Below are 57671 nucleotides of genomic sequence, written 5' to 3'. Positions count from 1 at the left end.
GAAAAAGAGTTTTTCTTGGTAGGAAGTGAGATGGTAGTTACTGATTAGAGGAACCATCAGAAGGATAATCCCACTAATAACTAAAACAATCATGACTTCAATCAAGGTGAAACCCGGCTTATATTTTTTCTTAGAACTTATCATTAGTCGTCATTTTTAGCTGCTTCTTCATAGGCTGCTTTTTGTTGTGCAGTGATGTACCCATCAGACACCAAGGTATCAATACTCGGCTTTGTTTTTGTAGAATTATCTATCATGTACATTCTTTCTTGCGATTGCACTATTTCGACAATAGCTTGGTCCCCTTTGGCTTGAGCACTTTCATGCTGTTTGGCGACATTTGGGATAATCAAGAGCATGAGGATTCCCACGATAAATAACACGATAACCATTTCAATTAAGGTGAAACCTGATTTTTTCTTTAAACATTTTCTGATTTTCTTTTTCATTTTTCTCATTTCCCTTCTAGGATAGTTAATGTTGGAAGTAGCAAAACAGCATAAATAGCTACAATACTTAATCCAATAAAAATAAACATAAGTGGCTGTATAATAGAAATCTTTTTTTCAATATCGGCAATCAAATCCTTCAAACAACCTTGGGCATAGTGAGCTAGTTTAATAGGTAACTGACTGGTTAGCTCTCCTTGAATAATGATCCAAACCATTTCCTGCTTAAAAACTCCTATGTCTTTCATAGCTTGGGAAAATGATTGACCTAACATGAGTTGTGCTTGTAAAAATTCAGCTATCTCCTTGGTTAAGGGACTTGTGCCGGTTTCTTGCATCTGCTGCATCATCTGGTGAAGTGTCTGCCCATTGCCCAAGAAAAAGGCACACTCCCTACTGTAGACAAATGAAAAATATAGGAGCAACCATTTCTTGATAAGGGGAAACTTTAAGCCTAAACGGATTCTTTCTAATTGAGATTTTTGCTTGAAGCTTACAAAAAGTAAGAGCAGTAGAGCTAGCATGGTTGATAATCCTACTAACAGAATCATCGGTAGGTTTTGAAAGAGAAAGATAATCCCAGCAGCAAATGTATTGGACTCCAATATTTCTGGCGATAACATGGATTGCACTTGTGGCAGCAGAATACTTCTCATGGCAATTAGCATTCCTGTAATAAAGACCATTAGAAATAAGGGATAGACCATCACTTGCTGTAAACTCTTGGCCTGTTTGCGTTTTAATAAAAGTAACTTACCACTCGTTTCTAAGGTAGCCATTAGCGAACCATGTTTTTGAGACAAATACAGTTGTGAACAGACCATTTGCCCAAAGCCAAAGGGATGCAGACTCTCTTCTAGACTGCTTCCTTCTGCCAAACCTTGGCCTAGCTGATGAATATCCGCTTTTTGTTTGTCAAAAAGCAACTCCATAAACTGAACTGCTTCATTCAGTGAAAATCCTTCCTCTAGGAGTTCTGATAGCTGAATTAAGAATTGCCCTTGAATTTGAAGGGGCCATTTCTTAGAAAATTTGATATTTGATGTAGCTACTTTTCGAAATATAGCCAAGTCCATATGCTTTCCTCAACTTTCTATTGAAACTATTCTCCTGCCAATGGTCTTGATGCGTCTCCTCGAGTTTCTGATAAAGCTCCTGCCCTTGTAAAATGTCAAAGAGTGTCCCTTTTTTCTGCGAACGGTCTATATGATTGCAGTACAAATGACAATCTCCCTGACACAAGTCACAATACCTAGCAATCAATCGTTGACTACTGACAGCAATCAGGGTTTGACTTAATAGTTGTTTGGAAACCCCTAATTCCATCATCCGAGACAAGACACCTAAACAATCCTTAGCATGGACCGATGCAATCATCAAATGCCCCGTCAAAGCTCCTCGGATAACCATCTTGGCAGTTTCTTCGTCACGAATCTCACCTACCAACATGACATCAGGATGGTGTCTAAGACAACTTTTTATTAAGACATCGTAGGAAATATTAGCTTTCTCATTGATTTCCGTTTGTAAGAATAGAGGCTCTGATATTTCCACTGGATCTTCCATAGTAATAATCTGCTTAGCTTCCAGAGCCATTTCCTGCCGTAACAGTTGGTAAATGGTGCTGGTTTTGCCAGAAGATACCGGACCAGAAAAAAGGAGTAAACCACTTTTATAACGAAGTAGACGAGCTAAATACTCCATGTCACTTGGAAAATAGGTCATGGTTGCTACCTCCTCTTGGCCCGTCATATGCAAAAGACGAATCACAAGAGACTCTTGTAGTTTGTAATTGGTAATGACGGATAATCGTAGTTCTAGCTCATACTTTTGATTGACACGAAAAGTAAAAGCCCCACTTTGAGGACGACGCCTTTCACCCACATCCATATTGGCTTGGTATTTCATATAAGAAATAAATCGTTCGGCTTCTTGATGGCTAATTGATTTGAATGCCCTCAAACCACTAGAATCTCTCAAAAAGAAAGAATAGTTGTCCTTATTAGGCAATAGATGAATATCATCTATGCGATGTTTTTGTGCTTGCTGGATCACCTCTCTAGCAATTGCTTCCATAGTTTTCCTCCAAATTTGACTAGTCACACTATAGATACGCAAAAAAGAATCAAAAAGTTAATCACTTTTTGATTCTTTTTAAATTTTTTTTGATATGAATTTGGTTTGACTCCTAGAAGCGCTTAAAGTAGCCTATCGCAATTCCCAAAAGACCACCTGCAGAATCTAATAGAACATCCTGAATAAGCGGTGTTCTACCGGGAGTAATCCCTTGATGGAACTCATCCGCCCCAGCATAAAGTACTGTAATCAAAATAGCCAACAGATAGGCCAAAGGTTTTTGCTTCATATGTCCAGCCAAGCCTCGTGCCCAGTTAAAGCCAATAATAAAGTAAACAATAAAATGAGTTGCTTTTCGAATAAAAAACTCAATAAATTGTGCATAGCCTAAACTAGGAACACTAATAGTAGTTCCTGCATATTTAAAATTAATCTGAGAAAGAAATTCAGAAAATGGCTGTCCTGGTAGCCATTTTTGTATTTTTGACACCAATGATTGGTCTTGGTAAGACATGGATGAACTATAAAAAATAAAGCCCATGATAGCTAAAGCGACAATAATAGATAAGGTTGATTTGGTTTTCTTAGACATAGTCATCCTCCTTGTTTTTTATCTAATGACAATACACCCATTTTAGACTTGAAAACTTTGTCATGTCAAGTGAAGCTCTACTTTTTATCAATTGCTTACTCAATAAGATTGCCTTTTATATCTCTATCCCCTATAATATCAATTGTTAGAATTTCACAAATTCGAACCTCATGCTCATGCAAAGTATAAGGAGGAAGAAAATGACAAAAAATATTCGGGTGCTACTTTATTATAAATATGTGCCAATAGAAAATGCAGAAGAATTTGCTGCTAACCACTTAAAATTCTGTAAATCAATCGGTTTAAAGGGCCGTATCTTGGTTTCAGATGAAGGAATCAATGGGACAGTTTCTGGTGATTACGAAACAACCCAAAAATATATAGACTACGTTCATGAAGATGAGCGTTTTGCCGATTTATGGTTTAAAATCGATGACGAAAGTCAAAATGCCTTTGAAAAAATGTTTGTGCGATACAAACCAGAACTTGTTCATTTGGGCTTAGAAGATGATGTTAACCCACTTGAATTAACTGGTGCATATTTAACACCAACAGAATTCCGTGAGGCTATTCTGGATGAAAATACAGTCGTTATTGATGCACGTAATGATTATGAATATGATTTAGGTCATTTCCGTGGAGCTGTTCGACCTGATATCAAGGCTTTTCGTGAGCTTCCACAATGGATTCGTGATCATAAAGATGAATTTATCGAAAAACGTGTGGTTACCTACTGTACAGGTGGCGTACGTTGTGAAAAATTCTCTGGTTGGTTAGTTCGTGAGGGCTTCAAGGATGTTGGTCAACTTCACGGTGGTATTGCCACTTATGGGAAAGACCCAGAAGTTCAAGGTGACCTATGGGATGGGCAAATGTATGTCTTTGACAATCGTATTGCTGTGCCTATCAATCATAAAGAACACGTTATCGTTGGTCGTGACTGGTTTGATGGAACGCCTTGCGAACGCTACATCAACTGTAGCAACCCAGAATGTAACCGCCAAATCCTTACTTCAGAAGAAAATGAAGCTAAATATTTAGGTGGATGTAGCCACGAGTGTCGTGTACACCCAAGAAATCGCTATGTTGAAAAGCATGGTTTGAGCCATGACCAAGTTGTTGCTCAATTGGCTTTGATTGGTGAAGAGTTACCTGTTGAGGTTTAATTTTTGACTGGTTATTTCTTTATTGATTATTCTTATAAAAATAGTCATTCTATGCTAGCTTCCTTTAGTAAAAATGCAGTGGGGCTGGGCAAAAAGTCTGTAATAAAATAAAAAAATTTCTAAATCATAAAATAGTTCCCCAGAAATCTATCAGAAATGGAAACGGTGGCACCGCCGTGAGCCTAGGTCTCACTGTCTTAGCTGTCTACGTGGCTGTAATCGGCTGAAGCCGAAACAGTCACTGTGCGTCAGCTATGCTATACACCGTTATTTCGGATAGATTTCTGGGGAACTATTTTATTTGGTTACCTTTTGGACTTTTTTCCCAGCCCCACTGCATTTTTTATTCAATTTTATCACTCTACTTATTCACCCATAACAACTACTTGACAGGTTCTTGTTCGCGGTCTTGTAGTATCAAAATCAATAAAATAGATGTAGCCTGTTTTTCCTACTGCTAATTCGTTGTTATTGATCACTAAAATTTCACTAGCTCCAATAATTGATGCTTTAATATGAGCATCACCATTCCAAATAGCCTTTGGATCACCACCTGGTAGATATTCTAAATAATTCGGCCATTCTTTTACTGCTTTATAATGTTCTGGACCAGGATATCTATACGTAGCAGCATTATTATGTGGTGGAGCTACCTTCATCAAAGCATCGTCTAAATCCAAATGTAGTAATTCTACATTATTTTCATCCGCATCATGTGTATATTCTTCATAGAGGACAGCACAAGTGGTATGTGGACTCACAACTGTGCATGTTCCTTTTGATATACCACTTTGTTTAACAATATCTTTGACTTCTTGAGATATATTTGAAAAGGTAGCTTGTCCGCCAGTGGAAAATACCTTAATCTCCTTAATATAGACTGTCACTTTAATTCATCTCCTTCGCTGCGCTCTCAACTGCTTTAACCATTTCAACCAACATCTCTGCTGGATTATCGGCTTTAACAATCCCACTCGTACAACCGGTACCATCAGCACCAAGTCGAATAACACGATATACATCATCTGGTGTCATAATCCCTGCGGCTTGCATAATCCGTGTTGAGGGACTGATATCTTTAATCACTTGATTGGTTTCAAGAATATAAGACTCATCACTAGTTTGTCCTGTACCAATTAATTGGGTTGGCTCACATAATATAATATCTGGTTTAAGTTCAGCAATAGCTTTACCTTCTTCAATTGAACTAGCACAAACAATTGTCTTCATGCCAATTGTTTTAGCAAAATTTATTGCAGTGACTAACTCTGCCAAACTTATTGGTTTCTCGGCATGGTTCAAAAATGTAGCTCTAGCTCCAGCTTGATAGACTGATTCGGGTAAAACCGCTCCCATCCCCCTACCTTTTTCAATAGCATCTATATGTTGAGCGGTAATAACAACATGGGATGATACTTCTTTCATCTTAGATAAATCAGCATAAGGACCTGTTACAAAAATCTCCACTGACGATTGGCTGGCAATAGTGTCTGCCACTTTTACTAAATCATAAAGAGCTTGTCCTGTCAGATATGATTTTGGATTAAACACAAAGAATTTTTTCATCTCATACCTCCAACGATTTTGTTCTAAATACTTGATAGTATCTTTCTAATTCACCTTCTATTCCACTTTGAATGGTACGATTCAAGGAAACATAATCTACTATAGAAGGATCTTCTTTCATATGATAGCCCGCTTGAATTAAATCTGTGAAAAGGTTTATCTTACTTATGCCCTCTAATGCGCATCTAGAAAGATTTTCTTCTCCAGAAGATGAACCACCGTGTAATACTAATGGAATAGATAAAGCATTACGAATTTCTCTCAATCGGTCAAAATTTATTTTAGGTATTCCAGAATATAGACCGTGAGCCGTCCCAATAGAGATTGCTAAGGAATCTACATCTGTATCTTTAACAAATTGAACGGCCTGATTCGTTGTGGTATAAATTGATTCTGCTACCTCGTGGTTTTCAAGATTAGCATTTGCTCCAACAAAGCCAATCTCTGCTTCAACTGCAACGCCTAATGGCTTAGCTAAGTCAATTATTTCTCTAGTCTTGTTAACATTGTCGTTATAAGAGTCTAAAGAAGCATCAATCATAACTGAATTAAACCCTAATTCAATAGCTCGATAAATAAATTCTTTATCTTGACCATGATCTAAATGAAGTACAACTGGTGTATGTGCAGATTTTTGGATGTATTTTCCAATTAAAGCTGCCTCTTCTAAAGGCAAAATATCTGAATGAGACTGAGCATAAGCTAGTATCAAAGGTAGTTGAAGTTTCTCACTAATTCTTTTATAAGCACGAGCAGTAGTCAAATCTATAAAATTAGTTGCCGGTACAGCAAAATGATTAATTCTCGCTTGACGTAACACATCATTCATAGAAGCTTTCATGTTTTTATTCCCCTAATTGACTCTTCAATTCAGCCCACAAATCATCCAATCCCATACCAGTCAACAAAGGAAGCCCTTTAATAACTTTATCCTTAATTTTATCTGGCACAACAGTTGTTGTAATCACAACATCGTAGTCATCTATACGATTAACTTCTTCAGCAACTTTCGATTGGAAAACTTGTACCCTATCTTGATAACCATTTTCTTTCAACCATTCTTTCACTTTTCCCGCAACAACTGTTGAAGTTGCAATTCCTGACCCACACATGATTAATAACTTTTTCATTTGACTTCCTCCTGATATATTGATTTATTCTACTTTTTATTTGGTAAAATTTTATTTACATAAAACAACCCTGCAAGACTAACAAGCAAAATAAGAGAGATGATTATCCACGGCATGGTATTAGCGCCAAAAACAAATAATAGTGTTGGCCATAACCCACCTTCAACCATAGCCGTAATACTAGTATTTCCTGCCAAATCAAAATTTGCTGATTGTGCTGCTCTAGTTACAAGTGGTGCAACCCATGACGTAATATATAGAATTGATGCCATATAAATAGTTCCACCAACGACAGTACGGACAATGTTCCCTCTAAATACTGCAGCCATTAAACAAACTGCGAAAGGAATTGTTGCAAGGTCTCCAAATGGTAACGTTTGATTACCAGGTAAAACTACTGCTAATAAAATAGTGATTGGTACCAATATTAATGAGCTGGATAAGACTGCAGGATGTCCAACTGATAAGGCAGAATCCATACCAATGTTAACTTCTCTTCCAGGAAATCGTTTTTGTACAAATTGATTAGCCGCTTCAGAAATTGGTGTTAAACCTTCCATAAGTAATGCAACCATACGAGGCATAATGACCATAACTGCAGAAGTTTTTATCCCTAATTGTAAAATTTGTCCTAAATCATAACCCGCTAGAATCCCCATTCCAATACCGATGATTAGTCCCATAAATGTACTTTCTCCGAATATACCAAACCGATCTTGAATTTTTTCTGGATCAGCTTCAATTTTATTAAAACCTGGGATTCGATCAAAGATCCAATTTAAGGGAATAGCAATTAAGAAACCCGGAGCAGATGTTCCATGTGGAAACGTAATATTTGGAAACCCATAAAACTTTTTAATAGCTGGTGCGATAATATCCGCTAACAAATATATCATTACTAGGTAAGCAACAGTTGCATAAATACCTAGGGCAAAATTTCCAGTCGTTGCAAAGACTAAGGATGCCACAAAGGCAGCATGCCAGAAGTTCCACATATCGACCATCAAAGTTTTAGTCCAACCTAAGAATAATAGCAAGATATTTACTCCAATACCAATTGGAATCGCCAAACTACCTAATAAAGTTCCATAAGAAATAGCAGCAGCTGCTGGCCAACCTACATCGATAGTCGTTAAATTCAATCCGAATCGTTTAACCATTTCTTGAGCTGCAGGGCCAAGGCTACTTCCCAATAGGTCTATGATTAAGTTTAAACCAACAAACCCTATTCCAACTGTAATCCCTGAAATAAAAGCTTTCTTGGGCTTAGTTCCAAGTAACATTCCAAATAAAAAAATCAGAATAGGTAAAACAACAATGGCACCTAAATCAATAAATTTTTGAAAAATCTCTAACATGTTCTCTCCTCCTAATAAATTCCATTACTTTTTAACATTGCGATGATACTTTGAATATGTTGAGGGGTATTTGTCAAATTGTTTATACTTTCCATAACTGTTTTATCTTGTAATAAGGACATCAATTGCTGTAAAACTTCTAACTGAGCATGTGGTTGATTAATCGCCAGCATAAAAATGGTATTAACTGGAACATGAATTTGTTCATTGGCCATCTGATTAAAAATGACTGGTTCTTTTAAAGTCATCACAGCAATTTGATTTTTTAAAACATGCTCAGCATCCGTATGAGGAATAGCAACACCATAACCATCGAACTGCAATCCTGTTGGAAATACTTTTTCTCTTTCTACAATAGCTTTAACAAACGTTTCTTTTCCGACTCCTTTCTCAATCATTTTTCTGCCTAAATATTCCAATGCTTCTTGAGCAGTCCCAATATTATTAACAGCAATTTCAATTATTTCTTGATCAAACATTCCGACTCACCTCTACTAAGACTCTATTTCTTACTTCATTTGCACTACTGCATTTCCAGAGTTCATTGATCACTTCTTTGTGTTCAATACTTTTATACAGAGCAATTAACACATCCTTGAAAATGGCTACATCCTTTTCAGCTAATGCAATCAAAACAACCATTTTAACTAAATTTGTCCCCCATTGAATAGGTTTGTTTAATGTCATAATGACTAGCTCAGATTTTTTTACAAAACTAGGGTCACAATGTGGTAAGGCGACTCCAGTATACAAACTAGTACTCCCCATTTCTTCACGAGAAAGGATTGATTTAGAGAACTCTTTAGAACTAGCATTTTCTCGGCTAGAAAACGCAATAATTTTTTTCATTGCTGCATTGTAATCCTTACAATCAATATGAACATGGATATTCTCCTGTACTAAATCTTTTAACAAAGTTGGGTAATAACCAACTGAATCTTTTTTTTGTAAAATTTGCCTACTTCCCATCGTCAATTCATGGTAATAACTTTGTATTTCCTGAATATCATTTTGAGTCATTAAAGGATTGACCATGATGACTTTGCTAACTTGGTTTCCTATGTTGACTGAAGAAATAATCAAGTCAATATTTTCGGTATTTTTTTCTTTTAATTCACTTAAGGTCACTTGAACTAGATTATCTACATAAGAAATCAGACTCTTTAACCTTGTCATAATTAATTCTGAAGTTGCAATACCTGTGGGACAGACAACAAGAATATTCAGTGGTTTACGAATTTTTTCTAAAGCTAGCTGAAAATGAATTACGAGAAACGCTATCTCATCATTAGTGAATTTAATATCATAGTCATTTTCAAACTCTCTAACAGAAAACCAAATAATATTAAACAAAGTACCATATTGTGTCTTTACTTCCTCTAACACTGGATTTTGAACAATAGTTTGCTGTCTTAACCGAAGAATCATGGGACCGATATGATTAACCAACATAATTTTTAGATGTTCATCTTTTGTAAAATCAAAATCCATTATTATCCCAACTTTTTTGATTAAACCATCAGTGAGTTGATTAACCTCATGATTTGAAATACTGGTGTTAATATCAAAACCTGATGCTAATAATATATATGCTAACGACTCTATTTCCTGACTGAGTAATTCAGAAATTGCAATATTAGTTACTCTACTTAACAATTCTCCTGAAAAAAAATACACACTCATATAACTTAAATTACGAATAATATCAGCATCTTCAATTTGAGTGTATTGCTTAAGTTGTATTCTTCTAGAATGTATCAAAGTCGATATCAATAAAGGTTGATAATAGTGGTTTGGAAAAACATGATGATACTTTTCTGAAATATCTTTAAGAGCATTTTCCACATTATCAATATCGGACTTATCAAAAAATAGGCTAATATTTTCAGTCTGTTCACTCAATCTTTCTTTGTAGATGTCTAAAAGATAATTTCTTAAAAATAAGCGAATCTGATTTTCAGTACCGATTACATCGACTTTACCATTCATTATTCTTAAGTCTATTTTGTAAGGAAACAATAATGTCTTGAGGTGTTCAATATCTCTTCTGACGGAAACTTCTGTAACAAATACTTCTTCAGAAAATTGAAAAATATCTATTTCATATTTTTTTAAGAAAAGCTCGTTAACTAATCTATCTAGTCGGTCAATCGGTGAGTACTTTTCTATTTTAATTTCATAAAACATTTTTTGAACTAAGTGCTTCTTTGCTTCTGAATCAATTTTTAAGTGAATTCCCTTTCTAGGAATTTTTACAATCTCTAATTGATAATCCTTAAGTTTCTGATTTAACCTGTCAACATCACTTAAGATGGTCTTAGTAGATACTCCAAGTTCCTTACTTAATTCTTTCCCTGAAACAAAATCTGACTGATCTATTAAAAATAACAACAATGATTTCTGTCGTTTCTTCACGTTGCACCTCCGTAAACGCTTTACATTTTGATTATATTATTTTTTCAATGATATGAAAAACCAAGTTATTTCTTCATTAATATGGAACATTTGAAAAAAACGACTAAGCAGCCACAGCCACTTAGTCGTTTCTTTACTTTACTCTCTTGGATAAAGAGGTTTATTTTGCGTATTCAATTGCTCGCGTTTCGCGAATAACCGTAACTTTGATGTGTCCCGGATATTGAAGCTCTTCTTCAATTTTTTTACGTATGTCACGTGCAACAATGATTGCTTGTGAATCATCGATGCGATCTGGTTTAACCATAACACGTATTTCTCGACCTGCTTGTATTGCAAAACTACGCTCAACACCTTCGTATTCTGTTGCAATGGATTCCAATCTTTCTAAACGACGAATGTAGTTTTCTAAAGATTCACTTCTTGCTCCTGGTCTAGCTGCTGATAAAGCATCTGCTGCAGCTACTAATACCGAAATAACAGAAGTCGGCTCAACATCACCGTGATGAGAAGCAATCGCATTGATAACAGTACGATTTTCTTTGTATTTTTGTGCAATTTCCGCTCCGATTTCTACATGGGAACCTTCAATTTCATGATCTAACGCTTTTCCTAAGTCATGTAACAATCCAGCTCGTTTGGCAAGGTTAACATCTTCCCCTAGTTCTCCCGCCATAACTCCAGCCAATTTCGCTACTTCAATACTATGATTTAGCACATTCTGACCATAACTTGTTCTAAAGTATAGTCTACCTAAAATCTTAATTAAATCTGGATGTAAGGAATGAATGCCTACTTCAAAAGTAGCCTGTTCTCCAATTTCACGAATTCTTTCATCCATCTCTTTACGTGATTTTTCAACCATCTCTTCAATTCGAGCTGGATGAATTCTACCATCAGAAATTAGTTTTTCTAAAGTCATCTTGGCGATTTCACGACGGATTGGATCAAACCCACTAAGTACCACTGCTTCTGGCGTATCATCGATGATTAAATCAATACCTGTTAGAGTTTCCAAAGTACGAATATTACGTCCCTCACGACCGATAATCCGGCCTTTCATATCATCATTAGGCAAAGTAACAACAGTAACCGTTGTCTCTGAAACCAAGTCTGCTGCAGAACGTTGAATAGCTTGAAGAATAATATTCTTAGCATTGCGATCCGCTTCGTCCTTAGCTTTCTGGTCAGATTCTTTGATTAAAACAGCAACCTCATGGCTCAACTGTTCTTCTGTTTCTTTCATGATAATTTTTTGCGCATCCTCACGACTAATGGTAGAAATTCTTTCAAGTTCTTTTTGTTGTTGAACAAGTAATTCTTCAGCTTTTTCTTCTTTTACTTTGACTTGTTCAATACGATCTTGTAATTTATCTTCCTTCGTTTCAATAGAACGTTCTCTCTTCTCAAGACTTTCATCTTTACGGTCCAAGTTTTGTTCTCTTTGAATGATGCGTTTTTCTTGAACGCTTACTTCATTTCGTCTTTCTTTTAACTCATTTTCAACTTCAGTACGATATTTGTGATTTTCATCTTTAGCCTCTAGTAATACTTCCTTTTTTAAGCGATCTGCTTCTTTTCGAGCATCTTCTAAGATTGCCGAAGCAGAAATTCGAGCATTTTCTAGACCTTTTTCATGCTTTAACTTAAAGTACACATATCCGATTACGACACCTAAAATTAAAGTTAATACCGCGAGGCCTCCAAACAATAGTTCTGGTTTCATGAGTCACCTCCGTATCTATTTAATTTTTGTCTACATATTTTACATAATTTATTTGTGTTAGTCATTTAAGAGTTATCACATCCTCTATTTTATCCTTATATAAGCTTTATGTCAACACAGCATAAAATTTGATAAAGCAGTTCACAAGTTATGGCAAATGGATTTTTATAGATTGAAAACTTTCTAAAATGCAATAAAAAAACTTAACCCTTACCTGAAACCGAGGCTAGGGGTTAAGTTTTTTAATAATAACAATGTATGAACATTTATTTGGATGTATTTTCCACTAATTCTTCAAACTCTTGTAAGATTTCTTGGATTTCTTCTAAGGAATAGGCATTTGCTCCGGCAGCTAATGGGTGTCCACCACCACCATGTCTTTTGGCCACTTGGTTGATAATCGGCCCCTTCGAACGCAGTCTACAGCGGTAATAACCAGATGCTTGCTCTACAAAAATCCCCCAGCACACAACCGCTTCAAACGTTCCTGGAATTGACACCAACATGGATGTTTGAATATCCGAAACACCGAATTGCTTAAGAATTTCTTGAGTCAAAACAATTGAAGCCACTCCAGAGACGGAAATCTTTACCTCTTGATACATATAACCCGCTAGTCGATTAACGGCTATTGGTCTAGTAATCATATAGTTCGAAATATCAGAATGGTCAAAGGTATATTCAACTAATTTGGAAGCAATCATAAAGGTTTTTGAAGTTGTTGAAGGATATAAAAATCGTCCAGTATCTCCAACAATTCCCGCATACAAAACTTGGGCAGCTGCATCCGTCATGGGCAAGTCTTCCCCAAGTAGAATGCTCATCTCGGCAATAATTTCACTAGCACTGGATGCTGTAGTATCTACGTAAGAGATATCCCCATAAGGTTCATCATCAGGATGGTGATCAATCTTAATCCATGGATGGTTATCCTTGATAGGAAAAGGTGTATCAATTCTAGGTCTGTTAGCTGTATCTGTGATGACTAGTAGCGATTCTTGAAACTCTTCTAGACTAATTTCATCCATCTCAGCAATATAGTGAAAATCTGGAAAAGATTTACCAGCCAATTTAATACTTTTTTCTGGATATCTGTTCTTTAATAGCTCCCCAAGTCCAGCTTGTGATCCGATAGCGTCAGGATCTGGATTTTGGTGGCGCAGAATTAAAATCTTATCATAGTCTTCAATTTTGTTGAGGATGGCATGAAATTGTTTGGTTTTATTTTCCATTAGTTTTTCTCCATTAATTGATTGGTCACAATAGCTTTAGCAACTATTGTATTTTCCAGCAAGACTTCAATGTCTAACTTAGCATACTTTCGTCCTATATCTAGCGTCTTAATTTGAATCTCAATCTCACTATCAATCTGAATCATTTTCAAATAATGCAAGCTCAGCTGTTCTATAACGGCATTTTTCTTTTGAACATCCAAGAGATAATCCCTAGTCACTGCTGAAATCACCTCGCACAAGACTCCAAAAGATATGGTGCCTAAGCTATTGGTCATCTGTGGAGTCACTGTGAAGCGGTAATGTTCAGGAGAATCGCTGCTCAAACTTGGTAGTGATAAATTATCAACCACCTCATCTTCAATGGTGTTCCCTACTTGAGGTTGGCGTTGGGCTAATTGCATAGCCTTCATAACATCCTGCCTTGAGACCATACCCAGCAATTCCAAGTTATCTTTCACAACCGGTATCATCTCCAACCCATTCCAAATCATCAAATGTGCCACACTGGCAACGCTGGTATGAGGTTTGGTAATGGTTGGGTGTTTTGTAATAACCCTTTCTAATGACATGCTGTCGCTTTTTCCAATCACATCTTTGGCTGTAACAATTCCGACCAGTCGTCCCACTTGGTTAACAACTGGAAAACGAGAATGCCCACACGATTCATTTAGCTGCCGATAATCATAAACTGTGCCATCACTGGTCAAATAATAAGTATCTGCTAACTCAGTATAAATGTCAGAGACCAACATAATTTTCTTTTTAATCAACTGGTCTGTCATTGCTCGGTTAATCATGGTGGCAACGGTAAAGGTATCGTAACTAGTCCCGAGTACAGGAATTTTTAGGCTATCTGCCAAATGAATTAGTTCTTCACTAGCTTCAAAACCACCAGTAATTAATACCGCCGCTCCATTTTCCAAGGCTAGTTTTTGAGCGCCTTCACGGTTACCAATAATCATCAATGATTCTGGTTGAATGTAACGTAACATAGCTTCTTCCGTCATAGCTCCGATGACAAAGCGGTTGAGAACCTTGTCTAATCCGTCTTGTCCACCTAATACTTCACCTTCGATAATTTTAGCAACCTCACCAAAAGTTAAGATTTCGAAATTATCTTTGGATTTCCTTTCAATACGAATAGTGCCAACTCTTTCAATAGTTGACACTAATCCGCTGACTTCAGCTTCTTTGATAGCACGATAGGCTGTGCCTTCACTCATATTTAAATTTTTAGCAATAGAACGAACAGAAATTTTTTCTCCAACTGGTAATGATTCAATATAATCGATAATTTGATCGTGTTTGGTTGCCATAAAATCCCTCTAATCTGTACTATTTTGATGATACTACAAAATATATCTGTATAAGTAGCATACCTTATTAGAATTGGTATTACAAGGATTTACTGTACTATCTTAACTAATTAACCAAGTGATACATCTAAAATCATCATAATGACAAAGCCAACCATTAATCCAAGTGTCGCCACATCTGTATTGCCATTTGTCTGGGATTCTGGAATTAACTCTTCAACAACTACGAAAATCATGGCACCTGCTGCAAAAGCTAAAGCATAGGGCAAGATGGACGTTACTGTCATAACTGCCACAGCACCAATAACCGCCCCAACTGGTTCAACAATGGCACTCATTGACCCATAGTAGAATGCTTTCCAACGCGACTGTCCGTCAGTTCTAATTGGGATAGATAGGGCGGCTCCTTCAGGAATATTTTGCAAACCAATCCCAATTGCCAAACCGATTGCTCCAATTAAACTTGAACCTGGTAAATGATTAGCCAAGGCTCCAAAAGCAACCCCCACCGCTAGTCCTTCTGGTATATTATGAATGGTAATAGCCAGAAACAATAAGGTTGTTTTTGATAATTTATGTTTAGTTTCTACCCCTTCTTTATTGGAAATGTCACTACTTAAATGTAAATGTGGAACTAAAGCATCGATTCCTCTTAAGAAGAAGCCACCTACTAGGAAACCGATAGATACTGGAATCCAACTAGAGGACCCATAGGTAGGCTCAGCATACTCTAAGGCTGGCGCTAGTAATGACCAGAAAGAAGCAGCAATCATAACACCAGCAGCAAACCCCATCATAATATCTAATAATTTCCGACTAACTGTCTTGAAAAAGAAAACCACGGATGACCCTAAAATTGTACATCCCCAAGTAAATAATCCAGCTATAAAAGCTTGTAAGACAACTGGTTGTTGACTAAACCATTCCATCAAATCCCTCCAATATAATATTATATGTTTATAAAAGCTCTCACTCTTAAAAAGTGTAGCAATTTTGAATTACCACCCATGATTATACCATGTTCAGCAGAAGATACAAAAAGATGCGTATATCTTTGACGATATACTACGCATCTTTTCATGTTTTAATTTTCCTAAATTAGGATTATTTTAATCTTCCTGGACGTTCTTCATATCCATAGTAAGCATCTTCAAGAATTTCTACCATGTGGTCAACCATTGGTAAGCGTGGGTTAGCTGGAGAACATTGGTCTTCATAAGCTAACAAAGCAATCTCACGTTTGTGTTCATTCCATGCTTTTTCATCCACACCTTGTGCTTTGAAGTTCATTTCGATACCAACTTTTACCCCTAGGTCATAAACAGCCTTGGCAAATGATGCTACTCCTTCTTCTGGTGTTGAAGCAGGTAAGCCTAATGTACGAGCGATATCTTGGTATCTTTCATCGGCTCTATAGTAGTTATATTTTGGCCATGTAGCAGTCTTACCAGGACGAGTACCATTGTAACGGATTACGTACGGTAATAAGATAGCATTGGTACGTCCGTGAACAGTATGGAAGAATCCACCAATCTTATGCGCCATTGAGTGGGACATACCTAAGAATGCGTTAGCGAAAGCCATACCTGCCATTGTAGAAGCATTATGCATTTTTTCGCGAGAAGTGAAGTCAGCATTCTTAACACTGTTTTCTAAGTTTTCAAAAACTAATTTAATAGCTTGTAGGGCTAATCCATCTGTATAATCGTTTGCCAATGTAGATACATAAGCTTCAACAGAGTGAGTTAGTACGTCCATACCAGTGTCAGCCGTTACGTGAGCAGGTACTGTCATAACAAAAGCAGGATCAATAATCGCAATTGTTGGTGTTAATGAGTAGTCTGCTAGTGGGTACTTACGGTTATTGGCTTTATCAGAAATTACGGCAAATGGAGTAACTTCAGAACCAGTTCCTGATGTTGTTGGAATACCAACGTATTTAGCCTTTTCACCTAATTCTGGGAATTTGAAGGCACGTTTACGGATATCCATGAATTTTTGAACTAGGTCACGGAAATCAATTTCTGGTTGTTCATAGAACATCCACATTACTTTAGCAGCATCCATTACAGAACCACCACCAAGAGCAATAATGGTATCTGGAGCAAAAGTTTTCATCATTTCAGCTCCACGGTTTACGGTTGTGATATCTGGATCAGGTTCTACGTCAGAGAATACTTGGTAGACAACATCATTTTTACGTAAAGATAGTTGATCAATTACTCTTTGTAAGAATCCAAATTTAACCATAGCGTCATCGGTAACAATCATTACACGTTCAACATCTTTCATTACTTGTAGATATTGAATTGAGTCACGTTCGAAATAGATTTTTGAAGGAACTTTAAACCATTGCATATTATTTCTACGTCTCCCCACTTTTTTGATATTTAATAGATTGACCGCACTTACGTTATCACCTACAGAGTTACGTCCGTAAGATCCACATCCAAGAGTTAATGATGGTAAGAATGAGTTATAAACGTCCCCAATCCCACCAAATGTTGAAGGTGCATTCCAGATAACACGGATAGCACGAACAATTCTTCCGAATTCTTTTGCTAAATCGGCATCTTCAGTATGAATCGCTGCTGAGTGACCTAAACCATTGAATTCAACCATTAAACGAGCTTTTTCTAACCCATCTTCAGTAGAATCTGCTTTCAATACAGCAATCACTGGAGATAATTTTTCACGAGTTAGAGGTTCGTTGATGCCTACTTCTTTACATTCAGCTGCAAGAATATTAGTATCTTCTGGTACTGAGAACCCAGCTTGTTCAGCAATCCAAGTTGCTGGCTTACCAACAATATTTGCATTTAATTTTGCGCCTGAGCAATCTTTGCCATTAGCTTTTACACCAAAACAGAATTCTTCTAACAAAGCTTTTTCTTTTTTGTTAACAAAATAGGTGTGGTAAGATTTTAATTCTTTCACGAAGTCATCATAAATTTCTTTATCAATAATAACCGCTTGTTCAGAAGCACAAACCATACCATTATCAAATGATTTACTCATTACGATATCATGAGCTGCTTGACGGATGTTTGCTGATTTTTCAACGTAAGCTGGTACATTACCTGCTCCAACTCCTAGTGCTGGTTTTCCACATGAGTAAGCAGCCTTAACCATTGCATTACCACCAGTTGCTAAGATAGTTGCAATTCCATCGTTATTCATTAAAGCATTTGTTGCTTCTAATGATGGTGTTTCAATCCATTGAATACAGTTTTCAGGAGCGCCTGCTGCAACTGCTGCATCTCTAACGACACGAGCTGCATGTGCTGAGCTTTCTTGTGCTGAAGGGTGGAAAGCGAAAATAATTGGGTTTCTAGTTTTTAGAGAAATCAAAGATTTGAAAATAGCTGTTGACGTTGGGTTGGTTGTTGGTGTAACCCCACAGATAACCCCAACTGGTTCAGCAATCAATGTTAGCCCCGTAACATCATCATCTTCAATGACACCAACTGTCTTTAAATTTCTCATATTGTTCACTACATGCTCACAAGCAAACAAGTTTTTTGTGGCTTTATCTTCAAAGACTCCACGACCTGTTTCCTCTACTGCATGCATAGCTAGAACGCCATGTTGATCCAAAGCTGCGACTGATGCTTTTGCCACGATATAGTCCACTTGTTCTTGGTTTAGTTGACGAAATTCTTCAAGAGCCACAAGCCCTTTTTGAACCAATTCGTCTACTGTTTCAACGACCGTTTTTTCTGCTACTGCTTTCTCTACCATTTGAATCCTCCTAGGTATTGTTATTTATCTCACATATGTATAATACACCTTCTCACAAGAAATGTAAATAGCTTTTTTGAACTTTTTTCACTATGAAAACATTTTCATTTGCATTTTTTTATTTTTTTTATTAATTTGCACAAAAATTTATCACTAGTAGCAACCTTTGAATCTCCCCCCTCTATCAGAAATAACGATGTAAAGCATAGCTGACGCACTGTGACTGTTTTGGCTAGTCGATTTACAGTCACGTAGGCAGCACCTCAGAGACTCACATTCTCTAAACACAACAACAAAAAAAAGCCAAACATTTCTGTTTGGCTTAACTTTAAAACAATTCACTGAAATCAATCTCATTTAAAGAAGTCACATTACGTACTTGCGCCTCAATCGATTGATAATCAAAATAATCATTTGGTGATATGGCATTAATTTGGTATAGCTGTTCAAGATATTTTTTGGGTTTATGCCTTTTCCAAAGAAAGTTATAGACATATTGTTCTAAGTCAGAACTGGATACTGTTTCATAACCTGCTTCAAAAAATTCAATCACTTTAAAAGCTAACCACGGTCTTAAAAAATCATGACTTTCTTGAGTACTCATACCCTACCCCTACCTTAATGATGTAAATTAGTTAGCTGAATCTGATTCTTTTTCTTCAACATCAACTGACATATCTTCCAATGGTTGATCTTCAGTTGGTGATAAATCACTAGCTACTGGTGGTACTACATGGTGAATCGAACGACGCTCAAAGGTTAAGAAAATGCCTTCGCAGTCCAAAACGATAGTATTATTGCTAGCAATAATCTCATCAACAATACCGTGTAAGCCTCCAACAGTTACTACGTGGTCTCCCGGTTTTAAAGTATTCAATAAGTCTTGCGCTTCTCTATTTCTTGCTTTTTGTTTTCTCACAACGAAAAAGTATACTAACCCCATTGCGATATACAAGATAATAACTATTTGCCAATTCATATGAATGAATCTCCTTTCTATCAAAGTCTACTGCGCCAAAGTTTAGGCAGTATATTTTTACTCTGTGATAAATAACCACATAAAGTACATCCTTAACTGTATCAAATCTAAGACTTAAATGCTATAGATTTGACCAAAAGTCCTTAGAAATTCTTAGGGTTTGCAACATTTAGTCCATACTCTTCAAAGAAGGCTTGTCTAAATTCAAGTAAGTTATCATTTCTAATGGCTTCTCTCACTTGCTTCATCAAATTGATTAAGAAATATAAGTTGTGATAACTCGTTAATCTTAAACCAAATGTTTCGTCAGCCTTGAATAGATGTCTGATATATGCTCTTGTATAGTTTTTACAAGTGTAGCAATCACAATTCTCATCTAATGGTCTAAAATCACGTTCATACTTGGCATTTTTAACCACTAAACGTCCTTTACTAGTCATACAGGTTCCATTACGGGCAATACGAGTTGGTAAAACACAGTCAAACATATCAATACCACGTATGACACCATCGATTAATGCATCTGGAGAACCAACCCCCATTAAATATCTTGGTTTGTTGCTTGGAATCAATGGCGTAAGATAATCTAAGACTTGGTTCATTTCTTGCTTAGTTTCGCCAACAGACAAACCACCAATTGAATATCCAGGAAAATCCATAGACACCATATCTTTGGCATGCTGTTTGCGTAGGTCTTCATATCCAGCCCCTTGTAAAATGCCAAATAGGCCTTGTGTTTCAGGAGATTTATGAGCCTCCAACCCTCTTTGAGCCCATCTCGTTGTCCGGTTGATAGATTTTTTAACATAGTCATAGGATTGATGGAAATCAGGACACTCATCAAAACTCATAATGATGTCAGCACCTAACTTGTTTTGGACATCGATGGCTATTTCTGGTGAAAGGAACATTTTTGAGCCATTCAAGTGATTTCTAAAATGAACTCCTTCTTCTTCAATTCGTCTCATGTCACTAAGAGAGAACACTTGGAAGCCGCCTGAATCAGTCAAGATTCCCTTATCCCAATTCATGAATTTGTGTAATTTTCCAGCTTCTTCAACTAGGTCAGCTCCAGGTCGTAGCCACAAATGGTAGGTATTGCTGAGGATAATATCAGCTCCCATTTCTTTTAACTCTTCGGGTGCCATGGATTTTACTGTTGCTAGTGTTCCAACTGGCATAAACATTGGTGTTTCGAATGTTCCATGTGGCGTTGTAATCTTGCCTAAACGAGCACCAGTATGTTTTTCTGTCTTGATTAATTCATAAGTTACTGCTGGTTGAGCCATTTAATCTCTCCTTGTATATTTTCTAAACTATAAAGTAAAAGAAAAGGTCTTGCCATGGTGCACAAGACCTTTTCATAAATTCTATGCCTAAATAGTTTATCTCATACTCTTAGGTTTGTCCAATATTTCTTTCCAAATAATGGATTGCTTTAGAGGCAAGACAGTTTTATTTCCAATTGGAACCAAGCTTTTGTGTTTAGACAGATTATTTCGAATAACTTTTTCAGGAAATGTCTCTTCTTCTACTAGGGAATCATTTTGAATGTATCTAATGTCCCTCAAGAAGTTTTCCAAACTTTTTATCAGCTTTTCAGGTAGCGTTGGATTTTTTATTTTAAAGCGTTCAAGCTTTTGGACATAAGTTAGTACATCATTTCTATCCATATGATAAATCTGACTAGAATTGAGCAACTTAAATTCTTTGACGAAATCAATATCAATAATAGATATATTTAATTTATTCTCATCATAGTTTTTAAAAACCTTTTGGATTTGCGCCAGGCAATCTTGCATTAACTGTAGTTTATCTTCTGTTTTTTGGCTAGATTGCATTTTTTGCGGTTGCTTATTACTAGTTTTTAAAGATGCATTAGACATAGCTTGTTTGCTAGCTTTACTTGGTCTAACAGAATTGACTTGTCTACCAAAATTTTGGCTAACTTGAGACTTTTGATGATGCGTGCTATTCCTTTGAGAGTTTAAAAAGTTTTGTTTAGTTTGGCTATTTTTTTGACCCGTTAAAAAGTTTTGCGTACGTCCAGTTCTCGTTGTGTCTTCAGTTTTTTTAGAAAGTTCTTTGCTGGCGTCTTCGAACTTTTTTTTGTATTCAGTCAGAACTTGACTGGTTGTTTTTTTGGACTTGCTCCCGTTCAAACTATTTTTGAATACTTGGCTAATAATAGCACTTAAGCCATAAACGATTATCAAAGCGATAAAACCGTACATGATTAATCACGTTCTTCTGGAGTTGATTGTCCAATAGCGTTTCTCATATTGGTATCAGATTGAATATTTTTCAACTGATAGTAATCCATAACCCCCAACTTTCCTGAACGAAGTGCTTCTGCCATCGCTAACGGGATTTGCGATTCTGCTTCTACTACTTTCGCTCTCATCCGTTGTACTTCAGCTAACATTTCTTGTTCTTGAGCAACCGCTAAAGAGCGACGTTCTTCTGCTTTGGCCTGTGCAATTTTTTTGTCTGCTTCAGCTTGTTCAGCTTGAAGTTTTGCCCCAATATTTCTACCCACATCCACATCCGCGATATCAATAGATAGGATTTCAAAAGCTGTTCCTGAATCTAGTCCTTTTTTCAAAATCGTTTGAGAAATGGAATCTGGATTTTCTAAGACAGATTTGTGCTGCATAGCTGAACCAACCGTTGTTACAATCCCTTCACCAACACGGGCAATAATCGTTTCTTCACCGGCTCCTCCGACAAGGCGTTCAATGTTAGCACGAACGGTTACTTTGGCCTTTGCTTGAACCTCAATACCATCCATTGCCACACCAGCGATAATTGGTGTTTCAATCACTTTAGGGTTAACTGATACTTGAACAGCTTCGAACACGTTTCTACCTGCCAAATCAATAGCCGCTGCTTGCTCAAATTCTAAATCAATATTAGCACGTTGCGCGGCAATTAAAGCATCAATAACCATATTAATATCTCCACCCGCCAGATAGTGGGCTTCCAGTTCATTGATATCGATAGTTAGTCCAGCCTTAGTTGCTTTAATCAAGGGTTGAACAATTTTTTGTGGTGCAACTCGGCGAAGTCTCATCCCAATTAAGGTGCCTACCCCAACTTTAACGCCTGAGAAGTAAGCTGTAATCCATAAACCAATTGGCACAAAACGGAAAAATAATAATAATAATATTAAAACAATAAAAACAACAGCCAAAATACCAATATAACTTGAAATTGGATTTGTGTTATACATTTTCTTTCCCCCTGTCCTATAATATTTTAGTACTCTCTAACAACAATTTTACTACCCTCTACTTTGGTAACGATGATAGCTTTTCCAGCCGGAATAACATCTCCTGTAGATACAGCATCATATTCTGACTGATCAATCATGATCCTACCAACTGGACGTAAGATAGTTTTCGCTTGTCCAATCTTTCCTTGCAAGAATGAATAATTTGGTACTGAAGAATACCCTCTTGATTCATTCAAAGCATTTTCTAAGACCAGTCTTTCTCCTAGCCTCACTCGATAGCCTTTCCGAATTAACACTATTACCAATGTTATCACCAACAATGTTGAGATAGTAATATCCGTTAACGCATCCAACCAATCTCCATTCGATAAGAAAATTCCCCAGAATAAGAAAAGCCCTCCTACTACTCCCATAACTCCAAATCCTGGAATAATAATCTCAAAAGCGATCATAATCATACCAGCAAAAAGAATTAGAGCAGAGATCCAAGATGGTTTGGGTTGCAAGAGAAAATAACTTAGAAAACTTACTACAGAAATGCTGCCCCCTATATAGTAGTTATTAGAAAATAGTACAATAACTACCCCTATAAAGCCCAAACTGAGTAATAAGAAATCCATTTGTTTGCCTCCTTTCCTCAAAATTTTCAAATCTATTCTTGAAAGCTCACTAATTGACAAAGTATCCACTTAAAGGAGTTATTGCACAACTAGCTTGTATTCATCATACCATAAAACGCTTTAATACTAATAATCAAACACACAGTAGAAATCATAAAAAGATACTTCTCTATCAAAATGTTGATTTACAAAGCTTTTTTCTTTGCCACAAACAATACAAGTATCGTTTGCTAAGACTCATACACAAAATCTCGAAGTGGCTGGGCTCAACTCACTAACTAGTGCAAGTGTGGTATTAAGACAGAAATAAAGCTTGTCCGGATTAGTTTCAGAAATAACGGTGTAAAGCATAGCTGACGCACAGTGGCTGTTTTGGCTTTAGCCAATTACAGCCACGTAGACAGCTAAGCCGTGAGACCAAGGCTCACGGCGGTGCCACCGTCATTATTTCTGAAACTAATCCGGACAAGCTTTATTTCTTGGAGGGCTACTTTGTATTTGTAATGACTTGAGCCCAGCTCAAACCTCTATCAATTTTCAACGATTTATTCTTCCAGTTCGGTAACTTCAAACTCTAATTGATCATCTATCAGTTTGGCAGTAACAAGGTTACCTGGCATAACGTCCCCTTTTATAACAAGTTTAGCTAAAGGTGTCTCAATCGAATGTTGAATGTATCTTGCAATAGGTCTAGCCCCATAAACAGGGTTATATGCATTTTTAGCAATCCAATCTTTGACACTATCCTCAACAACTAACTGAATATCCTGGTCAGCTAATCTTTCGCTTAGATGATTCGTCATCTTAGTAACAATTCCTTTGATATTTTCTCTAGAAAGTGGCGTAAAGAAGATTGTATCATCAATTCGATTTAGAAACTCCGGCTTAAAGGTTGATTTTAGTAAGTTTTCCACTTCATAGCGTGTTTCACTATCAATAACCCCATCTGCTTGTGTTTCTAGAAGGTATTGAGAGCCAATATTACTGGTCATGATTAGAACAGTATTTTTGAAGTCAACAACTCGACCCTTGGAATCAGTTAGTCGTCCATCATCTAAGACTTGTAATAAGATATTGAAGACATCCGGGTGAGCTTTTTCTATTTCGTCTAAAAGTACTATCGTGTAAGGACTTCTACGAACAGCTTCTGTTAGCTGCCCTCCTTCTTCATAACCAACATAGCCTGGAGGAGCTCCAACTAAACGAGACACGGAAAATTTCTCCATGTACTCACTCATATCAATACGAACCATATGATCTTCTGAATCAAATAAAACTTCTGCTAAAGCTTTTGCCAGCTCCGTTTTCCCTACTCCTGTTGGACCTAAGAATAGGAAGGATCCGATTGGTTGGTCAGGGTTTTGCAAACCGGCACGAGAACGCAACACAGCATCACTAACAGTTTCAACCGCTTCATCTTGTCCAATAACACGTTCATGTAAGGTATCTTCTAAATGAAGTAACTTTTCACGTTCGCCCTCGACTAATCGAGTTACAGGTATTCCGGTCAATCGTCCAACAACGCGTGCAATTTCTTCTGCTGTGACAGACTCTTGGACCAATTTTTCGGAACGATCTGATCTTTCCTTAGCTGCTTCCTCTAGGTCTTTCAATTCTTTTTCAAGCGTAGGAATACGACCATGTCTTAACTCTGCTGCTTTTTCTAGATTGTAATCAGACTCAGCTTCTTCCAATTGGTGTTTTGCTTGATCGATTTCTTCACGTTTATTTCTGATATGGTTAACTTCTTCTTTTTCGATTTCCCATTTCATGCGTAAGCTATTGGTTTCTTCACGTAATTCAGCCAATTCTTCCTGTAAAATGAGAAGACGTTTTTTAGAAGCATCATCTTTTTCCATTTTTAGAGCTGCTTCTTCTATTTCCAATTGCATGAGACGGCGGGTTGCGTGGTCTAGTTCAGTAGGCATAGAATTCATTTCTACACGAATGGTTGCACACGCTTCATCCACTAAATCGATTGCCTTGTCTGGTAAAAAGCGATCAGTAATATAGCGGTTGGATAAAGTGGCAGCTGCAACTAAAGCACTGTCTTGAATATTTACGCTATGATGAATTTCAAAGCGCTCTTTCAAGCCACGTAATATAGAGATAGTATCCTCCACACTAGGTTCCTTAACCATTACTTTTTGGAAACGGCGTTCAAGTGCCTTATCTTTTTCCATATTTTCACGGTACTCATCTAAAGTAGTTGCACCAATACAGTGCAATTCTCCACGCGCCAGCATTGGTTTTAGCAAGTTTCCTGCATCCATAGAACCTTCTGTTTTTCCAGCACCAACAATGGTATGAATTTCATCAATAAATAGAATGATTTGCCCTTCTGATTTAGTCACTTCTTTTAGTACAGCTTTCAACCGTTCTTCAAATTCACCACGGAACTTAGCCCCTGCGATAAGAGCACCCATATCTAAGGAAAAGATTGTCTTATCTTTTAAATTTTCCGGAACGTCACGTCTCACGATTCTTTGGGCTAATCCTTCTACGATAGCTGTCTTACCAACTCCTGGTTCTCCAATTAGGACAGGGTTATTTTTTGTCTTACGAGATAAGATTCGAATCACGTCACGAATTTCTTCGTCACGCCCGATTACTGGATCTTGCTTACCAGATTTTACTGCTTCATTTAAGTTTTGAGCATATTTACTTAATGCTTCATATTGTTCTTCTTGATTTTGTGAGGTCACTCTATCTCCTCCTCTTATTTTTAGTATTTTTTCTTGCAATTCTTTTTTGGTCAATCCAAGTCTTTCCAATTCTTTGGTCAATGGATTGTTTTTTAGGTTCATTAGAGCCAAGACAACTATTTCTGTTGATAGGAAATCATCATGAAATTCAGCTCGAATTTTTTCTGCTTCGTTAAACAAGCGGAATAGGTTTTGACTAAGTGATTGGCCATACAGAACATTTTCTCCGTTAACTACAGGGATACGATCTAGTTGATCATCAACATAGCCTTCTAATAAGTCAGTATCTACACCTAAATCGAGGTAGAGATTCCTTACAAAATGGTCAGGTTGTAAAAATACTTTCCATAGTTGTACAATGTCAATTTCTTGTTGTTTTCTTACCACACAAATTTGCTGTGCATCACCGAGTGCCTGTTGGAGAGTAGTGGTCATTTTTTCAATATTCATAAACATCCTCCTTACTGGTTTGCATTGGCATAGCCTTTTGGGCGACACCAAACGGCAATAGTTTTTTATTTTCTTTATAGTTACTATTATACACAATTGGTCAGTTAAGGTCAAACATTTTGTCTTGCATAATGACTACTCTTATCCAATTAATTCTTCACTAAAAAAGATATGCGAGTATCTCTAATTCACAGGGACCAGGCTCAAGTCCTCAACAGATACAGATTATACTCTAAGAAAGAAAGATTTTAGAGACCAGTTTCAGAAATAACAGTGTTTAGCATAGCTGCTGCACAGTCGTTGATGGGACTGGGCTCAAGTCCTAGCAGACTCCAAAAAATAAAGCTTGTCCAGATTGGTTTCAGAAATAACGGTGTTCGGCTTTAGCCGACTACAGCCACGTAGACAGCTAAGTCGTGAGACCAAGGCTCACCTTGTTTCACTAAGTAGCCACCGTATTTATTTCTGAAACCAATCTGGACAAGCTTTATTTGTGTCTTAAGCCCCGTTTTGTATATGTTAATAACTTGAAGCCAGCCTCGTATCAACGTATTTATTTAACCGATATATTTCTTTCAAGAAAGTTGTTTATGCATCATCGAATCCCCAACGCAATCCTAGCATAACGACTCATACGTTCAGGCCCCCAAGCTGGATACCATACTAATTTGACATCAACTTCCTTAACCCCTTCTACACTTTTCAGGGCTCGGTGAATCTCATCGGTAATGATATCTGCTAAGGGACAGCCCATTGTTGTCAAAGTCATATTCACTTGACACTTACCATTTTCATCCAGTTCAACACCATAGATTAATCCAAGATTCACAATATCAATTCCCAGTTCTGGGTCAATCACTGTTTCCAAAGCTTCTAAAAGTCGCTCCTGCATTTCATTGATTTCTTCAGTATTCTCTATTTTTTCGCCCATGTAGTCCTCGCTCTCTTATTTTAGTGTATCAAATTCTCTAGCAAAAAATTCAGCTAAAGCCTGTGTGATAGTAAATGGTACTTTATGACCATAACCAGATGTTTCCACCCACTCTACTTTCTTAGCAAATTCTTTTCCTTTAATATCTTGGTAAAATGCAAAATTCTGGTCATACGGTACCCAAATGTCATCCGTATCATGCCACAAAAGAAGTGGTCGTTGATTAATTAATTCTGGTCTTTCACGCAAAGATATTTGAGATAGCTGAGTGAATAGCTCAGTAGCCTCACTATCGCTTGGCTCTTCAACACTAAGTCCAGCTGACCAAGGAGAGTCCAGTGTCCACTTAGAAAAACCAACTGGATCAGGGTTTCCCATCAAACTGCACGCTGCTTTAATCCAATCAAATTGCGTCAATAAGGCATAAGTCGTTATGCCACCCATACTTAGTCCACTAACGCCTATCTTTTGGTCCAAAATAAGGTTTTTCTCTTGATAGTAGCTAATAATAGTTGGAAACTCCATAATATTTTGACCAACTACTTGCCAAAATTCTTGACCCAAAGTCCCTTGTTCACGCTTACGTTGCCCATGTAAAACAGCATCAGGTAATACAGCACGAATACCTTTCTTAGCTAATTCAACACCATACGCAACCGACTCATCCTTACTATTGGTCCAGCCATGATAAAATAGCACTAACGGGAGTGCTTGTTCTTTCAGTTTCGTATCTACAACTTCAACAACAGGGATTGGACCAATTAAAAATTCTTTCACTTCTATCATAAATAACACCCATTTCTTTCTAATTTTGAGGCTGTTTGTGTTAAAATCAGTCTATGTAAATATTGTAAAGTATCATAATAATGAAAACAAGTCATCAGAATAAGATTATGGAGGAAATGAATGAAGAAAAAGCTCATCGCTATTGATTTAGATGGAACGACTCTAAACGACCAGTCTATTTTAACAAACAAAACTATCAAAACACTACAAAATATTGAATCTTTAGGTCATCATATTGCCATTGTAACAGGACGACCATATCGTACATCAAAACACATATACGAACAATTACACATCTCTAATCCTTTAGTCAACTTCAACGGTGCTCTTTGCCATATCCCTGAGAACCCTTCTTGGCTTAATGCTTATCAAGTTCAATTAGATATGAACATTGCTATAGATATGTCAAAATACTTCTCTCGTTTAGATGCCAACTTGATGATTTTCGAAGGAAAAGATCACTATTATTCTACCAGTGAAAACTTGCCCATCTCTCCTTTCTTCCCTGATAAAACAGCCCCTATACTACTAGAGCAAAATACTGTCCCTCATACTTCGCCAATTGCTATCACACTCTTTTCTGGTATTGAAAAGCAAAGCCAGATGAAGGAACAACTACAAAAACGGTATGGAAATACTATAGAAGTTCGTACTTGGGGTGGCTCCTTACCTTGCTTGGAGGTGGTCTCAACGGGCGTTCAAAAAGCTATGGGTGTTGAGCAAGTGGCTAAAAGCTTCAATATCCAACAAGAAGATATCATGGCCTTTGGGGACGAAGAAAATGACCGAGAAATGATTGAGTACGCAGGACATGGTGTTGCTATGCAAAACGCTATTCCTTATATCAAATCCATTGCTGATGACGTAACCCCATTCACCAATGACCAAGATGGTTTGGCTCTTTACTTAGAAGATTATTTTCAAAATACCTTAAAAACATTAGATGAAAAAGAATTAACATAGGATACTCACACCAAAAAGTAGCTCAAAGGAGCTGTGCTAAAGTCTTTAACAACATAAAGCAGAGTCCAATGAATAAAGATGCTCCAGATTACTTTCAGAAATAACGGTGTTCAGCATAGCTGACGCACAGTGGGTATTTCGGCTTTAGCCGATTTACAGCCACGTAGGCAGCTAAGTCGTGAGACCAAGGCTCACGACGGTGCCACCGTCTTTATTTCTGAAAGTAATCTGGAGCATCTTTATTTATGTTCTAATACCCTACATGTACTAGCTAAGAACTTTTTGCACAGGTCCTTGGAGCTGCTTTTTTGGTTCCTTAGAATGAAAAATACATGGGAGCTATGCTAGCAGTTCCTACAACTATTAAAGAGTCTCTAAAACCAAATAAAAAACTGGATAAACATCCCCTTTACTTTCTAAGACCACTATTCAAACTATGTGCAATTAATTCGTTCTAACAACAAATGCCTGCCATGGTTTTAAGGTTACTTCTTTTAGACTAGAAAAGTCCGTTGGCATATTTTCAATAATGACTTCTAACATATCGTCATCAGATGAAAAGACTTGCTCTTGATTAGAAAAGTTGGTAACAATTAGCCACTTCTCCCCTTCATAAAAGCGATAATAGCTAAATATTTGGTCTGCGGTGCCCACCAACTCAAAGTCTCCCCACACCATGATTGGCTTGTCTTTACGGAGTTGAACCAGTTTTTGGTAGGTATAGAAGACAGAGTTAGGATCAGCCAGTGCTTGGTCAACGTTTATCTCTTTATAATTCTCATTCAGAGATAGCCATGGTGTCCCACTGGTAAAGCCCCCATTCTGACTGCCATTCCAAGCCATTGGACGACGAGCATTGTCTCTTCCTTTAACGTTAATAGAAGCAATAATTTCCTCTTTTGAGTAACCTTTTTCAACTCGCTCTTTATACATATTGATTGTTTCAATATCATTTGCCTCAGAAATATCAGAAATAGCTGTATTGGTCATACCAATTTCTTCACCCTGATAGATATAAGGTGTCCCTTTCATCATATGCAGTAATATAGCTAATAACTTGGCACTCTCTATACGGTATTTTCCGTCATTCCCCCATCGAGAAACAATTCTTGGTACATCATGATTGTTCCAGAACAATGAATTCCAACCTTCATTTCCTAATTCCGTTTGCCATTTAGATAAAGCTACTTTTAATTCGGCAATATCGATAGGCTTCAAGTCCCATTTTTCCTTACCTTCTTGTTGATCCAAACCAATATGTTCGAACTGAAAGACCATAGATAATTCATGACGTTCAGGATTTGAGTAGAGCTTAGCAATTTCTGGCGTTGCCCCCCATGTCTCCCCAACCGTCAACAAATCATACTTGCCAAAAGTTGCCTGGTTCATTTCTTGCAGATATTTGTGAAGCTCAGGGCCATTACCGGTGATACCTTCCATTGGAATTTTTCCGACCAAATCGATGACATCCATACGGAAACCACCAATTCCTTTATCAATCCAAAAATTCATCATATCATAGACAGCTTGACGCACCTCTGGGTTTTCCCAATTCAAATCTGGTTGTTTTTTACTGAATAAATGCAAGTAGTATTGACCACTGTCCTCATCGAATTCCCAGGCAGGACCAGAAAAGGTTGATGGGAGATTGTTTGGTAGCCTACCATCAATAGATGGGTCAGCCCATACATAATAGTCACGGTAAGAGTTGTCTTTCCCTTTCTTTGCCTCAATAAACCATTTATGCTCATCAGAGGTGTGGTTAACAACTAAGTCCATGACGATCTTAATATTGCGTTGATTGGCCTGGGCTAACAGTTCATCCATATCTTCCATAGTCCCGAACTCCGTCATGATAGCTTCATAATCGGAAATATCATACCCATTATCATCATTTGGTGATTGATAAACAGGTGATAACCAAATAGCCCCAATTCCCAGCTTTTCAAGATAATCTAATTCTTCAATAATTCCCCGTAAATCTCCAACTCCATCTCCGTTACTATCCTTAAAGCTTCTAGGATAGATTTGATAAACAACAACTTCTTGCCACCAATTTTTCAGCATTAAAACCTCTCACTTTTCTATAAAATTTTTTGGAAAATTCGATATCTTAATCTGAAAGCTAAATTTTTATAAAATCGTCATTCATTTAGAAAAATGGTTTTTCCATTGTTTATGATACTAAAAATGGTTTAGGATTAACAGATAAATGCTGAGGCAGGTTAAAAAATGTTAGATTATTTTTAAAAAGGAAGATAGAAAAAGGATTTCAAAAGTTAAATAAAGATAATTTCCAGATATGTAATCATAGGTCTTGCTTATCTGCAGGCATTCACTATTTTAGATATGAATTTTTCTAGTTACAAGACTGCACTACTAGTTTCGATAGCCATAACATCAACTTATAGAGCTGTTTAGGAACATCATTTTCTTAAAGATAATATTTTGAAAGCGCTAAAAATGCTTTAGAATTAAGAAATAATCATCCAATAAGAATATCCCTTTACCAAACTTCATACTAGTCGGCAAAGGGATATATCTAATTATGAACGATATAGATATTAACTATTCTTTTTTCTTTTACGACTTACTAATCCAAATCCTGCCAATCCAAAAATAGTTGCTCCAATATTATGGAATAAACTCATTGAATCTCCACCTAGTGCAGGTAAAATTGCCTTCTTATGAACTGGTGATTTAGGTTCTGGTTTAGGTTCTGGTTTAGGTTCTGGTTTAGGTTCTGGTTTTGGATCTGGACTAGGTGCAATGACCGTAATCGTGGTACTTGTCACGTAGCTAGCTCCTTGGCTATCGATTACCTTGAAGATCACCGTATAGGTGCCTGGTTTATCCTTATCAAACCCTCCAGTATCCTCTACTGTCACTTTTGCTTTGACATCCCCATCCTCTGGATCTGTCGCTGATGTCACTAGGTCTAGTACATCAAAATCGCTACCTTGGGTAATTGTTTTTGGAGCTGTTTCAATTGTTGGGGCTTGGTTCATTCCTGTCCAACGAGGCACTACTGTCACAAGCTCTGTGGTCGTATAGCTAGCTCCTTGGCTATCGATTACCTTGAAGGTCACCGTATAGGTGCCTGGTTTGTCCTTATCAAATCCTCCAGTATCTTCTACTGTTACTTTTGCTTTAACATCCCCATCCTCTGGATCTGTCGCTGATGTCACCAGGTCTAGTACATCAAAATCGCTACCTTGGGTAATTGTTTTTAGAGCTGTTTCAATTGTTGGGGCTTGGTTCATTCCTGTCCAACGAGGCACTACTGTCACAAGCTCTGTAGTCGTATAACTAGCTCCTTGGCTATCGATTACCTTAAAGGTCACTGTATAAGTGCCTGGTTTATCCTTATCAAACCCTCCAGTATCCCCTACTGTCACTTTTGCTTTGACATCCCCATCCTCTGGATCTGTCGCTGATGTCACTAGGTCTAGTACATCAAAATCGCTACCTTGGGTAATTGTTTTTGGAGCTGTTTCAATTGTTGGGGCTTGGTTCATTCCTGTCCAACGAGGCACTACTGTCACAAGCTCTGTGGTCGTATAGCTAGCTCCTTGGCTATCGATTACCTTGAAGGTCACCGTATAGGTGCCTGGTTTGTCCTTATCAAATCCTCCAGTATCTTCTACTGTTACTTTTGCTTTAACATCCCCATCCTCTGGATCTGTCGCTGATGTCACCAGGTCTAGTACATCAAAATCGCTACCTTGGGTAATTGTTTTTGGAGCCGTTTCAATTGTTGGGGCTTGGTTCATTCCTGTCCAACGAGGTACTACTGTCACAAGCTCTGTAGTCGTATAACTAGCTCCTTGGCTATCGATTACCTTGAAGGTCACTGTATAGGTGCCTGGCTTATCCTTATCAAATCCTCCAGTATCCTCTACTGTTACTTTTGCTTTGACATTTCCATCCTCTGGATCTGTCGCTGATGTCACTAGGTCTAGTACATCAAAATCGCTACCTTGAGTAATTGTTTTTGGAGCTGTTTCAATTGTTGGGGCTTGGTTCATTCCTGTCCAACGAGGCACTACTGTCACAAGCTCTGTAGTCGTATAACTAGCTCCTTGGCTATCGATTACCTTAAAGGTCACTGTATAAGTGCCTGGTTTATCCTTATCAAACCCTCCAGTATCCCCTACTGTCACTTTTGCTTTGACATCCCCATCCTCTGGATCTGTCGCTGATGTCACTAGGTCTAGTACATCAAAATCGCTACCTTGGGTAATTGTTTTTGGAGCTGTTGCAATTGTTGGGGCTTGGTTCATTCCTGTCCAACGAGGCACTACTGTCACAAGCTCTGTGGTCGTATAACTAGCTCCTTGGCTATCGATTACCTTGAAGGTCACCGTATAGGTGCCTGGCTTATCCTTATCAAATCCTCCAGTATCCTCTACTGTTACTTTTGCTTTGACATCCCCATCCTCTAGATCTGTCGCTGATGTCACTAGGTCTAGTACATCAAAATCGCTACCTTGGGTAATTGTTTTTGGAGCTGTTTCAATTGTTGGGGCTTGGTTCATTCCTGTCCAACGAGGCACTACTGTCACAAGCTCTGTGGTCGTATAACTAGCTCCTTGGCTATCGATTACCTTGAAGGTCACCGTATAGGTGCCTGGCTTATCCTTATCAAATCCTCCAGTATCTTCTACTGTTACTTTTGCTTTAACATCCCCATCCTCTGGATCTGTCGCTGATGTCACTAGGTCTAGTACATCAAAATCGCTACCTTGGGTAATTGTTTTTGGAGCCGTTTCAATTGTTGGGGCTTGGTTCATTCCTGTCCAACGAGGCACTACTGTCACAAGCTCTGTAGTCGTATAACTAGCTCCTTGGCTATCGATTACCTTAAAGGTCACTGTATAAGTGCCTGGTTTATCCTTATCAAACCCTCCAGTATCCTCTACTGTCACTTTTGCTTTGACATCCCCATCCTCTGGATCTGTCGCTGATGTCACTAGGTCTAGTACATCAAAATCGCTACCTTGGGTAATTGTTTTTGGAGCTGTTTCAATTGTTGGGGCTTGGTTCATTCCTGTCCAACGAGGCACTACTGTCACAAGCTCTGTGGTCGTATAGCTAGCTCCTTGGCTATCGATTACCTTAAAGGTCACTGTATAGGTGCCTGGCTTATCCTTATCAAATCCTCCAGTATCTTCTACTGTCACTTTTGCTTTAACATCCCCATCCTCTGGATCTGTCGCTGATATCACCAGGTCTAGTACATCAAAATCGCTACCTTGGGTAATTGTTTTTGGAGCTGTTTCAATTGTTGGGGCTTGGTTCATTACATATGAACGAAGAATATAGGTATAGACGTAGGTTATTAACTTATTACCAATTAAGTCCTCACTCCGATCTGTGGCAATGGTTGAATCCTCACTAAATAAGATTTTAACTGATTCAGCTTCACTGCCATCAAGATTAGAAATAGTCTTGGTTAGACTTACTAATTCATAGATACGACCATTTAAAGAATCTTGAGTAAATTCTGCTCCTGTTGTGAAAGTTCCATCGGTTGTATCTGCATAATTTACGATAGCTTCTGTATCAACTGCATCAGGACTTGTATTCCAAACATCATTGACTGCTGAATAGTATTCATGTACCTCTTGAAAAGCAGCAGGAGCTACTACTTGTATTGACCGAACTATAGGTACTGCATAAGCTCCTAAATCATTTGCAATGGCAGTTGGTAAGAGTCCAAGAATAGAATCATCTGCATCAGGAGCTGCATAGACGTACGTTAATTGAACATTGGTATTAGCATAGATATTTTTAGTGAGCTCTCCCTTTAGTTCCTCAAGAGTGTAGGCTGTTGCTTGTCCATTAATCAGCACCCTTACTCGGTTGAGATCCGTTCCAATTGAAGTTCCTCTTGCATCAATTCCTTGATCTTCAATAGTAAAGGAATTGACCCCAAGAAGGTTGTCAAAGCCGGTCCCATCAGACGCATAATCAATCTTAGTAGTTAAGTCTCCAAAATTAGTAAACATTGGCCGTGTCGTCTCAATCTGAAAAAGGGAAACATTAGGAGAATAAAGCTTTAGCAAAGTACCATTATTCTCAATTTTGTCACGATATTCTTCAGGAACATCTGCCATTGCGGCGTTAGAGGTTCCAGTGATATTGTTTGCATACATGAAATAGGTCACTTTTACTAAATTACTAGCATCTGCTAATCTAGCTGCCACATCACTGGTGAAAGAGCCATCAAGTTCAGAATTTCGATAGAATCCAGTTAACTGGATTTGCCCCCCCATCTGACCAGCCACACCATTAGCCCCACTATTCGCTTGAATCCGTAACAAATTTGTATTAAGCGTCGATACAAAATCTTCAGCGGACACGTTAATTAAAGCATTATTAGCGGTACGTGCACCAGCTGGAAAGGTAAGTTTACCAAGTGTTCCTAGTTGATCATATCCATAGCTTGTAATTCCAATATTGGTTGTAGTATTAATATAGAAATTAGCGTTATCACTTGATCCCCCCACTGGATTACCATTCTTATCAATGACAGTCAAATATGCTTGAGGATTACGTGAACCATTTATGATACCCCTCATGGTTAACCAAACATCATCACGACTAAGGTTATATCGAGTAGGTATGACAATAGCGTTCTCCCCTGTCAACATATAATCATTGACCGTACCACCTTCTCCGTAACCGTAGAGATTGACATTCGATGAAACAGTCGCGTTGCTATAAGTATGTGTTGGTGATCCCACTGTAAGACGTGAATGATAGGTATTGGAATAGATGTTATATGGAGCTCCTGAAATACGTTGTGCAACGACTGGAGGTGTGACTTGAGTTAGTGGCCCACCTTGGTGGTGCGTATTAATTCGCGTACCATTAGCATCTAGGATTGGTGTCCCAAATCGACCAGAGAAGTTATCTTCAGGCGAATAATTATTAACAACATAAAAATCATTCAAAGTCATTTGTTCATTAAATTGAATTAATCCTTGGTCAGCAGATAACTTTAATAGGGCAATATTAGCTGCTGTCACTATATCAGTCATTTTAGAATCAAGGTAGGATTTATTAATAGTTACATCAGTATAGTAATTACGGTCCGTCTCTAGATAGTTAACGGATTCTGCAGCTACCACTGTAACCGTTGATGTTGCAGTCTGACTTGTACCATCACTAGCTGTCAAGGTATAGGTCAGCTGATAAGTACCTGGAGTAGCCATATCAATCGTACCTGTAACTGCTACAACACTACTAGCATTGGCACCATCAATGGTAGCACCTGTAATCAAAGCTGATGGCGATAGCTTTCCTCCAGTTTTCACCGTAATCGTTTCAATAACTGAGAGCTTAACAACTTGTGGTGAGCTAGTAGTTGCTAGGCGACTAGCAGGAGATTCGGTTGAGGCTATGCCAGGTGTGGGAATAGATTCAGTTGTTAAATCTGTACCCAATCTGTTTGAACGAATGCCTTCAGCTTCTGAGCTTCTTCCATGTTCAACTATATCTGTCGATATTCCGTCTGTCACTGACTCTACTTCTCCTATAACTGCACGAGTCATATCAGTGCCTGGTATCGTCTCCAGATCCGTTACATCACTAGCAGTTGCTCCTGTTTCCTCAATGATTGAGCTAGTAGTAGCAACTTCCGAACTAGTCTCAGGCTCAACTATATTAACCGTTATATCATCACTATATGGCTCTGCTCCCTCCTGTGCTTGAGCCACTCCAGTCGGCCAAAGTATTAGGCCAAAACAAAAAAGAATAGAAACGAGTCCTAAGTGAGACTTGCGCAAACGATAACGGGGTTGCCTTTCTGAATTCATAGTTAATTCTCCTTTTTTTATAAATTTGTCATTTTGATTGTAGCAAACAAAAGCAGGTAATAAAAGGGTTTTTGTTAACTTAATATAAAAACTACATAAAAAGTAATAATATTTTTTCTAACTTACTACTGAATAAATGCAGTAATTTCTTCCTCATTTAAAGAAGAATCACAAACAACTTTGACAGAACCATTCTTTGCTACAATTAATCCTGGAACAGTTGGTATTGAGTAGGTTTGGCGGAAATATTTTAAGGAGTTTACATCCAAGGTATCTTCACTATCAATAAAGTAAACCTTACGATGACTAGATTTTGCTACTGCACTAATTTTTGGAGCGAACTTTCTACAAAAAGGACAAGTAGCTCGTCCAATGAAAATAACCACATCCTCTTTAGTAAATAATTCCTCTGCTTGACTAGCAGTAATTTTTTCAAAATCTTTTATATCCTCTAAAAATGTATTTTCCATATGATTACTCCTCTCTCTTTCTGATAATATTATGACATGCCCTTAACAAATTAAAAAATAAACTGCTTATTCCCCATCTTGATGCTTATTTTTTAATTTTTTTCCGTACCAGACTCTAGTCACAAAAGCCCCCAACATACCAATGAGAATACCAATCAAAATATTATTCATCAGTAATCCAATCGCGAAGCCAATCACAATACCGGTTAGCATAATTAGATTTAAGGCGGTCAATTCTTTTATACGTTCCTGTGGAGAATTAGGCATATTTACACCTGCTTTCTAAAATAATATTCCCAGGGCATTAGAAACACCTGGAGTTTATGGATAAGATACCGAAGCATAAGCATGAACAAAATAAAAAATAACATAGCAATAGCCGCTTCTAGTGTTTGCGACTGCTTGAAACTCATATAGATGGCATAGGCCAAACCAGATTGCAGGCTATAAATCTCAAGTAGGAAGAAATAGACAGTCGCAATTGACATGCTAATCCGTAACCCTGTGAAGAAATGTGGCAATATAGTAGGTATAATCACTTCAACCAACCACATGTAGGGCGTAAATTGTAAATTCCCAGCAACGATTACATAGTCTTTAGGTAACTTTATGATGGCTTCACGAATAGGAAGAGCCAGATAGACACCAACTAAGAGCGAGCAAAATAAGATGAGTGCTACAATGTTCTTGTCTGTCCATAGAATCAGCAAAGGGAAAAAAGTAATAATAGGTATGACCAATATGCTGTTCAATAAAAAAGAGACTTGCTTGATAAATCTTGTGAATATCCCACCAACTACACCACTAATCCCCCAAAACAGACTAGCAATAATGAGACTAGACATGATTCGCCCACTGGTAACAAAGCCGCCTACAATAAAATAGAGTAAACTGTCACTAAAGTCCTGCTTCATCTGATAAGGGGTTAGTTGGAATCTGAAACCAAAATACAAAAAGAACAAGCAAGTTAAGATTAATAAGCCAATTTGAAGACGATTCTTCTTCATTTTGACACCCCCAAAGCAATACGGAGTTTGTTTTGTAAGTCTAAAAAGGCAACCTCTTGTCGAATATTTGCTAGCCCATAAAGTGGGTTTTCTATAATCTGACTAATTCTGCCATCTTTCATAACAGCTATTTGATGCCCAAGGATAAGAGCTTCTTCGATACTGTGAGTGACTATGACTGACGTTAAGTCATATAAAGTATGTAGGCTGATTAAAAGCGTTTGTATTTTCTCAGAAGTAAATGCATCCAGTTGAGAAGTTGGTTCATCCATCAATAGTAACTTGGGTTCTTTTGAGAGAACCTGAGCAATTGCCACTCGCTGCACTTGACTGGTTGTTAGAGCCTTGGGATAAAGATCCAATAAGTCACTGATACCCAAATTATTAGCCAAACGCTTGACTCGATTACTTTTTTTATCCAAAGCAATAAAAGATCTATGCATCCCTAGTAAAATATTTTCCTCTACTGTTCTCCATGGAAAAAGTTGAAAATTCTGCAAGAGGAGACCTACTTCTTTCATGGAAAGGTCTGTATCAATAGCACCTTTTTCTGGGGGTAGAAGCCCTGCTATTACATGCAAAAGGGTTGTTTTTCCACAAGCAGCCTGACCAATAATAACTGTCGTTTTTCTACTCGGAATATCCAATGACAACTGGTCTATTACCAAACCTTGGTCTCGAATAATACTAATCTTGTCTAAGCTTAGCACATTATCCCTCCTACTTATACTTTTCCAAATGAATTTTTTATCTTGTCAAATGTACTCCCCCGTTTAGCATATTCTAACAGATAAACTAAACTTCTATATGGACTCAACAGAAAATGCTTCATTAGAGGCATTTACCTACTTTCTTATGAACTACTATTGCTATCCATAACAGCATCAATGGCCAATATAACAGCAATAACTGCCACTGGGTTGACCAAAGCATCATTAATATCAAATTCGAAGGTATCGGACCATGCCAACCATTTTTTAGAAATCGTTGCAATAACCTGGCCAGTCCCATCAATAATGTGATAGTTATGGGCAAAGAAATCTCCCTCAATGCTCCAATCACTTCCCTGAAGAACATATCTTGGTTTGAAAAAAGAAAACTCCTTTTTTATTGTCGCCACAAATTCTCCACTCGCATAGACATCAAAGGTCGGAAAGAGATGAAAAAGCTCTTGTTTAAAGTAAGCCAACTCCTGCCCAGTTGCAACATCATAGATAAAGCGTTGTTTAGATAAGGTAAAGAGAGTTCCTTCAACATAATAAACAGGATTTTGGTCAATATCATAAATATCAAATTTCGTTCTAAATGAAAAAAATTGTTGCTTCATATAAAGTTTCATGGTCAACTCTCCTTGTCTATGATTCCATCACGTCAATATGACACATCTTCATCGCCTGCAGGGCATTCTTATGGCTCTCAAGAGTCACACCAGCACACGCAGTAGCATCAACTTCAATGGGGATGTCTAAAAATTTAGCTTTTAAGAGTAAGGCATTGCTGATAACACAGATGTCAGTACATAGTCCAACTAAGGTAATACGCTCAATGCCTTCTCTTTGATGAATTTCTTCCAATTTTTCTAACAAGTCTAGAGATCCAAAAGTATATTTTTCAATAACTTGAGCATGTTTATGAATGAGCTCTGTCATAATTTGAGAATTAACTTGCCAGCCATGGCTTTCTTTTAGACAGTGCATAATCGGTAGGTGCTCCCCTTCGATAGTGTCTAAATAATCCTCAAAATGGGTATCCTGTGTATAGTATACCGCTCCATCAAAAGCCTTAATTTTAGCGCAAACTCTAGGTACGATTGCTTGAGCTTCCTTAGTCCCTAAAGCTCCATCAATAAAATCATTTTGCATATCCACTACAATTAATAGGTTCATAATGACTCCTCTCACATTAGACAATATCCTTGAAAAATACCTTCCTAAAAATAAAATAATAGGTTCCCACTACCATATATAACATGGCGGCCACATGAATGATAGATGTTTTAAGGTAAGCATAAGCAAATAAGGAACTTAGCCCTCCTAGACAAAAGATACCAATATTAGCAAGGTAAAAGGTCAATTTCCATAAATCTTCGTATTTTCCTCTAATAATCCTTCCAAGTGCAAAACCTGCATCCGTCAAATAACCAGTAAAATGCGAGGTACGTATCATGGTCCCTCTAAAATATATAAACATTCCATTTTGCGTCCCTACCATAAAGGATAAAAACCACAAAAGTTTTCGGTTATCATGAAAAAAATGATTAACAATGAGAAGAAGCACCCCAAAACTTACCATTAAGAGCCCATATCGTTGGCTAGGATGAAATAATTTTTTAGAAAAAATGATGCCACTAAAAATACCACCAGCAAAAAAAGATAGAATCAAGATGATATAAAAATAATACTCAGAAAACACCTGAGAATGCCACTCTAAAACCATATTGGACAAATTCCCTGTCATATGTGTTGTCGGTATTGAAAACAAGGCAATAGAAGCCAGATTAATATAGCCCGAAATAAAGCTCAATAAAAGTATCCATGCTGTTAACCAACGTGTTTCAATTCTACCCAAATGCTATTGTCACTTCCGTTCAATCCAAATTTAGTTGGTGGCTACTGATAGTAAAAAATTAAGGCTACTAAAAGTATATCAATGACCAACCCTAATCCAAATGCTACTTTGAATATACGGTGTAGGGTTTTATGTTTAAAGACTTTCATACCCAGATATCCACCAATACTTCCCCCAGAAATCCCTACTGCCAGCAGATGTCTTTCAGAAATTCTATTTCCTTTTTTTCTAGCCTGATGCTTATCGAATCCCATTATACAAAACAAATAAAGATTGATAATCACTAAGTAGATTAGTAATAGGTCACTAATGATAGACATATCATCACCTAGTTTCCAAGCTAATTTTAGCTGCATAGTCCGCCAAATCAGCCACTTCAAATATATAGTCATCGTCTGTAGTCACCAAACAAGGCACTCCAACCATTCCTAACTCTTTGCGTGTTACAAATGCTGTCTCGTGATCTCTGACAGCCAAAAATTGTTTTAGATTTCTCATACTTTCCGTAATATCAATTCCTTCAACAGGGATAGTCAGCCTTTCTAATTCAGCAAAAAATGGACCTGTATCAGGACATAAACTACTATAAAATACTCTTACTTTTTCCATTGTAAAAACTCCAATCATTTATGGTCATAGACTTTATTTATAATCGTCCACGTCAAAAAGTCTATCCTTATAATAGTAGTCTCGGTCCTCTTCTGTGACTTCTCTTAGAACTCGGCATGGGTTTCCGATAGCAATACTATTAGCGGGAATATCCTTGGTAACCACACTTCCTGCACCTATGATGACATTATCACCAATCGTTACTCCAGGATTTACGACAACATTTCCTCCTAGCCAAACGTTATCGTCTATTGTAATAGGAATACCGTATTCATAGCCTGAATTTCTTGACTCGGGATGAAGTGGATGTCCTGCTGTATAGAGAGAAACATTTGGGCCAAACATGACATTTTCACCAATAGTAACTGGGGCTACATCTAGAATAGTTAAGTTGTAGTTGGAATAAAAGTTTTCACCAACCTTGATAGTATAACCATAGTCACATCTAAATGGTGACTCGATATGAACACTTTGCCCACTTGCTCCAAGAAAGGACTTTATTTTTTCTTTGCGTACTTTCTTTTGAGATGGTGGCAGCTGATTGTAGTCGAAACAGAATTCTTGTGCAAATAGTCGTTCTTTTTTTAGTTGTTCATCGCCAGCCAAGTAGGGCAAGCTGGCCAGCATTCTTTCTTTTTGGTTCATTAGAAAATTATTCCTTTCCTATTCTTGATTTTTGATAGCTCTTTGTAATCCTTGACGAGCCAGCTTATCGGCTCCACGATTATTTTTTTCAGCTACCCATTCCAAATGGATTTGCTGAAATTGTTTTAATTGTTTAATAATTGATTTCATAATTGGTTTATAGATTTCATGCTTAGAATAGTTCTTATTTATGGCAGAGACTGCCGTTTTTGAATCGCTATAGATAAAGATAAATTGGTCATGATACTCCTGAATTTCTAGCCAATGCAAAGCTGCTTGAATGGCTAAAAATTCCGCTTGATGATTATCGTACACTTGGGATAAAGATTCTGACAATTGAATCTGTTGTCCATCTTTTAAGATAACTAGTCCCAATCCTGCTGGTCCGTTTACTCCTTTAACAGCTGCATCGCAGTAAATGCGGATCATTCAACATCGTCCTCAGAAAGTAAGACCTTAACCTTGGTTGCTTGAACACCTCTTACGCCATCTGCCAACTCAAAGATAACGTGTTGTCCCTCCTTTAAGGTTTTAAAACCGTCAGAATGGATCCCGGTAAAATGTACGAAGATATCCTCATTTGTTCGACTACTGGTAATAAAACCATAGCCTTTTTCGTTATTAAACCATTTTACTTGTCCTTGTTCCATCATTATCCCTCCTCTTCTCTAATGGCACCGTAAGTTTCTACATCCATTTCCTCTATTATACGTGCCAAAACAGCTTAGGTAAACCTTTTTGGCTACTGGCAGATAAAGAAAAGGATTGTAGTCTGTTATGAGGATAAATGATAAAGCCTTGTCAGGGTGAAATAATAGATTTTCTAACCATTACAGATAACCACTAATGTTACTAACCTGTTCGAGTTGCCAGATAATCGGTCAGAAATCAGAACGGTGGCACCGCAGTGAGCCTTGGTCTCACTGACTTAGCTGTCTACGTGACTGTAAATCGGCTGAAGCCGAAACAGTCACTGTGCGTCAGCTATGCTAATACATCATTATTTCTGACCGATTATCTGGCAACTTGAACCACAAATAAAAACAACCCCTAACTCACTCCATACATGCGAGTAAGTTAGGGGCTAGATGCGAATCAAATTCATCAAGGCTTCTGCCTATTTGGGTCAGTATAGACTAGGTAAAAAGTAATCATTGCAAAAATCCCCATAAGAATAGGTAAATCAGCAACAACCACCCCCAGTAAAAGCATAACGGAATACAGAATAATTGGTAATACCACACTCCCTAATGAAAACTGCCATAATTGCTTGAAAGTATACATTTCTTGGTTTTGGTTGGCAATTCTGAACATTATTCGATTAATCCAATACAAGAAATAGACCGACGCTAAAACATAGAGCAATAGAATAATATAGAAAATCAAAATGAAAACAGCAAAACCAATCCAGATTTGTCTTGAAAAAGTCTTGATAAAAGTGCTGACAACCCCTTTATTTAATTGAGGTATGTCGGCATAAGAAAAAGTTCTATCAATAACAGATAAATCAACATAGAGTTGGTCAGCCAACAAGCCTGCACTAGGGTATAAATTCCCTGCCTCCAATGAAATATCCTCTTTAGTGGTTGTCCCACTTGGATCAAAAGTAAAAATAAAAGCATCAGCCTGAAAGACAAAGCCTTTGACACTGCTGTCCTCTGTCTTCAGTTTACCATCTACAATGGAAAACTCAGGAATTTTTTCAGATAAGTCTAACAAATCACTTTGAAACTGTTTAATATAAGTAAGCGTACTAAAAATACTAGGTATCATTAGAATAAACGTTAATAAAGATATAATCCAACGACTGGTCACCAATGGCTCTTTAAAAACCCGCCACAATTTTTGCGGGGTGCGAATACTAATGCTTAAAAATTCTATCTCGCGTATGATAATCAACTCCTTACCTAATAGTCTAATGCAGTAGAATATAAATAGCAATATTTTAAAAAGACTTATTAAAATTTATCCTACTTTTCTCTTGAGACCAGAACTTTTACATAGACATTTCACTTTGATTAAATTAAACTAAATGAGATAGAAATTTTTACAGATAGAATCTGTCTCATGATAGCTGATAAAGCTATAATTAATTTATGTGACAAGTCTATCGTAAATTTTCTGATTGAATGATTTAGTTTAAGGAGGAATACTATGGAAGAGCATCATACCTTAATTACCCTATTTGGTGCTACAGGAGATTTAGCAAAACGCAAGTTGTATCCAGCACTTTTCCGACTTTATAAAAAAGGATATTTAAAAGACCATTTTGCAGTTATTGGGACAGCTAGAAGAGAATGGGATGACAATTTTTTCCGTTCTGTCGTTTTAGAATCAGTGGCATCTCTAATCGATTCACCTCAGGATGCTGAAGCCTTTGCTTCTCATTTCTACTACCTGCCTCACAATGTCAATGACACGCAACACTATGTTTACCTGAAAGAACTGTCCAAGTCTTTAGACAAGGAATACAGCTTAGATGGTAATCGTATTTTTTACCTGGCCATGGCGCCCGACTTCTTCGGCACCATTACACAGCACTTAAAAGACGAAGAACTACTAACCACTAATGGCTACAATCGCTTGATTATTGAAAAACCATTTGGTCGAGATTATCAATCTGCTTCTGCATTAAATGAACAGTTACGTCTCTCCTTTGATGAAGACCAGATCTACCGTATCGACCACTACTTGGGTAAAGAGATGATTCAAAACATCTCTGCGGTAAGGTTTGCCAACCGGGTCTTTGAGGCCTTATGGTCAAAAGAATACATTTCCAATGTTCAAATTACTCTAGCTGAGGAAGTTGGTGTTGAAGAACGTGGTGGTTATTATGAAAAAAGTGGTGCTTTAAGAGATATGGTACAAAATCATATCCTACAAATCCTTGCCCTTGTAGCCATGGAGCCACCTACGTCATTTGCTGATGTTAGACAGAAAAAAATAGATGTTCTTAAATCACTCAAGCAAGAAGGACTCGAAGAGATTAGTCAAACTTTTATTCGAGGTCAATACGGTCCTTCCGAAGATGGCAAGGAAGAAGGCTACCGTCAAGATGCTAATGTAGATGACCATTCCGATATGGAAACCTTTGTTGCTGGACGGATTGAAATCGCTAATGAACGTTGGGCTGGCGTACCATTCTACATTCGAACTGGTAAGAGCATGGGCTGTAAGAAAACAGTGATTCATGTGGAATTTAAGCCAGCTGAATCGACCCTTTTTTCTCAAGTAGCAAAGCATGATGTGTCTGCTAACCGTATCTCAATTCATATCACACCTAAAGAAGGCTTTTGTTTTATCATCAATTCTAAGGCAGTCGGCCAAAGTTTTGAATTGCAATCTAGTCATCTCGAAAAAATCTTCGATAAAAACTTTGCCCTAAGCAGTCCAGAAGCATATGAACGCTTAATTCTGGACTGTATGACAGGTGACATGACCAACTTTACACACTGGGAAGAAGTCGCAGCATCATGGCAATATGTTGACCGCATTCGTCAAGCTTGGGACGCTAAACCAGCCTGCGAATTTCCTAACTACGCATCCGGTCAAATGGGACCACAAGCCAGCTATGACCTACTAACATCACAAGGACATACTTGGATTTAAACATAAAAAAGAGCCTTTCACTTGCCGTTATACAAGTATTGGCTCTTTTTTATTGAATGACATGTTTTAAAAAAACTCCTCAAAGTAATCGAGTTGGTGTTGGGCAAAAGTTACTAAAGAATAGCATACATTTTTAAGCCCTAAAAGAGTTCCCGAGAAACATATCAGAATAACGATGTAAAGCATAGCTGACGCACAGTGACTGTTGGGGCTGGGCAAAAAGTCCTTGCTGCTATTTAAACAAAAGAGTTTGGCGAAAATCTTACCAGAAATAACGGTGTAAAGCATAGCTGACGCACAGTGGATGTTTCGGCTTTAGCCGATTACAGCCACGTAGACAGTTAAGCCAGTGAGACCTCGGCTCACGGCGATGCACCGTTCTCATTTCTGGTAAGATTTTCGCCAAACTCTTTTGTGATTTAAATATAAATATTAATCATTATGGAGTTTTTGCCCAGCACCTTTCCAGTCACGTAGACAGCTAAGCCGAAAGACCAAGGCTTTCGGCGGTGCCACCGTTCTGATTTCTGATATGTTTCTCGGGAACTCTTTTATTTTATTTTCATACAGACTCTTTATCTAGTCCTAATTCCTCATAGACCACCATGTCAAAATAAGTTCGACTAAAGTCACTAATCCAGTTAATCAGTTGATTACTATGGCATTCTCCATGAGTCAAAACACAAAAAACTAATTGCTTGTCATCTTTTATTAGAATCCCACCATCATGTTCGATGCCATCCATCTCGCCAGTTTTATGAGCAAATAATATAGATGGGTTCAAAAAGCGAGGAATTTTACCATTATTAGCTTGATTTAGCAGGAAATGCATCATCTTTTGATTAGACTCTTTTGATGCAAGCTCTCCCTTAGCTAACAACTTAAAAAAGCGATAGCAATCTCCAACACTTGTGTAGTTATGTAGCCCAGAATCACGTGCCACATAATCCATAAACTTTCTCTCTATTCGTGTTTGCCCAAACCCATGCGCATCAATCCATTTTTGAATGGTTTTTATGCCTAGTAAATCAATCAAGTAATTACTTGTATCATTGTCACTATAAACAATCGTCAGGGCTAATAGTTCTTCTAGGCTTAGCTTCCTTATACTAGGCATCCATTCCATTGGGCCACCACCACCGACTCGATGACTTGGTATAGGAATCTGTTGGCTTAAACTCAAGCGTCCAGCTTCAATCTCTTGAAAACAAGTTCCCACGATAAAGAGTTTCAACATACTGGCAGAATGAAATTGACGATTCTTTTGGACAAAGAACGGCTCATTATCTGATGGACTAAAATCCATCGCAACCGCAACCTCAAATGGCGCTGCTTTAAGCTGCTCTTCCAAGACAGAAATAAGTCTTACCTTATCCATTTTGTATCCTCCTAGTTCATAATATGTTTTAAAAAGCCTTGTGCATTTTGAAAATGAAACTTATCCATCTGTCGGTTCGTTAAGCCATCTTTTTTTAATTGCTGAGACAATAGATTTAACATGCTGGCATCTTTAATTTCATGTTTACCAGAAATACCATCAAAGTCACTCCCTAGAGCAACAATATCTTCTCCCCCAACCTTTATCAAATGTCTGACATGAGCGCTCATTTTTTCGACGCTACCATAAGGATGGGCCATAGTACTGTCAAGAAAGGTTGGTGCAAAATTTAAGCCAACAACACCGCCTTTTTCAGCGATGGCCTTAATCATAGGGTCGGTCAAATTTCTAGGATGATTGACCAAACTACGACAATTAGAATGAGAAGCCAAGATTGGTGATTTATGATGTTCAATGACATCCCAGAAACCTCCATCTGATAAATGTGAGACGTCCACCATCATACCCAGCTCTTGCATCCGCTCTATGACATCAAAACCAAACTTTTTCAAGCCTTTAGACATGAGATTAGCCTGGCTACTATTGGGATAACCTATACAGTTTTCATGATTCCATGTCAAGGTAATTAAACGAACGCCCTTTTCATAATAATCCTCCAACTTTGACATATCTCCTTGAATGCTGCGACCATCCTCTAGGGTCAAGAATGTTGCAAGTTTACCACTAGCCTGTGCTTCAAGATAATCCTCATAATTATTGCAATGTTTCAAAAACGAGGCATACTTGCTTACATTTTCCTGATAAATAGCCATTAAGGATTGAACATACTCATCATCACTAATCCCATAAGACTGCATTTCTTCAAGAGGCAAAAGAAAAATCGCCATAAATTGTGCCTTGGCCTGATTGACTAATAGACTTTTCCAATCCAGTTGGTAATTGTTTTGATATAGGTCAGGCTGATTTTCTTCAAAAGCCTTTAATAAGGTATCACAATGAAAATCAATTGCGGGTATTTTCAATTTACTTACTTCCCTTCACATCACTTGCGTTTGGTAAAAAACTACGAATGGTAATTAATTCCCTTTCATATTTGGTGCCACGAATGTCATCTATTTGAACCTTTGAGCCTGGTGTTTGCGAATGAATCATATGATAATCGCCCAGATACATGCCCACATGATGAATAAAACCTTTCTCATCCCCTTCAAGATAAGCGAAAAATAAGAGGTCGCCTTCTTGGGCATCTTCTATAGAGACCACTGTTCCTTGAAGTGCTTGAAATTGAGCATCACGATTCAGCCAAATATTAAAGGTACGATACAAAGTCAGCATAAAACCACTACAGTCAAAACCTACAGTAGAAATCCCAGCCCAAACATAAGGTAAATCTAGAAATGTCTTAGCTAAGTCCACGATATGCCGTCTATCTTCATAATGTAGATTTCCATTTAAAACCCTCGTAAACCGCTTAGAAATGGTTAAGCTACCAAGTGGTGAAGCAACCATATAATTCTTCTCATCTTGACCAACTATCGCCAAAACGACTCCAATGGATAGCTGAATATCTACAAGACCTTGGCTCTCAAAAGCACTACTGCCCATGGAATAAATTTCCCCATAGGCAGATTTGTCGGTTATAACCAGATATTGATCTGAAGGCTTTTCTTCATGATCTTCAGCCAAATCCCTAGTAAACATCCAGCCGATATAACCTAGACTTGCATAACTACTGTTGGGCTGGCCTTGATTGCAAAGCGCCACTTTTGAATAGATGCCCTTTTCTTCTAGAACCTCAACTCGCTCACCAAACAGAGCCTCCGAATCCACCAACAAATCATCATATAGTTCCATGACCTGTTGATGGCTCAATTTGTAGTACTTTTTTTGATAATCTTGTTCGTATAATGCTGACTTGATGGGATGCTCGTCTGGGTTCGTAAATAAAAAACTAGTGGTTGATTGGACTACTTTTATCATATTGCCTCCTGTAATTTCCAAAAGCCAACAAGATATGTCCTTTACTGACTAATGGTAATATAACGATAATTTTCGCTTCCAAATACTGGTAAATAGATGTCATGAACGTTTGGATTTAGCAGATATGCGGTCGCCGTCTGATAAAGTGGAATCTGTACATAATGTTGCCCAATTGCTACTTGTTCCGCCTTAACTAATAGTTCCCAGCGTTTTATAGGGTCTCCATATGCAGCTTTTGCTTGGTCAAGCAAGGCATCCACATCATCAAATTTGTATTTGCCACGGGTAATACCTGAATGAAACCTTTCCACATAGTTAACTGGATCTGCAAAATCAGCTATCCAGTTGGACATAGCCATCTCAAAGTCACCACTGCGGATGTTGGTTTGTTTTACCTTAAAGGGAACTGGTTTCACAATAATCGTTAGACCTGGCAAAGTTGTTTGTAGCTGGTCCTGGATATATTCGGCTACTTTTTTAGACTTATCGGTGTCCGATGTGGTCAAGGTCAAAGTAACACTATCCGTTTGCATCTCTGATAAAGCAATTGCCCAAGCTTCTTTGGCTTGTTCTGGATTATATGAGGTCAAATCACCAGATTCTTTACGGAAATCCTCGCTAGTGTTTGGGTTATAAGCCAAACCACTTGGAACAAACCCATAGATTGGAACAGAGCCGTCCTTCATAATATCTTGTGCATAGCTAGCCATATTAATGGATTGGGTTAAGGCTTGGCGAACATTTTGATTAGCCAAAATAGGATTGGTGTGGTTTAGCTCAATAAAGTTAGAGGTACTTTCCAATCTAGAGTGAAAATCTTTTCTATCTTTGTACTGATCTATATAATCTCCAGACAGGGCTACATAGTCTAATTGCTTATTTTCATAGAGGTTAACATTAGTTGTTTCTGTCGCAATAACCCTAACAGTAACCTTGTCTACTTTAATCTTGTCATGGTCGTAATAGTCAGGATTTTTGGTTAGAATCCAAGAACCACCCTTAGCCGCATCCCAATCCTTCATAAGAAATGGTCCGTTGTAGACCAAATGCTCTGAGCTAGCCCCATAGTCATCTCCTTGAGCTTCTACAAAGGTCTGATTCATAGGGAAAAAGAATGGTAAGGATAAAAGGTCCAAGAAATAGGTCGTTGGTTGAGTCAAAGTTACTTTGAGTGTATTATCATCCACTGCTTCAACGCCTAATGTTGATAGGTCTTGCTTACTATTGATTATCTCTGTTGCATTAGCGATTAAGCCATCATACATATAGCCGTACCCTGAAGCAACAGCTGGGTCCACCATTTTACGCCATGAGAAAACAAAATCTTTGGCAGTCACTGGATCCCCATTAGACCATTTGGCATCTTTTCTTAAGTGAAAGGTATAGGTCAAGAAATCTTTACTGATATCTGTTTTACTGGCAAGTGCCGGTATCGTTTTTCCATCCTTATCTTTTGTGTATAAGCCTTCGAAAACATTATTCATGACATTAAAGGAAACCAAATCCGTTGCTACTGTCATATTCATTGAAGGAATATCAGATGAAGTGGATAAGGTAACTTCTTGTGTCGACTCTTGGTTAGAGGTACTTGTCTTAGGGCTACAACCAATAATTACAATGATAGTAAGTATTGATAGTAGTGGGAAAACTCGTCTTACAAGCCTATTAAGCATAGTTCTTCCTCTCCTTCTTTTTTAATAAATACTTTCTAACCTAATTATCCCTTATTGTGAACTTAACATCAAGCAAAATCTCATTATTTTTTAATTTCTTATTTAAAATCTTTTAAGGCTTCAAACAAAGCGTTGTTAATAGGTTCTTCCTTATTCTGTTTTTTTAGATAATTTTGAACACTTCTTTTGTCTGCTTTACCGCCAGATTTGCCTTTTTTCCGTTCTATAAAATGACTATATTTTTCTCGGTAACCACAAGAGCAGACAAATAATTGACCCTCACCCTCTCCAACTAGACTAAGTTTCTTTCTACATTGTGGGCATGGAGAGTTGGTTATACGAGCTAGATTCTTACGGTAGCCACACTCTCGGTCTTGGCAAACCAAAAGTTTCCCTTTCTTACCATTAACTTCAAGCAAGGCTTTGCCACAGTCGGGGCATTTTTTACCTGATAAGTTATCGTGTTTGAAATTCTCTTGGCTTTTTTTAATTTCGCTAACTAAGTCCTTGGTGTAATGTTTGATGTTTTTGATGAATTCATCCTTGGACAGGCTTCCTTCTTCAATCTGACCAAGTTGAATTTCCCATTGACTGGTTAATTCGGGAGATTTCATGGCTTGGGGTACTAGGTCAAGCAATTGCTTGCCTTTGCTGGTCGTCATTATGGCCTGCCCTTTTTTCTCCAATAGGAAGGAGGAAAATAGTTTATCCATGATGTCCGCTCGCGTTGCTACAGTGCCTAGCCCTCCAGTTTTTTTCAAAGTCTCTTTGAGTAACTTATCTTCCGTTTGCATAAAAGCAGTGGGATTTTCCATAGCAGACAGTAAAGTTGCCTCGTTGAAGTATGCTGGTGCCTTGGTGGAGCCGACTGTTTCTTGGAGATGGTCAACTGAAACCTGCTCACCAAGCTTATAGTGGTAAAGAGTTTTGCTCTCCTTTTCTCCTTTGTCGTAAACTGCCGTCCAACCTACTTGGAGGGTCACTTGGTTTTTAAGGGTGAATGTTTCACCAGCAACAACCAGCTCTATCTCTCTTTCCTCCACCATTTGATCGGCTAAAAATACAGCGATAAATCGTTTGACAACCAAGTCGTATATCGCCAATTCCTTTTGACTCAAGCGAGATCTTGGTATGGCCACTTCTGTCGGTATGATAGCATGGTGGTCAGAAACTTTTTGGTCATTAAAGATAGCCTTGTTAGACTTAGGAACAGACTGTTTTAGTAAGTAGCGGTATTCCTTAAAATCATTCGTCAAAACCGCTTTTAAGCGATCTCCTATAGTCTCAGCCATATCCGAACTTAAATACCTGGAATCTGTCCGAGGATAAGTTAAAACCTTGTGGCTCTCATATAAGCTCTGACAAATGTTCAAGGTTTCCTTTGGACTATAGCCAAATTTTTGGAAGGCTTCTCGCTGCAATTCCGTTAGATCAAACAATAAAGGTGCCTTCTTCTGTTTTTTGGACTGATTCAGGTGACTAACTTTAGCAGGCTTGCCCTCTAAAGTCTTTAGTTTTTCCTGAACCGCTTGACGATTGAAGCGATCAATCCCTTTGCCCTCTTTCCAAATGAAGATGTCACCTGACTTAGTGATTAACTTGATACCATAGAATGACTTTTCTTTAAAATTTCGTATGGTTTCTTCTCTTTTTGCCACCATAGCTACAACTGGTGTTTGAACACGACCACTGTTTAACGAGGCGTTAAACTTGGTAGTTAGAGCTCTCGTAACATTTAGACCAACATACCAATCCGCCTGTGCACGAGCTTGAGCTGCTTCATAAAGAGAATAATACTTAGCAGCAGGTTTTAGCTTCTGAAAGCCTTCCTTAATGGCCTTATCGGTAACAGAAGAAATCCACAAACGTTTCATAGGTTTATTAACTTTAGCCTGTACAATAATCCAACGGGCCACTAGCTCCCCTTCTCGTCCTGCATCAGTCGCTATAATAATCTCACCCACATCTTGGCGGTGCAAGAGTGATTTGACTTGATTGAATTGTTTTGACGTCTGCTTCATAACGGTCAACTTCATTTTATCTGGTAACATAGGTAGGTCGTCTAAGTTCCAGGTCTTGTATTTTTGGTCATAAAACTCTGGTTCAGCAAGTGTGACTAAGTGGCCCAAAGCCCAAGTCACAATGCTATCTTTACCTTCAAAATAGCCATTTTTAGCCTGTGTGCAATGTAGGACGCGGGCGATATCTTTGGCTACTGAAGGTTTTTCAGCTAATATCAGTCGTTTTTTCATCGTAAAGTAACATCCTTTTCAATTGAATTTATGAAAGAAAAGCTAATCCTCTTCTAGTTTCGAGAAGCGAATTAGCTTTTGTTATAAAGGTATAATCGTATCGTCTACCTGACCCGTGTTAGAAATAATTTCAATCATTAAACCATGTGGCAAACAAATACTTGTTTGCCCCGGCTTAGATATCCAGCCCGTACGCACCGCAATCTGGTCGGGACTATTGTCCTCTTTAACCCGAATACGAGTCCCATCAACTTCGATAATATTGTACTGGTTGTCATGTGGATAATAGGTGAAGAGCTCATTGGGAGTCTCTTCGGTAAGAGCAACTCGCTTAACCTCCTGCCCATCAATGGTAATGACAGCAATCACTTGAGCATTATTTTTAGCATCAGCAGCCCTAGCCTCTTGCAAGGCAAAGAGTACATTTGGTAAAAATGACAAAACTAAGAGCGCCAAAACAATCCACACATCCCAAGGACGAATTTGTTGATGATAGCTTTTAAGCTTGTTCATGCTAAATAACCTCAGCTAGGTTTGGCAATAACTGGTAGGCAATGCTGGAACCGACTACCATAATATCATAAAGTGGTTTGACATTTTCCTTTGAAATTCTTGAAACTACTCTAATATAGATTTCCCCATCAGCAGCTAGAATCGCCGTATAATGAGCTGTTTGGGAAATATTTAAAGCATTAAGCCTTTCTAAAACAGCAGCCTTTTTATCAAAACTAGTCACAAATGCTAACTCATCAAAGACAACCTGGTAATCGGCTACGTCCTCTTGGTTTTGCACAACTAAACTAAAATGAATGGGCTTATTTGGTTGAAGCGTAAACATGCCATTATAGACAAAGTTTCCATCAGCAGCTTGCTCTTTTTTTAAGGGCAAACCTTTTTCCTCAAACAATTGGTCAATCGCATCTGTAATATTGGTCATAATTCATCGACACCTTCCTATATGAATACCTCTCTATTGTACCGTATTTTACTTCATAAACCAATAAGAAAAGCAAGCAAGTACAGCCAAACAAAAAAAGGCGGCTCCCACATCTCCGTGAGACCACCTTTCTTTGTATGATCTTATCCTAAACGTTGTTTTGAGTCAGCTGCACGTTGAAGTGCTTGACCGATATAGTTGATACACAACATCATAACCAATATCAATAGCGCTGCTGGCAACCAAATCCATGTTTTGTTCTCGATGATGTCTGCTGTTTTGGCTGCAGAAATCAAGGTGCCTAAACTTGGACTAGTGTATGGCAAACCGAACCCTAAGTAACTCAAACCAGTTTCAATACCGATATTACCAGCAAAACTTAAGGTCAAGTTAACAATGATCAGTGAGCTTAAGTTTGGCAGGATTTCACGAAGCATAATCTGTATATTGCTTGAACCTAGTGTTTTTGAGGCATTCACATAATCAAGTCTTGCTTCCGACAAGGTTCTGCTTCGAATTAACCGAGCTTTCCCTGTCCAGTAGAAAGCACTCATGATAAGGACAAAGTGATATACACTGTAGGTTGGAATAATCGTTACAAAAACGATAATAATCATCAATGTCGGTAAAATCATGATAAAGTCTACAATACGCATAATAACTGAATCAATTGCACCACCAAAATAACCAGAGATGATACCAATTGATACCCCGATAATACTAGTAATAATTGTAATTGAAAATCCGATAACGATAGAATTACGTGCACCGATTATCATTTGTAGGAAGACATCACGCCCACCTTCATCAGTTCCAAGTATATATTGTCCACCTGGTGCTTTAAAGCGTGACAAGAGATTAACCTTCATGGCTGATTCTGTATCTATAAATAAAGCACCGATAAAAATAGCTAGCAATAATGTAATTAGTATAATTAAAGCTGCCATTGCCACTTTATCTTTAGCGAATTCACGTACAATTACTTGAAATCCGGCAGGTGGTGTAGGGGTAGCTTCATTTGTTTCCATTTCTATTTCTTCTTGCATGTTCATATTTTGTTGCTCCATATCTACGAAAACCTCCTTCTTTTATTGTACGCGGATACGTGGGTCGACAATACTCATGATAATATCAGATAACAAGGTACCCAGTAAGGTGGCTAGACCAAACAAGAGCATTAGTGCCAAGATAACACTGTAGTCACGTGATGTAATCGCTGAGATAAATAAGTTCCCCATCCCTGGGTAAGAGAAGATGGTTTCAATAAAGACCGAACCTGTGATTAACCCCGTTAACTCATAACCAAAGAATGCTGCGATTGGCAAGATAGAGTTACGGAAGATATGTCTGTTGTAAACAACACGTTCTGGAACCCCTTTAGCTCTGGCTGTACGAACATAGTCTTGGCTCTTCGCATCAATAACCCCTGTACGTAAGTACTGCACCGTACCGGTCGTCGATAAGATAGCCATGGTAAAGGCCGGTAATAATAGATGGTGGAAGCGGCTGAGGTAATAAGAAAAAGTGCCCGCCGGAATCCCTGACATTACTGAACCACGTGTTGGGAACCAGTTTAATGTGTATCCAAATAACCATAAGAGGATTAGGGCGAATACGAAGACTGGAATTGAATAAGTGATAAAGGTATAGACAACCACAAAACGGTCAATCCAAGAGTTTTGGTAGCGTCCAGCTAGCATCCCTAAAGGAAGAGAAATAGAATAAGTGATGATTAAAGTAACTAATGATAACCAAATCGTATTGGTAATTCGTTCACCGATTAATCTAGTAACTGGTAAACGGTAGGTATAACTCATTCCAAAATCACCTTGTAAAGCATCCCCCACCCAACGGAAATATTGGACATGGATTGGGTCATAAAAGCCATATTGTTGACGAAGTGCCTCAATGGTAGCTGGATCAGTATCAGGTGTAATCATTCCAGAAAACGGGTCACCGGGCATCATTTTAGCGATAGCAAACACGATAATACTCAAGATAATAACTTGAGGAATCATTAATAATACACGTCGAAGAATTGTTTTCCACATCTTATTGTCCTCCTTCTGGGCGTAAGGCTACGGCATGAGTATCTGATAATCTTTGCAAATCATATACTCTACCCTTTTCATCATAATAGTGACTATGATTATTTTGGTATTCAAGTTCTGTAGCAATACGTCTTTCTTTATTTGCCTGGCGGTTGACAGGGTCAATAGAAGGAATTGCAGACAATAATCTTTTGGTATAAATATGTTGTGGGTCACCATAAATGTCTTGTTTACCCCCAACTTCTACAAACCGTCCACGGTACATAATGGATAGGTAGTCACACATATGTTTCACTACACCCAAATCATGGGAAATGAACAAGTAGCTTAAGTTATACTCTTCTTGAATTCGTTTCATGTAGTTTAAGACCTGTGCTTGAACGGATAAATCTAGTGCAGATACAGGTTCATCCGCAATAATCAAACGAGGGTTACTTGCAATGGCACGAGCTACCCCTATCCGTTGGCGTTGTCCACCAGAGAATTGGTGCGGATACTTAGCTAAGGCTTCATCACTCAAGCCAATAATATCTAATAATTCTGAAACTTTGCGTTTTTCCTCTTCAGGTGACAAACGGTCGAAGTTACGAATTGGTTCTGCAATAATGTCTAAAATTCTCTTCTTAGGGTTAAAACTAGATAACGAATCTTGGAAGATCATTTGAACGTTACGGTTGTAGGCTGAATCACGCTTTCTAGCCTTATTGGTAACATCTTCTCCTTCATAGAAAACTGATCCAGAAGTAATCGGTTCTAAGCCAATGATGGCTTTACCAATGGTAGATTTACCAGAACCAGACTCTCCTACTAGACCATATGTTTTCCCTTCTTCAATCTCCATATTGACACCGTCTACCGCATAGACATGGTCGGTCACTCGGTTGAAGAATCCACTACGAATTGGATAATGTACTTTTAAATCTTTAATTTCAACAAATCCCATCTAGTTGGCCTCCTCTTCAAAGTGAAAATGTCTATAACAAGTACAACGAACAAAATGCCCTGGTAATACTTCATGTAATTGTGGGTCTTCTTCATGTTCATCTACAGCAATCCAAGGAATTCTAGGTGCAAAACGGCAACCTCTTCTTGGTAATTTAGGTAGAGGAGGAACAGTCCCTTGAATCACATGCAAATCTTTTGGTCTTTCTAAACTATTATCATCGTCTCCTTGAGGAATGGATTGCAATAGAGAACGAGTATAAGGGTGTTTTGGATTAGTAAAGATTTCTTCCACTGAACCAACTTCTACAAACTGCCCAGCATACA

55 protein-coding genes and 1 pseudogene (2 of these 56 cut by a window edge) are annotated in these 57671 nt (G+C 37.9%); 3 read left to right on the top strand and 53 right to left on the bottom strand.

All coding sequences use genetic code 11. From position 1 onward, the window contains the following. The 5 genes from comGD to NPA36_RS04455 all read right to left on the bottom strand — a co-directional run. On the bottom strand, positions 1-144 hold the 5' end (the start) of the coding sequence (gene comGD, locus NPA36_RS04475) for a competence type IV pilus minor pilin ComGD (RefSeq protein ID WP_256944909.1). The gene continues 312 nt to the left of window position 1, outside the view; 144 of the gene's 456 nt are visible here — the first part of the coding sequence; its start codon is at positions 142-144; the stop codon falls past the left edge of the window. Beyond that, positions 144-449, bottom strand: coding sequence for a competence type IV pilus major pilin ComGC (gene comGC, locus NPA36_RS04470; protein ID WP_256944908.1), 306 nt, complete (start codon positions 447-449; stop codon positions 144-146). The genes comGD and comGC overlap by 1 nt, the downstream gene beginning before the upstream one ends. A gap of 5 nt (positions 450-454) precedes the next feature. After that, entirely contained in the window at positions 455-1525 is a 1071-nt protein-coding gene (comGB, locus tag NPA36_RS04465) for a competence type IV pilus assembly protein ComGB (protein WP_256944907.1), read from the bottom strand. Continuing rightward, positions 1473-2525: a competence type IV pilus ATPase ComGA gene (gene comGA / locus NPA36_RS04460; RefSeq protein WP_256944906.1), complete on the bottom strand. Its 1053-nt coding sequence runs from the start codon at positions 2523-2525 to the stop codon at positions 1473-1475. The genes comGB and comGA overlap by 53 nt, the downstream gene beginning before the upstream one ends. A gap of 112 nt (positions 2526-2637) precedes the next feature. Next, on the bottom strand, positions 2638-3117 hold the full coding sequence (locus NPA36_RS04455) for a VanZ family protein (RefSeq protein ID WP_256944905.1): 480 nt from the start codon (positions 3115-3117) through the stop codon (positions 2638-2640). Between the two features lie 200 nt (positions 3118-3317). Between NPA36_RS04455 and trhO the strand changes: the two genes are divergently transcribed. Further along, entirely contained in the window at positions 3318-4283 is a 966-nt protein-coding gene (trhO, locus tag NPA36_RS04450; protein ID WP_256944904.1) for an oxygen-dependent tRNA uridine(34) hydroxylase TrhO, read from the top strand. Positions 4284-4648: 365 nt separating this feature from the next. On the opposite strand, the gene NPA36_RS04445 is transcribed toward trhO, so the two are convergent. The 22 genes and pseudogenes from NPA36_RS04445 to NPA36_RS04340 form a co-directional block, all read right to left on the bottom strand. After that, positions 4649-5170, bottom strand: coding sequence for a YjbQ family protein (locus NPA36_RS04445; protein ID WP_256944903.1), 522 nt, complete (start codon positions 5168-5170; stop codon positions 4649-4651). Position 5171: 1 nt separating this feature from the next. Beyond that, the gene (locus tag NPA36_RS04440; RefSeq protein ID WP_256944902.1) at positions 5172-5849 is read right to left on the bottom strand and encodes a triose-phosphate isomerase; all 678 of its coding nucleotides are present in this window, start codon (positions 5847-5849) and stop codon (positions 5172-5174) included. A 1-nt stretch (position 5850) separates the two neighbouring features. After that, positions 5851-6690 carry a class II fructose-bisphosphate aldolase gene (locus NPA36_RS04435; protein WP_256944901.1) on the bottom strand — a complete coding sequence of 280 codons (840 nt, stop codon included), beginning with the start codon at positions 6688-6690 and terminating at the stop codon, positions 5851-5853. Positions 6691-6694: 4 nt separating this feature from the next. After that, the gene (locus tag NPA36_RS04430) at positions 6695-6979 is read right to left on the bottom strand and encodes a PTS sugar transporter subunit IIB (RefSeq protein WP_256944900.1); all 285 of its coding nucleotides are present in this window, start codon (positions 6977-6979) and stop codon (positions 6695-6697) included. A gap of 29 nt (positions 6980-7008) precedes the next feature. Beyond that, entirely contained in the window at positions 7009-8337 is a 1329-nt protein-coding gene (locus NPA36_RS04425; protein ID WP_256944899.1) for a PTS galactitol transporter subunit IIC, read from the bottom strand. Between the two features lie 11 nt (positions 8338-8348). After that, on the bottom strand, positions 8349-8816 hold the full coding sequence (locus NPA36_RS04420) for a PTS sugar transporter subunit IIA (protein ID WP_256944898.1): 468 nt from the start codon (positions 8814-8816) through the stop codon (positions 8349-8351). Further along, entirely contained in the window at positions 8809-10524 is a 1716-nt protein-coding gene (locus NPA36_RS10255; protein WP_407932781.1) for a BglG family transcription antiterminator, read from the bottom strand. Before NPA36_RS10255 ends, NPA36_RS04420 begins: the two co-directional genes overlap by 8 nt. Before the next feature lie 57 nt (positions 10525-10581). Further along, positions 10582-10779: pseudogene (locus NPA36_RS10250) on the bottom strand (HTH domain-containing protein); the annotation flags it as partial. A 133-nt stretch (positions 10780-10912) separates the two neighbouring features. Continuing rightward, positions 10913-12478, bottom strand: a complete 1566-nt coding sequence (gene rny, locus NPA36_RS04405; protein WP_256944897.1) for a ribonuclease Y — start codon at positions 12476-12478, stop codon at positions 10913-10915. Between the two features lie 266 nt (positions 12479-12744). Further along, complete coding sequence (locus NPA36_RS04400; protein WP_256944896.1) at positions 12745-13710, bottom strand: DHH family phosphoesterase; 966 nt, start codon at positions 13708-13710, stop codon at positions 12745-12747. Beyond that, a complete protein-coding gene (locus tag NPA36_RS04395) occupies positions 13710-15029 on the bottom strand; it encodes a DRTGG domain-containing protein (RefSeq protein ID WP_256944895.1) in 1320 nt (439 codons plus the stop codon). Before NPA36_RS04395 ends, NPA36_RS04400 begins: the two co-directional genes overlap by 1 nt. 110 nt (positions 15030-15139) lie before the next feature. After that, on the bottom strand, positions 15140-15958 hold the full coding sequence (locus NPA36_RS04390) for a ZIP family metal transporter (RefSeq protein WP_256944894.1): 819 nt from the start codon (positions 15956-15958) through the stop codon (positions 15140-15142). Between the two features lie 175 nt (positions 15959-16133). Further along, entirely contained in the window at positions 16134-18770 is a 2637-nt protein-coding gene (adhE, locus tag NPA36_RS04385) for a bifunctional acetaldehyde-CoA/alcohol dehydrogenase (RefSeq protein WP_256944893.1), read from the bottom strand. 328 nt (positions 18771-19098) lie between these two features. Beyond that, a complete protein-coding gene (locus NPA36_RS04380) occupies positions 19099-19374 on the bottom strand; it encodes a post-transcriptional regulator (RefSeq protein WP_256944892.1) in 276 nt (91 codons plus the stop codon). Positions 19375-19401: 27 nt separating this feature from the next. Next, positions 19402-19749 (bottom strand): preprotein translocase subunit YajC, encoded by a 348-nt coding sequence (yajC, locus tag NPA36_RS04375; protein ID WP_256944891.1) that lies wholly within the window; start codon positions 19747-19749, stop codon positions 19402-19404. A gap of 143 nt (positions 19750-19892) precedes the next feature. After that, positions 19893-21038 carry a tRNA guanosine(34) transglycosylase Tgt gene (tgt, locus tag NPA36_RS04370; RefSeq protein WP_256944890.1) on the bottom strand — a complete coding sequence of 382 codons (1146 nt, stop codon included), beginning with the start codon at positions 21036-21038 and terminating at the stop codon, positions 19893-19895. Positions 21039-21134: 96 nt separating this feature from the next. Beyond that, positions 21135-21983: a hypothetical protein gene (locus tag NPA36_RS04365; RefSeq protein ID WP_256944889.1), complete on the bottom strand. Its 849-nt coding sequence runs from the start codon at positions 21981-21983 to the stop codon at positions 21135-21137. A 2-nt stretch (positions 21984-21985) separates the two neighbouring features. Continuing rightward, the gene (gene floA, locus NPA36_RS04360; protein WP_256944888.1) at positions 21986-22981 is read right to left on the bottom strand and encodes a flotillin-like protein FloA; all 996 of its coding nucleotides are present in this window, start codon (positions 22979-22981) and stop codon (positions 21986-21988) included. A gap of 26 nt (positions 22982-23007) precedes the next feature. Beyond that, a complete protein-coding gene (locus NPA36_RS04355) occupies positions 23008-23604 on the bottom strand; it encodes an NfeD family protein (RefSeq protein ID WP_256944887.1) in 597 nt (198 codons plus the stop codon). A gap of 545 nt (positions 23605-24149) precedes the next feature. Beyond that, positions 24150-26759 (bottom strand): ATP-dependent chaperone ClpB, encoded by a 2610-nt coding sequence (gene clpB, locus NPA36_RS04350; protein ID WP_256944886.1) that lies wholly within the window; start codon positions 26757-26759, stop codon positions 24150-24152. Between the two features lie 595 nt (positions 26760-27354). After that, on the bottom strand, positions 27355-27690 hold the full coding sequence (locus NPA36_RS04345; RefSeq protein WP_256944885.1) for a metal-sulfur cluster assembly factor: 336 nt from the start codon (positions 27688-27690) through the stop codon (positions 27355-27357). A 15-nt stretch (positions 27691-27705) separates the two neighbouring features. Then, the gene (locus NPA36_RS04340) at positions 27706-28476 is read right to left on the bottom strand and encodes a prolyl oligopeptidase family serine peptidase (RefSeq protein ID WP_256944884.1); all 771 of its coding nucleotides are present in this window, start codon (positions 28474-28476) and stop codon (positions 27706-27708) included. Positions 28477-28596: 120 nt separating this feature from the next. Between NPA36_RS04340 and NPA36_RS04335 the strand changes: the two genes are divergently transcribed. Beyond that, the gene (locus NPA36_RS04335; RefSeq protein ID WP_256944883.1) at positions 28597-29439 is read left to right on the top strand and encodes a Cof-type HAD-IIB family hydrolase; all 843 of its coding nucleotides are present in this window, start codon (positions 28597-28599) and stop codon (positions 29437-29439) included. 444 nt (positions 29440-29883) lie between these two features. On the opposite strand, the gene NPA36_RS04330 is transcribed toward NPA36_RS04335, so the two are convergent. The 15 genes from NPA36_RS04330 to NPA36_RS04260 all read right to left on the bottom strand — a co-directional run bounded on the left by NPA36_RS04330 (position 29884) and on the right by NPA36_RS04260 (position 44460). Continuing rightward, complete coding sequence (locus NPA36_RS04330; RefSeq protein WP_256944882.1) at positions 29884-31506, bottom strand: glycoside hydrolase family 13 protein; 1623 nt, start codon at positions 31504-31506, stop codon at positions 29884-29886. A gap of 497 nt (positions 31507-32003) precedes the next feature. Continuing rightward, on the bottom strand, positions 32004-37262 hold the full coding sequence (locus NPA36_RS04325; RefSeq protein ID WP_256944881.1) for an immunoglobulin-like domain-containing protein: 5259 nt from the start codon (positions 37260-37262) through the stop codon (positions 32004-32006). A 125-nt stretch (positions 37263-37387) separates the two neighbouring features. After that, positions 37388-37732 carry a thioredoxin domain-containing protein gene (locus tag NPA36_RS04320; protein ID WP_256944880.1) on the bottom strand — a complete coding sequence of 115 codons (345 nt, stop codon included), beginning with the start codon at positions 37730-37732 and terminating at the stop codon, positions 37388-37390. A 66-nt stretch (positions 37733-37798) separates the two neighbouring features. Further along, the gene (locus tag NPA36_RS04315) at positions 37799-37999 is read right to left on the bottom strand and encodes a hypothetical protein (RefSeq protein ID WP_256944879.1); all 201 of its coding nucleotides are present in this window, start codon (positions 37997-37999) and stop codon (positions 37799-37801) included. Positions 38000-38001: 2 nt separating this feature from the next. Next, the gene (locus NPA36_RS04310) at positions 38002-38739 is read right to left on the bottom strand and encodes an ABC transporter permease (protein WP_256944878.1); all 738 of its coding nucleotides are present in this window, start codon (positions 38737-38739) and stop codon (positions 38002-38004) included. Then, entirely contained in the window at positions 38736-39449 is a 714-nt protein-coding gene (locus NPA36_RS04305) for an ATP-binding cassette domain-containing protein (protein WP_256944877.1), read from the bottom strand. Before NPA36_RS04305 ends, NPA36_RS04310 begins: the two co-directional genes overlap by 4 nt. 143 nt (positions 39450-39592) lie before the next feature. Then, positions 39593-40078, bottom strand: a complete 486-nt coding sequence (locus NPA36_RS04300) for an LURP-one-related/scramblase family protein (protein WP_256944876.1) — start codon at positions 40076-40078, stop codon at positions 39593-39595. Positions 40079-40094: 16 nt separating this feature from the next. Then, complete coding sequence (locus NPA36_RS04295; RefSeq protein WP_256944875.1) at positions 40095-40625, bottom strand: cysteine hydrolase family protein; 531 nt, start codon at positions 40623-40625, stop codon at positions 40095-40097. Between the two features lie 16 nt (positions 40626-40641). After that, positions 40642-41307, bottom strand: a complete 666-nt coding sequence (locus NPA36_RS04290) for a YoaK family protein (protein ID WP_256944874.1) — start codon at positions 41305-41307, stop codon at positions 40642-40644. Positions 41308-41348: 41 nt separating this feature from the next. Further along, entirely contained in the window at positions 41349-41627 is a 279-nt protein-coding gene (locus NPA36_RS04285; RefSeq protein ID WP_256944873.1) for a DUF1294 domain-containing protein, read from the bottom strand. Positions 41628-41631: 4 nt separating this feature from the next. Next, positions 41632-41916, bottom strand: a complete 285-nt coding sequence (locus NPA36_RS04280; RefSeq protein WP_256944872.1) for a glutaredoxin — start codon at positions 41914-41916, stop codon at positions 41632-41634. Positions 41917-41949: 33 nt separating this feature from the next. Continuing rightward, positions 41950-42561 carry a sugar O-acetyltransferase gene (locus tag NPA36_RS04275; protein WP_256944871.1) on the bottom strand — a complete coding sequence of 204 codons (612 nt, stop codon included), beginning with the start codon at positions 42559-42561 and terminating at the stop codon, positions 41950-41952. A gap of 18 nt (positions 42562-42579) precedes the next feature. Beyond that, positions 42580-42990: a ribonuclease HI family protein gene (locus NPA36_RS04270; RefSeq protein WP_256944870.1), complete on the bottom strand. Its 411-nt coding sequence runs from the start codon at positions 42988-42990 to the stop codon at positions 42580-42582. After that, the gene (locus NPA36_RS04265) at positions 42987-43211 is read right to left on the bottom strand and encodes a cold-shock protein (RefSeq protein WP_256944869.1); all 225 of its coding nucleotides are present in this window, start codon (positions 43209-43211) and stop codon (positions 42987-42989) included. The genes NPA36_RS04270 and NPA36_RS04265 overlap by 4 nt, the downstream gene beginning before the upstream one ends. 454 nt (positions 43212-43665) lie before the next feature. Continuing rightward, positions 43666-44460 (bottom strand): DUF1189 domain-containing protein, encoded by a 795-nt coding sequence (locus NPA36_RS04260; RefSeq protein WP_256944868.1) that lies wholly within the window; start codon positions 44458-44460, stop codon positions 43666-43668. Positions 44461-44715: 255 nt separating this feature from the next. Between NPA36_RS04260 and zwf the strand changes: the two genes are divergently transcribed. Continuing rightward, positions 44716-46170, top strand: a complete 1455-nt coding sequence (gene zwf / locus NPA36_RS04255; RefSeq protein WP_256944867.1) for a glucose-6-phosphate dehydrogenase — start codon at positions 44716-44718, stop codon at positions 46168-46170. Between the two features lie 562 nt (positions 46171-46732). On the opposite strand, the gene NPA36_RS04250 is transcribed toward zwf, so the two are convergent. The 11 genes from NPA36_RS04250 to NPA36_RS04200 form a co-directional block, all read right to left on the bottom strand. Further along, on the bottom strand, positions 46733-47548 hold the full coding sequence (locus tag NPA36_RS04250) for a serine hydrolase (protein ID WP_256944866.1): 816 nt from the start codon (positions 47546-47548) through the stop codon (positions 46733-46735). Between the two features lie 11 nt (positions 47549-47559). Continuing rightward, positions 47560-48531 carry a dipeptidase gene (locus NPA36_RS04245; RefSeq protein ID WP_256944865.1) on the bottom strand — a complete coding sequence of 324 codons (972 nt, stop codon included), beginning with the start codon at positions 48529-48531 and terminating at the stop codon, positions 47560-47562. Between the two features lies 1 nt (position 48532). Beyond that, entirely contained in the window at positions 48533-49489 is a 957-nt protein-coding gene (locus NPA36_RS04240) for a C40 family peptidase (protein WP_256944864.1), read from the bottom strand. 41 nt (positions 49490-49530) lie between these two features. Next, positions 49531-51162, bottom strand: a complete 1632-nt coding sequence (locus NPA36_RS04235; protein WP_256944863.1) for a peptide ABC transporter substrate-binding protein — start codon at positions 51160-51162, stop codon at positions 49531-49533. A 98-nt stretch (positions 51163-51260) separates the two neighbouring features. After that, positions 51261-53414, bottom strand: a complete 2154-nt coding sequence (locus tag NPA36_RS04230; RefSeq protein WP_256944862.1) for a DNA topoisomerase III — start codon at positions 53412-53414, stop codon at positions 51261-51263. 81 nt (positions 53415-53495) lie between these two features. Next, complete coding sequence (locus NPA36_RS04225) at positions 53496-53927, bottom strand: NusG domain II-containing protein (protein ID WP_256944861.1); 432 nt, start codon at positions 53925-53927, stop codon at positions 53496-53498. A 1-nt stretch (position 53928) separates the two neighbouring features. Beyond that, positions 53929-54351: a hypothetical protein gene (locus NPA36_RS04220; RefSeq protein WP_256944860.1), complete on the bottom strand. Its 423-nt coding sequence runs from the start codon at positions 54349-54351 to the stop codon at positions 53929-53931. Positions 54352-54494: 143 nt separating this feature from the next. Continuing rightward, a complete protein-coding gene (locus NPA36_RS04215) occupies positions 54495-55403 on the bottom strand; it encodes an ABC transporter permease (protein ID WP_256945048.1) in 909 nt (302 codons plus the stop codon). Between the two features lie 36 nt (positions 55404-55439). After that, positions 55440-56402 carry an oligopeptide ABC transporter permease gene (gene opp4B / locus NPA36_RS04210; protein WP_256944859.1) on the bottom strand — a complete coding sequence of 321 codons (963 nt, stop codon included), beginning with the start codon at positions 56400-56402 and terminating at the stop codon, positions 55440-55442. A 1-nt stretch (position 56403) separates the two neighbouring features. Continuing rightward, a complete protein-coding gene (locus tag NPA36_RS04205; RefSeq protein ID WP_256944858.1) occupies positions 56404-57345 on the bottom strand; it encodes an ATP-binding cassette domain-containing protein in 942 nt (313 codons plus the stop codon). Next, a protein-coding gene (locus NPA36_RS04200) for an ABC transporter ATP-binding protein (RefSeq protein WP_256944857.1) crosses the window boundary here: on the bottom strand, positions 57346-57671 show its 3' portion. Its footprint extends 691 nt past the window's final position; the window shows 326 of its 1017 coding nt (coding positions 692-1017); its start codon lies off the right edge, out of view — the gene reads right to left on this strand; it ends in the stop codon at positions 57346-57348.

It is taken from the genome of Granulicatella seriolae, from assembly GCF_024543085.1.
Classification (GTDB): domain Bacteria; phylum Bacillota; class Bacilli; order Lactobacillales; family Aerococcaceae; genus Granulicatella; species Granulicatella seriolae.
This window is presented reverse-complemented; position numbering and strand designations above follow the sequence as displayed.

Bases quoted from the DNA above. Each gene is read 5' to 3' on its own strand.
- NPA36_RS04420 (WP_256944898.1), bottom strand. From the start codon at position 8,816: ATGTTTGATCAAGAAATAATTGAAATTGCTGTTAATAATATTGGGACT.
- NPA36_RS04440 (WP_256944902.1), bottom strand. From the start codon at position 5,849: ATGAAAAAATTCTTTGTGTTTAATCCAAAATCATATCTGACAGGACAA.
- clpB (WP_256944886.1), bottom strand. From the start codon at position 26,759: ATGAATATTGAAAAAATGACCACTACTCTCCAACAGGCACTCGGTGAT.
- NPA36_RS04230 (WP_256944862.1), bottom strand. From the start codon at position 53,414: ATGAAAAAACGACTGATATTAGCTGAAAAACCTTCAGTAGCCAAAGAT.
- trhO (WP_256944904.1), top strand. From the start codon at position 3,318: ATGACAAAAAATATTCGGGTGCTACTTTATTATAAATATGTGCCAATA.
- comGB (WP_256944907.1), bottom strand. From the start codon at position 1,525: ATGGACTTGGCTATATTTCGAAAAGTAGCTACATCAAATATCAAATTT.
- opp4B (WP_256944859.1), bottom strand. From the start codon at position 56,402: ATGTGGAAAACAATTCTTCGACGTGTATTATTAATGATTCCTCAAGTT.
- NPA36_RS04365 (WP_256944889.1), bottom strand. From the start codon at position 21,983: ATGTACGGTTTTATCGCTTTGATAATCGTTTATGGCTTAAGTGCTATT.
- NPA36_RS04395 (WP_256944895.1), bottom strand. From the start codon at position 15,029: ATGGCAACCAAACACGATCAAATTATCGATTATATTGAATCATTACCA.
- NPA36_RS04380 (WP_256944892.1), bottom strand. From the start codon at position 19,374: ATGAGTACTCAAGAAAGTCATGATTTTTTAAGACCGTGGTTAGCTTTT.
- NPA36_RS04225 (WP_256944861.1), bottom strand. From the start codon at position 53,927: ATGAACAAGCTTAAAAGCTATCATCAACAAATTCGTCCTTGGGATGTG.
- NPA36_RS04275 (WP_256944871.1), bottom strand. From the start codon at position 42,561: ATGAACCAAAAAGAAAGAATGCTGGCCAGCTTGCCCTACTTGGCTGGC.
- NPA36_RS04340 (WP_256944884.1), bottom strand. From the start codon at position 28,476: ATGATAGAAGTGAAAGAATTTTTAATTGGTCCAATCCCTGTTGTTGAA.
- yajC (WP_256944891.1), bottom strand. From the start codon at position 19,749: ATGAATTGGCAAATAGTTATTATCTTGTATATCGCAATGGGGTTAGTA.
- rny (WP_256944897.1), bottom strand. From the start codon at position 12,478: ATGAAACCAGAACTATTGTTTGGAGGCCTCGCGGTATTAACTTTAATT.
- NPA36_RS04215 (WP_256945048.1), bottom strand. From the start codon at position 55,403: ATGAACATGCAAGAAGAAATAGAAATGGAAACAAATGAAGCTACCCCT.
- NPA36_RS04335 (WP_256944883.1), top strand. From the start codon at position 28,597: ATGAAGAAAAAGCTCATCGCTATTGATTTAGATGGAACGACTCTAAAC.
- NPA36_RS04320 (WP_256944880.1), bottom strand. From the start codon at position 37,732: ATGGAAAATACATTTTTAGAGGATATAAAAGATTTTGAAAAAATTACT.
- NPA36_RS04325 (WP_256944881.1), bottom strand. From the start codon at position 37,262: ATGAATTCAGAAAGGCAACCCCGTTATCGTTTGCGCAAGTCTCACTTA.
- adhE (WP_256944893.1), bottom strand. From the start codon at position 18,770: ATGGTAGAGAAAGCAGTAGCAGAAAAAACGGTCGTTGAAACAGTAGAC.
- NPA36_RS04300 (WP_256944876.1), bottom strand. From the start codon at position 40,078: ATGAAACTTTATATGAAGCAACAATTTTTTTCATTTAGAACGAAATTT.
- comGC (WP_256944908.1), bottom strand. From the start codon at position 449: ATGAAAAAGAAAATCAGAAAATGTTTAAAGAAAAAATCAGGTTTCACC.
- NPA36_RS04240 (WP_256944864.1), bottom strand. From the start codon at position 49,489: ATGATAAAAGTAGTCCAATCAACCACTAGTTTTTTATTTACGAACCCA.
- zwf (WP_256944867.1), top strand. From the start codon at position 44,716: ATGGAAGAGCATCATACCTTAATTACCCTATTTGGTGCTACAGGAGAT.
- NPA36_RS04330 (WP_256944882.1), bottom strand. From the start codon at position 31,506: ATGCTGAAAAATTGGTGGCAAGAAGTTGTTGTTTATCAAATCTATCCT.
- NPA36_RS04435 (WP_256944901.1), bottom strand. From the start codon at position 6,690: ATGAAAGCTTCTATGAATGATGTGTTACGTCAAGCGAGAATTAATCAT.
- NPA36_RS04220 (WP_256944860.1), bottom strand. From the start codon at position 54,351: ATGACCAATATTACAGATGCGATTGACCAATTGTTTGAGGAAAAAGGT.
- NPA36_RS04390 (WP_256944894.1), bottom strand. From the start codon at position 15,958: ATGGAATGGTTTAGTCAACAACCAGTTGTCTTACAAGCTTTTATAGCT.
- NPA36_RS04265 (WP_256944869.1), bottom strand. From the start codon at position 43,211: ATGGAACAAGGACAAGTAAAATGGTTTAATAACGAAAAAGGCTATGGT.
- NPA36_RS04425 (WP_256944899.1), bottom strand. From the start codon at position 8,337: ATGTTAGAGATTTTTCAAAAATTTATTGATTTAGGTGCCATTGTTGTT.
- NPA36_RS10255 (WP_407932781.1), bottom strand. From the start codon at position 10,524: ATGTTTTATGAAATTAAAATAGAAAAGTACTCACCGATTGACCGACTA.
- NPA36_RS04295 (WP_256944875.1), bottom strand. From the start codon at position 40,625: ATGAACCTATTAATTGTAGTGGATATGCAAAATGATTTTATTGATGGA.
- floA (WP_256944888.1), bottom strand. From the start codon at position 22,981: ATGTATAACACAAATCCAATTTCAAGTTATATTGGTATTTTGGCTGTT.
- NPA36_RS04315 (WP_256944879.1), bottom strand. From the start codon at position 37,999: ATGCCTAATTCTCCACAGGAACGTATAAAAGAATTGACCGCCTTAAAT.
- NPA36_RS04205 (WP_256944858.1), bottom strand. From the start codon at position 57,345: ATGGGATTTGTTGAAATTAAAGATTTAAAAGTACATTATCCAATTCGT.
- NPA36_RS04430 (WP_256944900.1), bottom strand. From the start codon at position 6,979: ATGAAAAAGTTATTAATCATGTGTGGGTCAGGAATTGCAACTTCAACA.
- comGA (WP_256944906.1), bottom strand. From the start codon at position 2,525: ATGGAAGCAATTGCTAGAGAGGTGATCCAGCAAGCACAAAAACATCGC.
- NPA36_RS04270 (WP_256944870.1), bottom strand. From the start codon at position 42,990: ATGATCCGCATTTACTGCGATGCAGCTGTTAAAGGAGTAAACGGACCA.
- NPA36_RS04455 (WP_256944905.1), bottom strand. From the start codon at position 3,117: ATGTCTAAGAAAACCAAATCAACCTTATCTATTATTGTCGCTTTAGCT.
- tgt (WP_256944890.1), bottom strand. From the start codon at position 21,038: ATGGCTCAACCAGCAGTAACTTATGAATTAATCAAGACAGAAAAACAT.
- NPA36_RS04235 (WP_256944863.1), bottom strand. From the start codon at position 51,162: ATGCTTAATAGGCTTGTAAGACGAGTTTTCCCACTACTATCAATACTT.
- NPA36_RS04400 (WP_256944896.1), bottom strand. From the start codon at position 13,710: ATGGAAAATAAAACCAAACAATTTCATGCCATCCTCAACAAAATTGAA.
- NPA36_RS04345 (WP_256944885.1), bottom strand. From the start codon at position 27,690: ATGGGCGAAAAAATAGAGAATACTGAAGAAATCAATGAAATGCAGGAG.
- NPA36_RS04280 (WP_256944872.1), bottom strand. From the start codon at position 41,916: ATGGAAAAAGTAAGAGTATTTTATAGTAGTTTATGTCCTGATACAGGT.
- NPA36_RS04250 (WP_256944866.1), bottom strand. From the start codon at position 47,548: ATGGATAAGGTAAGACTTATTTCTGTCTTGGAAGAGCAGCTTAAAGCA.
- NPA36_RS04310 (WP_256944878.1), bottom strand. From the start codon at position 38,739: ATGAAGAAGAATCGTCTTCAAATTGGCTTATTAATCTTAACTTGCTTG.
- NPA36_RS04355 (WP_256944887.1), bottom strand. From the start codon at position 23,604: ATGGATTTCTTATTACTCAGTTTGGGCTTTATAGGGGTAGTTATTGTA.
- NPA36_RS04285 (WP_256944873.1), bottom strand. From the start codon at position 41,627: ATGTCTATCATTAGTGACCTATTACTAATCTACTTAGTGATTATCAAT.